Genomic DNA, 57,671 nt, shown 5'->3' with positions numbered 1-57,671 from the left:
CCAGCCTTGCAGGGCCTTCGAATGGAATATTATTGTTCAATCCCTGCGTGCGGGGATCCCACCAAAAAGCCCGGTCTATTAAGACCGGGCTTTTTCGTAGTCATGGGTTTTGCACTCGTTATGTGTTCGACCTAGCTCGTCTAGTTTGCTTCGACTGAATCACCTTCCAAGCTTTGGCTTTCAGTCCTGATGTAATTCTCTATTCCTTGGCACAAATGATGTGCTACGATCACCATTACTTGTAGTTTTCAACATCCAGTAACAGGCATCTAACACGTCTTCGCGATAGGTGCGGTTTAGTCTTTCAACGCAACCATTTTGCATCGGTTTGCCGGGCTGAATGTAATTACATTTACTCACAAGCGCAACCGACACAAAATCCATACTCCAGCCTTTATTTGGCTGACTAGGGACTTGTAAAGGCTGCTTGATCCGAGCTGGTAAACGGCGTTTGTGACGACAGCGATGTTTCAAATTTAGCAGTCTATACACCCGTAAGACCGCCCGGCGGCCCGCCGCTTATGATTCCAAGCAAAACCTTCATTACGAAGCTTGCCAAAGTAATCATCAAAGCCCCTTGTCGGGTAAATTTCGGCATATGCCCGTAATCTTTCGATTACCAGCTCATCATCTTTTCTGCTTCGATAATACCACTTGGAACGGTGTATCCCAATTACTCGGCAAGCCATACCAACGACACTTTTTCTTCAACAGCCCACTCTACGAGTTCCCTTTGCCGACAAGGCTCCACAGCTTTTTTCGATGATGTCTTTAGCGAGTTTATAATGCAGTCGGACCGCCGCGCGGCTCAGCTCAGCAAACAATTGCTTCAATCTTCATTTTTCATCCGCGCGGCGGCCGCTTGGAACGCCTTTAACTTTTTCAACTGAGCGGCCTCCAGTCCACTGTACTTTTACGCCAGTTAAACAGCGTCACCTTTGAAATGCCGTATTCACGGCAAACATCCATTGCTTCCCGGTCACCCTCATACTGCTTGAGAATAGCCACCATCTGGAACCGCGGCGGCGGACCGCAAAAAGTACGGCGGCATGGGCGTTGCCGCACTGCGAAAGTTGCGTCAGTTGAAGGAGGAAAACGCCCAGTTGAAGAAGGTTGTCCATATGCTGATGGACATGGCCGTGCAATGAAAGCAGCACCTTTGGATTGTGTTGTAGCAAGGTTGTGTATGACTCCACCAACTCCTGATTAAATTCCAGTGGACTGAAAGTAGGTACATGCGAAATAGTAATAATATAGTTGACTGTGCTGGACTCACTCATTTCTGAGCTAAGCCAATTCATGTTTGGGACCTTACGATCTGAGTATTCTAGGCTGTTGGTGTTGTGTGCAATAAACTTGATGCTATCATAGACGAATGAATAGTCTGTTGGACCGAAGATGCTTGTATATATTGCTTCACCATTAGCGACCAAATCATGATTTCCAATCACACCGAAGTAAGGTTTATTCAATTTGGCCAGCCTTTGGCTTACCCATTTAAATTCTTTTAAAAGGCCGAAATCAGAAATGTCACCAGTTAATAGGACCAAATCGATCTCCGGCATCGCATTGACCTTGGCCACAAACCGTTCTTGCTCGCTATACCAACGCCGCGAATCCCCCACAAAGGCAATGGTTAGAGTATCATCAACTGGATTTTGATTTAGCTTTTGCAGGTTTGCAGCATTCAGGTTCCGGGGAGTGTGTTTGTCTATGGTCTGATTAGGGCTAAATTCAAAATGATCACAGCCTGACATTGTCAAGGTGGTAAATACTAGCCAAAGTCCTTTTAGAATAGCTGTAAGGCGGTTGAGATTGCTGGGCATAGCATTTGTGTTTAGCGGAAACTAATAGTTGGCGAGTCTGATATTGATCCTTCTGATTTCCTTGATTACTAAGAAATGATTAACAGTACTGGCGGGCAGAGCCAGAAGTGAATCAAGGTGCTGCAAGCTGTCCGATGGGTAATAATCTTTCACCTGCAAAGACTTTACGATTACATCGCACTATACTCTGCAAAGATTCTTTTACTGGTGTTTTAACACTATAAAGTGGGAAATGGCTTGATAATGCCAGTGAAAACGCCGGAAGGAATTTGATCTCATACCCCAGGTGAAGCGATAAGTTGTTTAACGTTTTATCATCACTCAATGCATACGGGATCGCCTGGTAGTACTGCGACAAGCCCAGCTTCAACATATGCCGGGTAGGGACATTGGTCATAAACACATTTTCATACCGGTCAATGAAGCGTTGACGGGTCAGTATGTCAGGCTCTTCACTAAATTTCACCTCTGAACTATCCTGACTATACGCAGGAGATATACTAAGCAGAAGACAGAAAACCAAGATGTGTTTGCCCATGAAAAGTGAGTCTGAAAAGCTTGTAATCTTTTCCTTCACAGACCAAAGTTCCAGTCTTTTAATCCAGACAGCCATGAATGCTTCTGCCCTGAACTGATCCTGATGCCGGAATACATCTGAAAATACGTCGTGCAGCACGTTGCTGGCATTGTCAAAGGCGCCCGTGATCCGGTAAACCAACGTATTGATCGGATTTTTGTACCGGTCATACAGCTGCCTTCGTGCAAGCCGGTCCTGTAAATGGCATCCTGAAATCAACTTCGACTTTATGGTGATAAAGTACATTTTAGATCTGTCATGTCAAAGAGGCATTGAAAAGCAAAAACGGTTGTACAGAACCCATAAATATTTTTAAACAAATTGTGGGTTACATACAACCATTTTCCTTCGATCATTCCTCTTTGTTTAACAAAATGTGCAACCATAACCTGTAAACAGTTCAATTCACTGAATGTTAAAGGCCTTCCTTTTAATTCCGGTTCTCTTATCGCTGGCGCTGCTGACTTGTGCCCAGGATACCACGTCAGTTGCATTTTCAGAGGATACGAGCGGCATTGAAGATCAGCGTTTTATCGACCGGTATGAAAACGTATTTATGACAAAAATCCCTACCAGGCGGATGTTCAAGCTGGGTTATACGGCCTCCACTTACAAAGGGATTGGACTTACTGCTGCATTTGAATACAAGGTCTTTCCTTTTTTGTCACTGGAAGCTGCTGTTTACTCCCGGGCAGCCCGGGAAGGTGATGGTATTTACATGGAAAATGTATTCCGGCAATTAAGCGGTGAGAATTTATTTGTAAGCGGCGGCAGCCGGTGGTACCCTAATATGAGAAAAAGGATTGTCCGTCAGCAAAGTGCCAACAACTTAACCGGAAGCTATGTGTCGGTTTTATATGAAAGATCGCTGGCTGCCATACAAGATGGACGGGTACGGGATCATTTCAGTTTGACCTATGGATTTCAAAGCCGTTTTCTGGCGAACGGTTTTCTGGATTTCTCTTTGGGGATGTATTACTTGCGACCATTCCCGCAGTGGTTTACGGTGGGTTCAGTGCCATCAAGGTTCAATATGAATAATCTTGTTTTTGCGTCCAGATCGTTAATCGGACTCGCATTTGGGGACTGGAAGAGAACAGATAGGGGACCACTATGTGATATTCTACATTGTGACTACATGGTCAGACAGCATTTCAAAGTAAGGTTACCAGAGCTGAATATCGGCATCCAGGTCCAGTCAGCAAGGCTTGAAGTTGGATATGAAAGAAAAATGGGCAAAAGTCCTTTTTCAGTGAATCTTGGTTTCAGGTCTGAGAATAATCAGTTTGAAGCCCGCTATACTTCACGGCAGGGTTTAACCGAATTTGATGGCCAACTCCGGTTTTACTACCTTCAAAAAAGTCAGATAAGAAAAGGAAAAGCATCGGACAACCTTTCCGGACTGTATGCAGGGCCGCATCTTGGATACCGATGGACCTATGAATACTTTAATCACAGGAGAAATAAATTGCTGCGGGAACCCATAGCAGGGTTAACAGCGGGATACCAGCAGCGCTTGTTTAACAAGCTATACTTTGATTCAGCCCTGAGCATGTCTGCAATAGGTTTTTATCAAAGCGTATTCAAGGTCAGATACGGCGAGTTAAATGCAAAAGCCGGGGTTGGTTTTGCTTTCTGATCTTTAATTGCTGACTCAATAGTTTTCTTGGTAACAATTAACCCATTTATCTTGATAAATGCAGTGTTATTGTAAGGCTATTTCAGTGTAATACACGTTGTTGTATAATTAACATTATGTCCAATAAGCAAGCACACAGATTTAAACATCATTATCTTTGATGTAATTGCATGCTAGTTAAGCTAGTTGGTGAGTGAATACGTGAGTAAGAGATTTGAAAGGCTATAAAACTTTGATTAATAGGAGGTTACCTAAATAGGTATAATCCTGACGGCATCACTTCAAGAAAAAACAAAAAGCATTAAAAGCCTGCGAATCAAACGATTGCAGGCTTTTTTCTTTGCCGATATACTGTTGCTACTAAAGCCTTCAAACTATTGACAAATACAAAGAGACCATTCTGTTTGCGAGTTGCGGGTTGGTGCTGCCTGTATCGAGTAATCAAAAGATGAATGATTATCTGAAAGAGATTTTCGTAATCTGTGGGATTACTAAGATTCTCAATTCACAGGTTGCCAGGCATACCTTGGCCACAACCGTAACGCTGCAAAATGGTGTGCCGATTGAGACTGTTTCTAAAATGCTTGGGCATACGAACATTCGCACTACGCAGATTTTTGGGAAGATTCTGGATACAAGGTTAGCGAGTATATGCAGGCTTTGAAGGGGCAGCTTTCCAAACGATCGGGCACGGAAGGTTAGCGCCGCACCTTCTCTCTCACGACCCCTCCGATTTGTTAGAGCGGATCGCGAGAGAGAAGGTGAAACAAGGACGAAATTTAAAAGCAAGATTACTCGATAATGGGTCTTCGTGGTAGTAGGCTTTTGATCAGCTCGTCATCTACTATGTTAAGCTTTAAAATAGCGATTTGCTTTATTAATAGCTCCTGCCGATTTTTCTCCCGCACCATTAAATAGTCTGATTCAATACGAGATTCGCACAATGGATCATTGCTATTAAAATCATCGCGCACCTGAATAAACATATCGACTGTATCCCTAGCGCATACTGCCACATTGACGACCGATTCTAAATCCTGCGATTTTATATATTCGAGAGTGTATGAAACGGCAGTGCCAGCATCTAATGCCTGAGAACAAGCAATATCTGGGAAATCTTCTGTGTCGGGAATGACCAAGTCAACAGCATCGATCAAATCCTGAACTTGCCGCGCAGAGTACGGATTGTCCTCTTTAAGAATTATAAAAATTTCATCAATTGCTTGTTGGATTACCTGAGGGCTACCCCAATTGAAAGTCTTGGCAAAGAACTCATAGTTTGGATAAAGATGGACGCACGTTATAGCGCTGAATAGTAACTGGCCCTTCTTGGATAATGTACCTAGGGCGGTTCGTATGTCTATTTGAAAAGTATCCATATCTATTCTAGTGCAGGCTGCTTCAATGTAAACACGCGAAATCTACAATAATATCTTTGAACTATTAGGAAGCATATACCATCGTCTTATCACTTTTCTTATTCCTTCCAAATAGGCTTATTAATTGTGAGAATTCTAATGATTGCCTCTTAACCGCAATGGGCCAGATGTCAGTTTGTGTTACAAACTAATCTGGCCCGCCCAAACGCTCCGAAGTGGCTGGCGGGAGATTTTTATAAATATTCTGAGAATGACAGATAGAGAATGTAAAAATGCGCTTCGCGATAATAGCTTTTGTTACGTCTATTAAGTAACGTAGTGTAACGAATTGCATAGCAATTATTAATCGCTGATATTTATAGAAGTTCTCCCTAAACTGGCCTTGCATGAGATTGAAAATACCCTTTACTATGTTCCTGCTGCTTGCAGTATGTATTGCGGCAATGGCACAGAAAACGTCATTAGAAATGTCATCAGGAAAGATTATAGACACCACTGCGACATTCAGCTGGTTTAAGGCCGAGGTCGCCAAAATTGGGCTGGAAGATTTAATGAATTCAAAAGACAAACTTCGCTTTCGCTTCTGGTGTAAAAATCAGTTAGTCGAAATATGGAGTGGCGGTGAGAATACATATCTTGGTAAACTGATAAGTTACACATCTAAGTATGATCCGAACGCATACTTGAATCCAGGAAAAGAGGAAAAGATTTTGACTAAGCATCTTGCCATTGACACAATTGTAGCAAAGCGAATTTACGAGCGAGCGATAGATATCGCGCTTTTCGATATTCCGGCTCAAAAAAAAATTAAAGGCTGGAAACAAGGAACAGATGGTTATAGCGTGTCACTAGAATTCGCAAGTCCATTAAGGTATAGTGTGAAGTATTACTGGTCGCCAAACTTTCAGGTTGCAGTGCCAGAGGCTAAATTAATTACTGAATTTGAAGCCTTCACAGAAACAACGTTAGGAATGCGCGAAAAATGGGCTGCGTTTATAGAAGGACTTCCCAAGGGCTGTTATCATACTGGTGGTATTGCCGTCGTGTGCAATAGCAAAAATGCTTCTCGAAAAGTGCGCAGGGCGAATTAACATTTTCCTATCTTTACCTGAATTGCAAGCCTGTCACCACAATTTGGTGAGTGACAAGGTGAGTAAAAGATTTGACAGGATACAGGTAATTAATAAGTAATTTGTTACCTCAAAAAGTATAATCCCAGCGGCATCACTTCAAGAATAACAAAAAGCATCAGGAACCTACAAATCAAATAGTTGCAGGTTTTTTTTTGTCTCTGCTATACCAAAACGTTCAATATTCTCAAAGTTTTGCCTTGTTAAGAAAATAACCCCTATCCAATATGGCATAAGCAAGGTGATAGCCGGGATATAGGACACATAGTTGGCAATGGCAAGCGGCGCTGCGAGGTTGGCGGGTAGTAGATTTAATAGCGCGCCCAAGTAACAGAAGAAAATGTAAACAGAACTTGCAAGACGACTGAGATGGCCAGCTCTGCTTAACGCATAAGCGAACACTGCTGTGACTAAGTAGATCAATGTTACTTCAATCATTCTTACAGCTGTGAAGGCGGTGGATACTGTTTGAAGCCAGTCGGGCTTGGCGGGCGCCCCTGGTTGGGAATATTTCACAAATACATTCGTCAGAAAAAATCCCCAGTAGATCATGTTTGCGATGAAAAGGGGAAGTGCTATTACAAACATCGTCTTGCCGACCTTTGCGAAACGCACACCCGGGCCGCTTCTAAGCATATCATACATTCTCAAAAAACCGACTGTGGTGAACGAACCGCTCACGATCAGAATGCAGTATCGCAATTGCTGCCCCAGGCCAGCACTGCCCATCCCTCGGCAGTTCCGGGCGGCGGCCCCATTCCGGCAAAGACTGAGATTGGCACCCAGGACAGGATTAAGGGCCATGGGATGCCGCGAACAGTCTCACTTTTTGCATCTCCCAGCGTCCTCACAGGCAGGGATATGAGCAGCATATTCAGGAACCACCTCGGCAGGTAAACCCAATGGGATTGGTGCCCAAAAACGAAAGCCATCACAGTCACCATGACGGGAACGGCAAGGAGGAAGATGTAGCTGAGTTTTTGTGGTAGGGTTTTCATTAACGTTCCGTTTGTCAGGTTTAGCAAGATATGAGAGGGGTGAGGAGAATGCTAACAGTAATATTTAGGTACAAGGAGTCAGCTAGGGATTATAGAAAAGGGTATTACTGGCTTATCCAATTGTAGTATTGAGTTTTTCCTGCAAAAATGATATTTTTGAAATAAATGATCAGTGCCATGCAACAAACATTTCAGATAAATCCCGCCAATATCAACGCGCAAGTGATTGAGCGTATTCTCGCCACCGCCAAAGCTAAGTTTGGAAGTCGGACGTTTCGATTCATCATTGATGACGAGCCTATCGTTGCCCCCGTTGACCAAAAAGAGCTTTATAAAAAAACGCTTGAATTGCGAGAGTTGTTTAAAGGTGTGCGTGTCCCGGCTGATTTAAATTTGTCCGACCTGGCAAACGAAATGCTGGGTGAATGAACAAAGTCTATTTTGATACAGATGTTCTGATCCATTTGCTTATTTCGCAAGAACGGACAAACGAAAGCTCGCTTACGCACGCTACAAGGACGCCACAGATAATAACCGTTTTTTCGTCTCATTGCTTTGTCTGCAGGAGGTGGCTTACGTCCTGCATCGGTTGGGGCGACAACCAGAAAACATCGAGCGAATGCTCAACACCTTTTTACCATCAGAACCGGCGCCATATGATTTGAGCCAAATGGTGCGGGGCATTGAACTAGCCAAATCAGTTGGTTTTCAAAACATCAGTGATTGCATTCATACAGCAATAGCCGAAGATCACTGTACAGAGTTAGTCACTTTCAACAAATCCGACTTCAAGCGTATTCAAAAGTTTTCTCAGCTGACGATTACAATTCTGTGATTTTTGGTTTATCGGCATAGACTAGGACTGCGCAATTATGATATAAATCATGTAATTGGCCAAGCCGAAAATCCGAACGCAGCCGTAAAGTCGAGATTTACGCAATTAATATTTCGCTCAATTGCGAAAGCTTGGCATGAGCCAGAAGGATTTATCGGAGAAGTTGCAGGTAACACCTCAAACTGTGAATTCCCGGGTGAAAGGGAATAGCAATTTTACAATTGAGACGATTGTGCGGATTGAGGAGGTTTTGGGTGTGGAGTTGATTGGGGTTTAGGTTAAGTGAATAATAGTAATCTCAAAGAAATTTGTCCATACATTTTGAGATCGCGAATGCAAGTCGATTTTCCAACCTTCACCTGATCAATACCCTCTTTAATGGCATTTAACACTTGTGGGTCTGAATAAAAAATATCAGTTTCAGTACCTTTATCAATTGGCTCACCATCGTGATATACATAGGCAGGTATTTGGTAAAGCATTTTCAGAAAGGAGGTTTTCGACTAAGCCGCAAGCCAACCGGTTTTTTCCTTTTGTTAATAGTTTTGGTCAGTCTATGAATTCTCTTTTTATGAGTTTCGTATAAATCTGCCAATACATAATTTAAAATCTCAAATGCGTCTAAAATGTCATTTTTATTTATCGGGTCATTATTGTGGCTTCCAGAGTTTCCAATCCACTTTATAGCCATCACAGAGTCAGCAAATTGAGGATATTTAGTTTTAAAAAACTCTATTCGTTGATGGAGAGAATAAGATTTTCTGCTTCTTGAGGATGTGTATGTTTTTTTAATTTTCAAGTCATCCATCATTTTTTCGACAACAACACGAACTTTATTTGCACATGATGCAGTATCCATCCAATATAAATTGAAGGCACTAATTATTTCCGTACGGATTGCCTCTGGTACTTCATCATTGACCTGAAATATGTGAATTGGAGGATTGAATGTTGTGGGAGTGAGAAATTCATAAATGTCAAATCTTGGCTCACCGGTGTCTTCGTCGTAGTAGTTGTGTTCAATACATCTATAGTGCCCAAGAATCCCAATTTTTCATTACAAGTGGAATTGCTGCAAGTTAATGATCCTGAGAAATAACCTTCCATCCACTCCGGTTCCCAGGCTTCGTGACTGTGGGCACTCTTCGATGACGCTGTCTCGTGCGTTTTAACTTCCTTGCAGTTGTTTGTCAACACTCCCCGTTGACAACTTGGACAAATCCACGCTGGAATATTATCTAATGAAAATTCGTTTAAATAGAGGGTTCTTTTAATTGGCATAAGGCTGATTCAAACAAATAATTTGGCTTAGCAACCGAGTGCCTACCTGTTTGTAGCAGGAAAGATATCAAATTTATTACTCGGCTCGCGCGAGGCGTTCTTAATCAATTATTAGAGCTTTTCCTATGCCTAATATTCAGTGTGTCAACTAGGCTGGTTGCAACACCTTCGGCTCCCAAATCGCACGAATTTTAGAAGCATCCACACGCTTCCTCGCTTGTGCAAGATCATAATTTTTCTGTACGGCTAACCAAAACTCGGCATCCGTGTTAGGGAATGCAGCACCTAATCGAATTGCCATTTCTGGCGATACCGCGGATTTTCCATTGATAATCGCAGACAGCGTTTTGCGGGTTGTTCCCAATATTTTGGCCACCTGCTCAACAGTAAGTTTTTGCCCCGTTTCCTCATAAATCCCGTCAAGGGTTTCTCTAATAAGCTCGCCCGCATGGGCTGGATCAAATAAAGCCATAATAGTCGTCCTGTTTAGTGATAATCTACAAAATCAACATCTGCGGCATTCTCCCCGACAAAACGAAAAATAATACGCCAGTTTCCTGATACCCTGACCGAATAAAACCCTTTTAAATCCCCTTTTAGGGCGTGAAAATGATACCCTACTTCATTCATTTTGTCTGGTGCATTTGCCGCATCTAAACGGGTCAAAATTAGTTTTATTCTGGGAATATGCTGTTGCTGTAACTTTGAACGGTCGCCCCTGGTCGCGTAAAGCTCCAAGCCTTTATGTCGGTAACTTACGATCATAACATAAATGTAACACGGAACGTGTCACGTGTCACTGGATTTTTTATAGTGTGTTTAAAATCTTTACCTCACCTCCCCCCAATCAACCGCTCCAACCTCCCCATCATCTCATCCTTCTCCTTCAACATCCGCTCATACAAAGCAATCTTCTCCTCATGAAGCTGCATTAACTTGTCAATTGGATCCTTTTGTATAGTCCCGTAATTCACAGAGCTTCCGACAGCTTGATCATTGAAAGTAGTGGTAATAATATTGATTGCCTGATTTTCATCAAAATTCCGAATCGCCTCAGCCGGGATTTTCAGAATCGCCGCCACCTGCTCTAAAATATCATTATCAATCTTTTCCCTCTGTTCAAGTAGCGAAATCTTTTGCTGGTTCCAATCTTCGCCGAGCTCAAATGCCATTGCGTCTTGTTTCAGGCCGAGAAGCTCCCTGAATCTCTTCAAGTTGCGCCCTTCGTGGATCTTCGGATTGGAGGTAGTATGTGCCATGTGGAAAGGGTGTTTGGTTAAAAAAAGCAATTTATATAAATCTCCCGGGAAGTGCCCGGATATCTTACCGACAATCGATGTCAGTTACTCGGACATTGATTGCGTCTTGCCAGGGACCTGTTATTTTGGAACGTTGCTAACCTGGCACCAAAATAGATAGCAGGCTGTTGCTGATACGCGATGAATATCTAGCTAGAATATGCTGAAAACTCAAACCCTGGACGCCTTTTACGCATTTAAATTCGACGATGCACCGCCGGAACCAGGCGCGGGGGACTTTAATGTTTTTCGACTGGATCTTTCCGATGGGCTTTCCCATACCATGCCCTATGCCCGCTACGATTTCTACAAGATTATGCTGATCCGAGGCAGGCACCGCTGCCATTATGCAACCAAGAGCATCGAGTTCGATGGCAGTACGCTTCTGTTTTTCAATCCTGCGACGCCTTACAGTTTTGAACGGCTGGATACCGACTCGACCGGGTTTTTTTGCATTTTTAAAGAAGCCTTTTTCATAGAAAATCTGAGAAATGGCATCGGTCACCTGCGGATGTTTGAGCCTGAGAATAAGTCGGTGTACCATTTGGATGAAAGGCAGGATCAGGAAGTGGCCGCGCTGTTTGAGAAAATGCTGAATGAGGTTCATTCAGATTATCGTTTCCGGTTTGATCTGATACGAAACCATGTGTCCGAACTCATCCATTTGGCATTGAAAATGATGCCTGACGAGCAGTTATACCAACATCCCGATACCAATGCGCGGATTACCTCGATTTTCATAAAGCTGCTTGAAAGCCAGCTTCCGATTCAATCCAAGGATCAATGCATATGGATGCGGTCAGCGGGAGATTTTGCCGACAGGCTTTCCGTGCATGTAAACCACCTGAACCGCGCTGTCCGCACGGCTACCGGAAAGACGACGACAGCCCACATTGCCGAGCGCATCGTCGCCGAAGCCACCGCATTGTTAAAGCATACGGATTGGAATGTGTCCGAAATCAGTTATTGCCTCGGTTTCGCGCAGCCAGCCCATTTTGCCTATTTTTTCAGGAAACAAACCAAGCTTACGCCCAGCGCCGTGCGGGATGTTTGAATTTCGATAGCATCCGTTTGATCCTGGTAATGCCCGGGCTGGATGGGCATCCTACTTTTGCCATATCAAGATACGGGATATGGAAAACAGAAAAACATGGTTTGTCACAGGCGCTTCAAAAGGCCTGGGATTGACATTAGTGAAGCAGTTATTACAGGCAGGGCACCAGGTAGCGGCTACTTCCCGCAACACAGCCAGCCTCGTTGAGGCAGTCGGCTTTCAGGGCGATGCATTTTTACCATTAAGTGTGGAACTGGGCAGCGACGAAAGTGTCGCGGCTGCCATCGGGCAGGCGGATCAGCATTTCGGCCGGATCGACGTGGTGGTCAACAATGCCGGTTACGGCATCGGCGGGAGTATGGAAGAGCTGACGGACAAGGAAGTCCGCGATAGTTTTGACATCAATGTATTCGGTACGATTAATGTCATCCGCCACGTTTTGCCTGTGATGCGCAGGCAGGGATCGGGTCACATCATCAACATTTCTTCGATCGCTGGTATTGCCCCGAGTGCAGGGTGGTCCATTTACGGCGCCGCCAAGCACGCAGTGATCGGCCTGACCGAAGTGCTGGCCGACGATGTCCGTCACCTCGGCATCAAAGTGACGCTGGTGGCCCCCGGCGCTTTTCGCACAAACTTCAACAATCCGGATTCGCTGGTATTGTCGCAGCGCAAAATTGATGCTTATTCGGAAGTACGGTCCTTGCAGGAAAAGTTTGCGGCCAAGAGCGGCACGCAGCTAGGCGATCCAGCAAAAGCTGCAAAGGCCATGATTGAAGTGACCGAAATGGCACAGCCACCTTTGTATTTACTTTTGGGTAGCGACGCTTATGCGCGAGCATTTAGTAAAATGGACCTTCTTTCGTCAGCCTACAAGCAATGGGAAGCATTGACGAAGTCGACCGATTTCGATTGATAGGTTAAGCACTAAAATAGTCTGAGACGATTTCCCCGGAAAGGATTACTGCTTGATTTTAAAAGTATTGAAGATACCTGTAACATCATAAGCAGTCCATTTTCATTATTAATCAAAGACTATAAGAAACTCGATTTGTCTGGGGAAACGCTTATTCAGAAGGTAGACTTAAAGCCACCTTTGCTCGGCAATTAACCAACAAAAATCCCGTTTGTAAACCATTTTGGTTAGCAAACGGGATTTTTCTAATCAAGTAAGTGCAGTTGGAACCGCTTTCCATAACATCCGAAACAGCGCTGTTTATCACACTTAAATTCATTGGTGAGAAGTAAGCTTTGCTACTCCTAAACCTTTCATTATTATGGAAAATGAGGGAATGTGGTTTATAACAAAGCATTTGGCTACAAAGACGTTGAAAACAAGGTTCCCGCAGCTGTGGATGATCACTATATCCTGTTTTCTCAAACCAAAGCTGTAACGACCATACCTTTTATGACGCTGGTGGAGAAAGGCCTGGTTCCGGTGGATGATCCGGTTTCTAAATATTTCCCCGGGATCTCCGATCAGGTGGCGACAGCTAGTAAAGAGGATGGAGCTTATCAAATTTTCAAATAGTCAAGTAAGCCATTGACGCTTACACATTGCCAAATCATTCAAGCCATCTTATGTTATTAAAAACACCCAATTTTCATTACAGTAGCGCAATCATGAAGCCCGTGCAACTTTGTGCTGCATTGCTGAGCTTGCTTTTAAATACTGAAACTTCCTTTGCACAAACACCTAAAAAACCCGAAAGCAACCGGTTCGCCAAAGTGGTTCTGGGGCAAAGGCTTGAAGAGCCCATGCAGTTTCAGGTTTTGAAAGATGGAAGGGTGCTCTATGCGGAGCGAAAAGGCAAGTTGAAGGTGTTCGACCCAAAGTCGCAAGCCATGGAAACAGTGGCTGAGTTTGCCGTCAGCACAAAATATGTAAACAAGGCAGGCGAAGTGACCGAGGGTGAAGATGGGATGCAGGGCGTGATCCTGGATCCTGATTATGAGAAAAACCATTGGATTTACATTTACTATTCATTGGCTGGCGACGAGGCCAAAAACGTGCTGGTGCGCTATGAATGGCATGGTAAGGAATTATCGGAAAGTTCTAGAAAGGTGATGCTGGAAGTACCGGTGCAGCGTGAGGAATGCTGCCACGTGGGCGGAGGGATGCTTTTTGACAAAGACAAGAACCTGTATCTGACTACGGGTGATAATACATTTTCCCGTGCTTCGGACGGTTTCGCACCCCTGGACGAAAGACCCGGAGAATCACCCCGGGATTCGCAAAAATCGTCCCCAAATACGAATGATTTAAGAGGGAAAATCCTGCGTATCCATCCCGAACCGGACGGTAGCTACACCATTCCAAAAGGCAATCTTTTTCCTCCGGGAACGTCGCAGACTAAACCCGAAATTTATACCATGGGCAACAGAAACCCGTGGCGGCCCACAATCGATTCGAAGACGGGGTGGCTTTACTGGGGAGAAGTCGGCCCGGACGGGTCCCGCGACGACATCGAAAAACGCGGCCCGCAATCATACGATGAATTCAACCGCGCCAAAGGGCCGGGATTTTACGGATGGCCGTATTTCGTAGCCAATAACAAGGCTTACGTGAAATATGACTTCGCCACCAAAATTTCCGGGGCGCCCTTTGATCCTGCACATCCGGTCAACAATTCTCCCAACAGCTCCGGCTTAAAAGAGCTTCCTGCTGCACAGCCGGCATTTATCTGGTATTCCAAAGCGCAAAGTCAGGAATTTCCGCTGATGGAAAGTGGCGGAAATAGTGCGGTAGGCGGGCCGGTTTTCAGAAAAGATGATTTCAAAAATGCGTCGCGACTATTCCCGGAATATTACGAAGGAAAATGGTTTATCACCGACTGGGTACGCGGCTGGATCAATGTGGTGGAAATGGATGCAAACGGCGAATACAAATCCATGGAGCGCTTTCTGCCTGATCTGAAATTAAAAGGGCCGATCGACATGAAGTTCGGGCCTGACGGTGACCTGTATGTGCTCGAATATGGAAACGGATATTTTAAAGATAACCCGGAGGCCGAACTGATCCGGATTGAATACAACAGCGGAAACAGGAAACCATTGGTAGAAGCATCAGCCAGCAAAACGGCAGGCGCACTTCCCATGCAGGTTACGCTGTCTTCGGAGGGCACGAAAGACTTTGACGAAGACGACGCGCTGCAATATGAATGGGTGGTGAGAAAAAACAATGCGGTTTTCAAAACATTGAAAGAGGCTGATCCGTCCATCACTTTTACTACGCCGGGCACATATCAAGCAACCCTGACTGTCACGGATAAAGCCGGGGAGAAGAATTCCAAATCGGTTGAAATCAGGGCTGGTAATGAACCTCCGGTGGTAGATTTTAAGATAACAAAAGGAAACTCCACTTTCTATTTTCCTGGAAAAAGCATCCAGTATGAAGTGCTTGTAAATGATAAGGAAGATGGAAGTCTGGCAAACAAGAAAATATTGCCTTCGCAGGTTTCTGTTAGTACCAACTATTTGTCAGAGGGCTTTAATCTGACGAGGATTGCGCAAAAGCAAATGAGCGTAGATGCTTCTGCGCAATACGCAACTGCGATTTCGCTGATTAATAATGGCGATTGCAAGGCTTGTCATGCCATTAATGAAAAGGTACTGGGACCTTCATTTACGGCAGTTTCCGCGAAATACAAGGGTGATCCAAATGCAGTAGCAAGCTTGTCCAAAAAAATACTAAATGGTGGTTCGGGCGTGTGGGGCGATGCATTTATGCCCGCACACCCTACCATGGCTGAAAGCGACGTAAAAGGGATTGTCCGCTACATTATGAGCTTGTCGGATGCGCCGAAACCGGCCAAAACTTTACCTGTAAAAGGCACCTATACTACGGCTGTTCCCAAAAGTGATACGGAAGGCAGTTTCATATTCCGCGCTGCATATGCGGACCGTGGTACAAAAATGGCGGCCTCGCAATCCTCGGAAGTAACTGTGATTCTCCGGAATCCCATTGTGCCGGTCACATTGGCTGACCAGGTGAAAGACATCAGTTTCAACAATGATAGTACAATAGCATTTGTCAGGAATTCCGGCGCGTCTTTCAGGCTCAAAGCATTGGATCTGACGGGTATCAGGCAAATTGAAGTGGTCCGTGCTTCCGGCCGGAATGCACCGACGCCTCCTGCGGGAACGATCGAGGCGCATGCAGGGAGCGCAGATGGAATGCTGTTAGGTAAGTTTTCGGGTGAATACAGTGATACAATGATTTTTGACATCGCCGCTGGCGCAGCATCTGGTGTAAAAGATGTTTATTTTACCTTTACCGGAGCTCCGATCAGAATCAAGGCTATCTGGTTCGCGGCAGGGGAGTAATTCATTTCAAATCAAATTTTTAAGGTTGTGTATAAGCATATTTTTACCAGTGTTTTTCTTGGAATTTTAGGAACCAGTTCCTTTGCCCAGCAAGCGCCAATCATCATTCCGATAGAAACCAGACAAAATGTTCTGGTGCTGCAAACAGATCGGGAAAACCATTTGGGCATCACCTATTTTGGAAAAAAATTAAGTCAGCCAGCGGAGTACAAACTCATTCCATCGCAGAGCCGTCAACGCGACGGAAATGCGGGCATTTACAATTCGGGTTATACGCCTGCGGGAACCTGGAATGTGTCCGAACCCGCGCTGCAACTGACGCATGGCGATGGAAACAAATCATTGGATTTGATTTATGCAAGCCACAATACGAAAAAGGAAAATGACAATGTAAGCCTGACGAGCATTGTATTGAAAGACCCGGTGTATGCGGTGGAAGTGACGCTTTTTTACAAAATCTATTTCCAGGAAAATGTGGTGGAGCAATGGAGTGTCATTAAAAGCGAAGAAAAGAAATCCATTACGCTTCAAAAGTACGCTTCCGCGAATCTCTATTTCATTGCCAAAGATTATTATCTCACGCATTACAATGGAACCTGGGCCAAAGAAATGAACCCGGAAGAGGAACAATTGACAGCCGGAATCCGGGTGTTGGATTCCAAACTTGGAACACGCGCCAACCTTTATCAGTCGCCTAGTTTCTCCCTTTCATTTGATAAACCTGCCACGGAAACCGAAGGAAAAGTTTTATTAGGAACATTGGCCTGGACTGGCAATTTCAAGATGGAATTCGAGGTTGATTCTTACCATAATTTGCGGTTGATCGCCGGAATCAATCCCTATGCATCAGAATATCCGCTGACTTCAAAACAGGAATTCAAAACGCCTTCTTTTATTTATACATTCTCAGAAAATGGGAAAGGAGAAGCCAGCCGTAACCTGCATAACTGGGCCAGAAAATATCGCGTGCTGGATGGCGAAGGCACCCGAATGACGCTTTTGAACAACTGGGAAGCCACTTACTTTGATTTTAACCAGGACAAACTTTCTGAGCTTTTCAAAGATGGGAAGAAGCTGGGCGTTGACCTGTTTTTGCTGGACGATGGCTGGTTTGCCAATAAATATCCAAGAAATGGTGACGGGGCCGGTTTGGGAGATTGGCAGGAAAATGTCAAGAAGTTGCCCAATGGAATTGGTTATCTGGTCAAGGAAGCACAAAAAACGGGAATCAAATTCGGGATTTGGGTGGAACCTGAAATGGTCAATCCAAAAAGTGAATTGTATGAAAAACATCCGGATTGGGTGATCAAACAGCCGCAGCGCCCGGAACATTATATGCGAAATCAGCTCCCGCTGGATTTGTCCAATCCCGAAGTACAGGATTTTGTTTATGGCATTCTGGATCAACTTTTTACCGAAAATCCGGTGATCGCCTATATTAAATGGGATTGCAATGCGACCATGTTTAATGCGTATTCCGCCTACCTTGAAAAAAGCAAGCAAAGTCAGGGCAAGCTTTATGTGGATTATGTAAAAGGGTTATATAAAGTTCTGGAAAAATTGCGTGCTAAATATCCCAAAGTCCCGATGATGCTTTGCTCCGGCGGAGGCGGTCGCGCTGATTACGAAGCGCTGAAATATTTTACAGAATTCTGGCCGAGCGATAATACCGATCCTTTGGAAAGGGTCTTTATGCAATGGGAATATTCGTATTTCTTTCCCGCTATTACCATGAGTGCGCACGTGACGGATTGGGGCAAACAACCCTTAAAATTCCGTACCGATGTGGCCATGATGGGTCGGTTGGGTTATGACATTGTGGTCAGTCATCTGAATGAAAAGGATTTGCAATTCAGCCAGCAAGCTGTTGTGAATTACAATGCTATAAAAGATATCATTTTCCAGGGCGATCTTTTCCGATTGGTTGACCCCAAGAAAAATGATTACGCCGCGCTGATGTTTGCTGCAAAAAACAAATCCAAAGCGATTCTATTTTCTTACCTGGTTGGAAACAGAAATGGAGACGGCTCCGACACGCCGATCAGATTGGAAGGATTGGATGCAGCAAAAAACTATAAAGTAAAAGAATTGAATCTGTATCCCGGAACGAAATCGGCTATCCAGGAAGATCAGGTTTATTCCGGGGAATATCTGATGACTGCTGGGTTTAATCCGGTTGTGAATGCGGGGAGAGCAAGCGTGGTGATTGAAATTGAGGCAATGTAGGGTGCTAATTTTTTGAAGAGTTGTTGATGATAAATCTTGCGCTATGAACCTGAAAAACATATCAATAACACTTTTAACACTCGCCCTTTCGCTTACCCTGCGAGTGACCGTTGATGCACAGACATCCGAAGAAAAGCCACTCTGGCCGTCGGGCATCAAAGATAATCCCGTGAAATATACGGGCGAGGAGGTGGTGGATTTCGATGTAAATCCGCAGTCACTTTCCAAAAAGAACCGCGTCTTTCGCAAGGTATCCAATCCGACATATGTGCTTCATCTGCCGCCGCCCGGAAAGGAGACCGGGGTCGCCGTAGTGATCTGTCCCGGCGGCGGTTTTGTAGATAACTGGTTCGATCGGGAAGGCACAGACCTGGCGCTTTGGCTGAAAGAGCGGGGCGTGGCATCCTTGGTTTTAAAATATCGTCTGAATACCAGGGACAGCACCAAAAACTTTGTAATATCCAGAGATACCTATCTTGAAGCTGCATTCGATGACGCCAGGCAGGCCATCATTACTTTGCGAAAAGATGCATCCAAACTTAAAATCGATCCCAACAAAATTGGCATAGCAGGTTTTTCGGCTGGTGGAACATTGGCGGTAGAACTCGCCACAGCAGACGAAGGCAGTAAGAGCACCGGCCAGGTTAGCTGGAAACCCAATTTTGCTGGTCTTTTTTATGCTGCATTTCTTAAAAATTATTCGGTTACAAAGGAAAGTTGTCCACCCATTTTTATCATCAATGCCCACGATGATAAGTTGACCACGGCCGCCAAAAGTGTTGACTTTTATTCATCCTTGCTGAAAGCAGGAATCCCGGCTGAAATGCATATTTACAACAAAGGTGCTCACGGATTCGCCATGGATTTTACAAAAGGAGAAACCCTGAAATACTGGCCTGACAGTTTTGTTGGGTGGTTAACGGATATTGGGATGATTCAGAAGAAGTGAGTGTTTTTAGCTGGGTACAATAAACTTTTACGGCTGGAAGCACAAGTATGAACAGCCATGGGCGTACGCTTCCGATAGATTTTATTCTCCCCATCTAAACAATGTGGTTCCTCAATTCAAGGTACAAGCACAACCTTGCCGTAAGCCGTCCGCGATTCGGCTAATTTCATGGCGGCTGTGATTTGGGTCAAGGGAAACCGGGCGGCAATTTGCGGTTTGAGTACTCCGCTGGCCAGCAATGTCGTGAGCGCTGCAAAACTGTCTCTAAGCTGCCCTTGAAATTTTTCGGTGCCTTTTCCGTCCCAGATATTGTAGAAATAAGCTTTGCGACCATTAGGCAGCATGTTCCACCACGCTAATTGTACCAGCACTTTTACAAACGGCATCAGGACATTGCCGGTTTCCTTTAATTCCGAGGCAATGGCATAGCAAACCAGCACGCCGCCTTTGGCAAGCAGGCCAAAAGATCTGGCAAAGCTTGCGCCGCCCAGATGGTCAAACACGGCATCGACACCGCCGGGTGCAAGTTTTAGTACGCTCCCAGCCAAATCCGTATCATTATAGTCTATGGGTTCCACACCTTGTGCCCGCAACGCTTCATGGTGACGGGGTGAGGCAGTTCCAATTACCCGGACGCCAGCATGAAGGGCCAGTTGTGTGAGAATTGTTCCGACGCCACCATTGGCACCGTGAACGAGGATCGTCTGTCCGCGCTGGATCCGGGCTTTGTTATGCAACATTTGCCAGGCCGTAATGCCGTTCACAATTAATGTTTCAGCTTCGAGCGGATCAATATCTTCTGGTATAGGCAACAGGTCGATGGCGGAAAGCAGCGTGTAACTTGCCCAGCCGCCGGTTTTTGTCAGGGCCACAACGCGTTTGCCCAGTAAAGCGGGATCAACGCCGGGGCCAGTTGCGGCTACTGTGCCAACCAGGTCATAACCCGGAACGAAAGGGAATTTGGGCTGCTCATAATACCTGCCGCGACGCATGGACTGCTCGGCAAAACTGATGCCGCTGGCTTCCACTTTTACACTTACCTGACCGGCAGCAGGGGCATTAAGCACACGGGTTTTAACCAGGAAACCCTCCGGCTCAACGATACCCGGCATGATTACTTCGGTCGTGTTAAAGCTGGTTTGCTCTGAATTTGTAATGTTTTGGAGATTACCGGTATTAACCTCCATACTGTTTCCATTTTTTGTTAAGGATTCCATATTTGCTGCTGTGATTTGATCGAACAGTACAAATGTATAGGCACGGAACCTTGGAAAATTGTAAGAAAACGAAATGCAGGTAAGTTAAAGCTGGTCCGGATAAGTGTCGGCAACCACGCAGAAACTTCCATTATTTAAGTTTTTGATAAACTGCTGAGGCGCAATGCCCAGGAAATATTGGAAGTCTTTAATCAGGTGGCTCTGGTCATGGTAATCGTGCTTTTCGATCAGATCAAAAATAGCGATCTTCTGATTGCTCCGGGCGAGGATATAGGCAATCACTTCTTTAAAGCGCAAAAAGCGGAGCAGCTCTTTCACAGAATAGCCGGTATGCTTTTGAAATTTCAGCTGGATACTTCTTTCCGAAAGACGGGTATCAGCCGCGATGGCCTTAATGGGGTCCACACAAGGGTCGAAAAACTGGGCAAGGTTACTGATCACCGTCTGTATCACCTGATCATTTTCTTTTAAAAGGGCTACGGCAGACTGTTTAAGTAAATGTACTCTTTGCTCCGTTTTGGGCTGGGCTGCCAATTCTTCCCAAAGCAGATTAAAACGAACATCATCTGTTAAAATCTCCGAACCTGTGAGGCGCTCGCCGGTCAGTCCGGTTAACGGCATACCAAACAGGCGCTGAAAACCATTAAACTTGAAGTTAACAACGATGGCGTCTGCTCCGGGCCGCAGCTCATAGTTCAGCATCTGGCGGAGCGGCCCGATGACAGCGGTACGGCTGATCACCTGGGTTTCCAGCGGATGATTGTGAAAGGAAATGCGTGCAGGTACTCCAAAATTAAATACCAGCATCATTTCCAGATTGGGACAAACATGTTGAGTGACAGCATCTCCATCGGAGGTAACCGACATGTGATAGAAGCTATTAATCACGTCTTCGAGCGGTGCTTCCGCCAAAAACAGGGCTTCGTTTAGATCCGTTTGTTCCATGGCTTTTGTGTTTTCCGGCAATAGCGGGATTCACGATCATACTTTGTTTGCTTATCAAATTTAATGAAAGTCGGCTGTCATAAAGTAAACAAATATGCGGAGTAACTGGAAACCTGGTTTGGACATTGGAATGATTCAAAAAAGTGAAATTCTTCTGCTGATTCGCCCACAAGGACAGTAAATTGCGCCCATCATGGATCTAAGTTCTTTCGGCACAGATTATTCGTTTGCCCTGCTCATCGCATTAAGCTCGCTGGCTTTTGTAGCCGGATTTATCGATGCCGTGGTAGGAGGGGGAGGCCTGATACAGATCCCGGCGCTCCTGATCGCATTTCCCGATAAGACAGTCGCGACGCTTTTTGGCACGAACAAAATCGCCGCCATTTCAGGAACATCTGTGGCGGCATACCAATATAGCAACCGCATCAGGTTCGACTACCGCCTTCTCGCTGTGGTCAGTCTGGCCGCTTTTACCGCTTCATTTCTGGGTGCCCGAGTTGTCAGTATGGTAAGAGCAGATGTTTTACGGCCTGTGATTCTGATCATTCTAATCGTGATGCTGATTTATGTTTATACCAATAAAAACCTGGGCGCGGCACAAACACGCGTACTTCCATTCGCCAAACAATTGTTAATAGGATCACTGATCGGCCTGGTAGTTGGTTTCTACGACGGATTCTTCGGCCCGGGCACCGGAAGTTTTCTGATCCTGGGTTTTGTCGTGCTGCTGCGGTTTGATTTCTTAACCGCATCGGGTTATGCAAAGCTCATCAACTGTGTCACCAATATTTCAGCATTGCTGGTTTTTATCCGTAATGGAAATTACTTACTAGGTATTGGGCTAATGATGGCTGTTTTTAACATTGCCGGTAATGTGATCGGAAGCCGAATGGCGTTGCGTGAAGGAAATGGATTTGTACGGAAGATATTTTTGATTGTTGTTTCGCTGATGATCCTTCGGTATGGCTATGATGTCTTAGGAGAAATTTAATCTGAAACTATTTGTAACACCTATTAATTTCTGTTTGAATCCGGTTAGTTTAAGAAAGGTGAGGCATGAAATGGCAGTCCAACACCTACACGTAAAAATAAGTCTTGATACCGGGATTGCGTTTTATATCCAGCTTGTCTAGCTCGCCTGCAACAGATTTTCAATCAATGGTAATGCGTCAAAGATTTACCATTGGAACCCGGGCTTTCAATAAAGATTTTCATGAAATACAGTTGAACGCAATTATTTGTTTTACAAAACAAATTCAATGCATTGCTTTGCAAAGTTTCTTGGATCGCTAAACCAAGGATCATGGCCAGCAACGGCAAAGGTAAGCTTCCCCACGATGACCCGGCTAGGAATATCTTTTTTTAGGAGCCAGGGTGACAATCAGCCGTCGCAAGTCCTTCACATGATCCTGCCATGTGTAGCTGTCGCCACCCTCACTTTTACCACAGCCTCTTTGATCGTAGTAAATGATCGTAGCACTTTCACAGGCTACCTGCCTAGTGACGACCATCTGCGAACCAAAAATATATAATTTATTTATATGTATAAAAATTATTAATATTGGCGACAAATAAAATTCTGACGTAGACATTTTACTAATGCTGACCTTCGCCCTCATTCGTAATCAGTTTAAAACGGCTAGCCGCCACCTGTTAAAAGAACGGCAGTTTTCGCTGCTCAATACCATTGGTCTGTCTAGTGGCCTGGCATCAGCTTTGTTGATTGGGTTATGGGTTCATGATGAATTTGCTTTCGATAAATTTCATGAAAAAGACAGTCGGCTCTACGAGGTCATGATCCATGAAAAAATTGGCGATGGCATTGCAACTACAAATAGTACCGGTGAATATATTGGTGAAACCATCCTGAACACGATGCCGGAGGTCGAAACAGCCGTAATGACAACGCCTGCGGCCTGGTTTCAACGGTTTAGTATATCGTATGGTAGCAATACGGTAAGCGCTATCGGAAATTTTGCAAGTAAGGATTACTTCCATGCCTTTTCTTTTCCCTTAGTTCAAGGGAATAAGCAAGAGGTTTTGACTAATAGAAAATCTATCGCGATCTCTGAAAAGCTGGCTACCCAGCTATTTCATTCTCCCGAACGTGCAATGGGGAAAGTCCTGGAATGGAAATGGCAAGCTTACTCCGAAAAGTGTTTGATCAGTGGTGTTTTCAAAAACTTCCCAAAGAATTCTTCTCAACAATACGACTTTTTGCTGTCGATGGACGCATGGAACCAGATCGTGCCACCTGGTACTACCCAATCGGCTGGTGGGCCTTTCGACAACTTCATTGTTTTGAAAGAAGGAGCAGACATTCGTTTATTGAATAAAAAAATAGCGGCTCTCGCCAATACCAATTTTAACGACCCCACCTCGCGATTCTTTTTACGTAAATATTCGGATGCTTACCTGTTTGGAAGTTACCAAAATGGTGTGCAGGCGGGCGGCAAAATCACTTATGTGCGACTTTTCACGATAGTCGCAATCATAATATTGATCATTGCATGTATCAATTTCATGAACCAGTCTACCGCGAAGGCCTCTATGCGAATTCGAGAAGTAGGTGTTAAAAAAGCCCTTGGAGCAGGACGGTCTACCCTCATAGTTCAATTTTTAAGTGAATCGCTGATCCTGAGTTTTTTGGCGCTCATCATTGCCCTATTGATCACCTGGGCATTGCTTCCCGTTTTTAATAACATAACTGGTAAAGACCTTCCGCTCCAACTTGAACTAGGAGGACTTGTGACAATACTCGGAATTGCATTCGTGATGGGATTGCTCGCTGGGAGTTATCCTGCATTCTATCTTTCGAGGTTTAATCCCGCATTCTCCTTAAAAGGTGGGCTCACCAATTCATTTAGCGAGCTGATACTCAGAAAAGGACTAGTAATTTTCCAGTTTACGGTATCAGCTGTGTTCATTATTTCGGTATTGGTAGTGTATCAACAGATCCATTTCTTACAGCATAAAAACCTGGGGTATGATAAAGACAATGTTATTTATTTCGAAATGGAAGGACGTGTAGCTATGCAGGGAGAAGCCTTCCTGTCGCAATTAAAAAACCTACCAGGAGTCATAAATGCTTCGAGCATTCAGCAGAAGATTATTTTACCTGATATGCTGCCTGGAAATGGATCCGGCGTACGCTGGGACGGGAAAAATGCAGATGACAAAATTCGATTTTTTAGAATGCCGGTGAATTTTAATCTGATTGAAACGATGGGAATAAAGATTACTTCAGGGCGTAGTTTTTCGCGGAAGTATGGAGCAGAATCATCAAATATTATTCTCAATGAAGCAGCGGTAAAGGCTATGGAGTTAAGTGAACCGGTTGGGAAGACGGTTATGTTTGGAGACGTAGAAAAGCACATTGTGGGCGTTGCCAAAGACTTTCACTTTAACTCACTACACAACGAGATCCGCCCCTTCATCCTATATCTGTCACCTCAGGAAACAATGTTGGTGATGGCCAAAATAAATGCAGGAAAGGAGCAGGAAACCATTACGCGCATTCAGGATTTTTACAAAACGTTCAATCCGGGGTATTCATTTAATTACCGGTTTCTGGATCACGATTTTCAGGTCCAGTATGCGTCGGAAAAGCTTGTGAATGAACTTGCCCGTTACTTTGCCGTGCTGGCGATTATTATTTCTTGTCTCGGATTATATGGACTTGCAGCTTTTACAGCAAACCGGCGCAAGAAAGAAATTGGCGTACGAAAAGTACTTGGAGCAACGGTTAGTAATGTAGTTTCGATGCTAACCAAAGACTTTTTAATCCTTGCTTTAATTGCAGTTTGCATTGCGTTTCCTGTTGCTTGGTGGTTGATGGATCAGTGGCTACAGACGTTCGCTTATCACATCTACATAAACTATATAGTCTTTATTGGCGCGGCAATTCTTATAATTCTGATAACATTACTTACTATTGGTTATCAATCCTTTACAGCAGCACTTATGAATCCTACTCAGGCGTTGAGAAATGATTAATCAATAATAAAAATTTGAATAACTATTTGGGTCTCACTATCCATTGAATTATTCAGATTGGAGGTAGTATGCGCCATGTGGAAAAGGTGCTTGGTTAAAAAAGCAATTTATATAAATCTGCCGGAAAGTGCTCGGATATCTTGCAGGCATCACTATGTATGTTACCTATTAGTTGTGTTGGGAACAAACCATGATGAAGCCCTGGCGAGTTGACGAAAGGCAATTCGCACAAAGTTTTTGTAAAACTCTCAGTTCCAAAATTTAAACTGCTTTTGAACCCTTTTACAACACCGATAATAAAACTGAGAGTGGCAGGATTTAATCGTTAAATGGCAGTACATACTTATTTTTTCAAAAGTGACATCTTCAAGTAGCCCAAATGAATCTCATCGGCATCTAATTTATCATTCAGTGATATATTAATCCGAAATTTTCCTCTTTGAGTCGGCGGCAATATTTCTTCAATTTCATAAAGCTCGTCGACGTCGATACCGTATTTGTCATCAATATGCGAGCTGGCTCCCGGGGAATGGTTGGTTTGGAAAAACAAGGTTTTTTTCGCCTCTTTGATTGCTGAGGCTTTATCGGATTTTATGGTAAGTAACATGTAATGCTGCTCTTCAAACCTGAATGGCTGGTAACCTCCCAGGTTTATGAAAAACAACTTATTTTTTCTCCCTTCGCCGGGCGCTTCGCTTTTATCTACGGCAACAACCTGAATTTGGAATCCCTCTACCACGGTCACCTCCCGCCAGGCATCGATATGGAGCTTGCCGGAATCAGGCCAGAATGCTTCCATTTCGCCAGCCAGTTCTTTCAGCGAAGTGGCTATTCCAAAAAATACATCGTGTTGTTCCACATGCCTGCCTTCCGGCTTGCAGCCCAGCAGTACCATGAATAGTTTTAATCCCGACATTTTTATAGATTATAAATTCAAAAGCCCTTGATGCAACTCAGCCTGATTTGCCTTTTAAAAGCAATCTTCGGATAAATAAGGATGACTAAGAACCGCATTTTCATCGGAATTCCAGTACCAGCTGATATTGCAAAGCAGCTCTGGGAGATGCTACCTGGTGGAGAATTACTAAAACGCTCTGCATTTACAAATTATCATATTACGCTCCAATTCTTGGGCAAAGTCTCAAACCTGAGCGAAGTGATTGAACAGTTTAAAAGCCTTACTTTCAATTCATTCAAAATTTCAGTTGACGGCATATCCGGATTTTATAAAAAAGGAAAACTGGCCGTGATGTATCTGAGCATATCAGAGGGCAAAGGTGAGGTGACAACGTTGAGCCAGGTGGTCAAATCAACGTTTGCAGCGTACGATAACGATCCAAATCCTGTTTATACCCCTCACATTACTGTTAACAGGAACATTAAAGCAGCTGAATTACAATCTGCCGAGCAGCTGCTGACCTTCAAGTTTGCACAGCCAATTTACTTCGAAGCGTTGCATATCTATCTGTACGATAGCATCAATCTGCGCGATTCTGGCTTGTATGGATGTGTCAGCTCAGTGAGCGCCAACTTGTAATTATTTCTTTGTGTTCACTTGTGCTCAACTGCAAAGAGCCTTTCAAGCATCCGCTTAAAAGGCTCTTTATACGTGTTGGAAGCATTTCTACTCCGAGATCACGACTTTGATGTGCTCTGTAAAGGCTGCTGATTTGATCTGCAAAATATACGTTCCTGAGCTGAGGTGTAAGCTGGAAAGATCCGCTTCTAGCTGCAATTCAACAGGCTGGTGGGGTGCCGGAGGGTAGAACGTAAAGCCTGCAAGGCTTGTCAGCTGCAAGTTTACCTTACCCGAATGCAAGCTGGACAGCAATACTGTAAACCTGCTGCCGGCTGGATTTGGAAAAACTTGCGACTTGCTAAGTGACGATTCTGAAGTTTCGTCGTCTGCCGCAATCCTTGCAGCCTTTGACTGCGGGATCACTTCAATGGCTGAAATCGTGGGAAGGTTGGCCAGGCCGCTTAGAAAATCCAGGTTAAGGACTCCGTCGGTGACTGTGGTTGTGAATGTTTCCCTGACGGCCCGCAATGCGCCGCCCGCCTTGGCATAAATGTCATAGTTGGTCAGCTTCCTGGTTCCTTCTATGTTGACATGAAACCTGCGCTTTCCGGCGCCCCCTGCGGACTTGCCCGGAGCGCCAAACCAGATTTCGGCAAAATGCAGCACTACATCCATCTTCCCGTTTTGTACAGGTATTGCGTAGCCAAACGCTGCCGATGAACGTTCGTCGCCGTAGAGCGCATCCTCGCTCGTATTAGCGATAGTACCTGTGGTTATGGAATGCACACGGTCAATGCCGGTATAGTACTGGTCGGCAAGGAAAGTACGGTTGTCCGCAGTGGTAAAAGCTGTTCCGCCTGCATTGATCCGGATCGCGTTACCGGCTGAGGCGCTGGGGACCGTTATAGTAATTTCTTCAAAGTCTGACAACGAAGGCGTCCCGCTATCGGTAACCTGAACTGTAAACTTAGACGTACCCGCAGCAGCCGGCGTCCATTTGAACACACCCGTAGTCGGCTCAATGCTGGCACCTGCAGGCGCATTCATTAGTGAAAAGTGCCTGGTCTGACTTGCATCCGGATCGGTGGCAACAGCTGTAAAGGTCAGTTCTTGCCCGATAAATGCGGTTTTGTTTCCAATGGTTGCCAGTACCGGAGGCTGATTGCCAGCGTCCTGTGTGATTACTTCAATAGCGGAAATCGTCGGAAAGTTGGCCGCCCCACTTAGAAAATCTATATTCAAAACACCATCTTTTACCACCACCTGAAAGGTCTCCTGAATGGCACGCAAAGGGCCTCCTGCTTTGGCAAAGATGTCATAATTGGTCAGTTTTCTGATTCCCTCGATGTTGACGTTAAACCTGCGCTTGCCGGCCTGACCTACTGCCTTGCCAGGCACTCCAAACCAGATCTCTGCAAAGTGAAGGACCACGCTTGTTTTACCATTCGGCACAGGGATACTATAATGAAAGCTGGCCGCTGAACGCTCGTTTTGGTAGAGCGCATCGTCCGTGGTATTCAGGATATCCAGGTTGGCAATGGATCTTACCCGGTCAGTGCCGCCATAGTACCGGTCGGCTGCAAAAGAGCGGTCTCCGGAAGCATTGACGGCGCCGCCGCCTGCATTGATACGGATAACTGCGCCAGGACTGCTGATGATGACGCTGCTTTCACAGATCGTATTGTTGCCATCCTCGCGGCGGATCGTCCACGTAATGGTGCTGGTACCCGGGTTGAAAGTGCCGCTCGCATCCCTGCCGCTGCCCGACCGCACCGTTGCGCCGCTAACGGCATAAAGAACCTCGGTAATGCCACATTCATACTCCGTGTTCAGGGCTTCAAGTGTGTATTTGCCCGTAGCATGGTAAGGCTGGATCATGGTTACCGGACATACTACCGCGCCGGGATGTGCGGCTGCATCCCAGTCATCACAATCTGTGTTGTCTGCAACAAAGCCGTCGGGTTGGTAGTTGGAATTCACTTGTTCGTTGGTTGTACCATAACCATCATTATCGGCGTCGCGGTACCACGTTTTCAGGTCCAGTCCGTCACAGTCCTGGTCGATACCATCATTGGGCGTATCGCCAGCCACGGGGTTCACTGATCCGTTGCTGTCATTGCAATCACCGGCATAATACTGCCGGTTGCGCACCTTAAAGCCCGGCCCGGGTTGGGCACAGCTCCATACCGGCTCACCATAAAAGAAGCCGTCATTGTCGGCATCCAGCACCCATTCTGTGTCAGGGTTAATGGTTGAATTTGTATCATCGCAATCCGTGTTGTCCTCCACATAGCCAGCGGGTGCCTGGTTGGCAAGAGTACTGACCTTTGGATCGCCGAAGCCGTCACCATCCGCATCGGCAAAGAAAAGAGATTTCTGAAACGTGATATTACCAGAAGCTGCATTCTGACTCACCAGCCCAGGTTGATCACCTTCATCAAAGCTGTTGCTGACATCCCGATGAGGAAATGGGTTGGCAGCCACGTCAGCACTACCGGCAAAGGTGCTGGTACCGGTGGCGACTCTTGCAAAAACCCAATGCCTGTTCTGCTTCGGTACTGCAAAGTCCCGATGAGCATTTCCATCCAGATCAGCGGTAAAAGCATCCTTTGTTTCATTTACGATCGCAAAAGTACCCTGCGGTTCATTAGCGAATGTGTTGAAACCAGTATGCCCGGCAGTGGAAGGATAGATGCTGCCGCCTGCCAGCATGACGGCCAGCATTGTTTTTCCAGAAAAATGATTTGCCAGCCAGGGATACCTGATCAAAGGGCTGGTACAAACATTTCCTGCCCGAATGGTAAATAGATGAACGACATGATAAATGTTGCGCTGCATAAAAGCTTTGGTTTGGTAGAAAGATTGGTTTAGAAGAAAAAAGTTTGGAGTATGATTACAACTAGTAAGTAGAGCAGGGGCGGTGCTGGAAAAGAATAGCAGGCGTTGAGAAGGATTAATTGAAGTAAAGCGGATTTGCCTTGTAATTAATTGCATTTAAAAGTACATAGCTGTTTACTAAATACTTCTATTTAATTTAAATAAGTAGTTTCCGGTAAACATGCATGCTTTGCATGTCCAGAAATGAGAGATGATCTGCATGGGAAGAATTACTTTCTCGCGCAATGATCTTTATAAATTGTAAAAGAAGGTAGCTAAATAGAAGCTCAGCGGAGTAGTGTTTTGCTGGACTTTCCCACTGCAAAAAGCACGCACTTTAACACATAAGACTAGCCTACAAAATGGGAACTTCAAAGCCCATTTTACATTTACAATAATCCATACAGATTTGTAGAAGCTTTTAAATTAAGCTGTTTAGAAGAAAGGCACGAAAGAGCACCTGGCAACAGAAGATGTTTGCGAACCAAATGGAAAAGGCGGGTTCTAAGGAGATGTCAGAGAATAAGTTGTTGCAGTTATATTTCTTTAATCTTGCATGCGGTTCTACAATATCTCATCATGATTTGGTGGAGAAATGATGCCAGTTAAGTTTTATCAAAATCTTTCTTTAAATCGGTAAATTCCAGAGCAGGGTAGAACCAATCTTCATTTTTCAAAGAGCAAATCGCTTCAATGCGCTGATCGGAGAACCGCACTTTGACCAGTTCACCAGTAAGCTGCCGCGTATCGGTTGCTTCGCAAAGTTCAAAGCATCTTTTGAGAAAATGCCCGGTTAAGTCTGCTCCTGCATTGGGGGTGCTTTCATACATGTCCGGACCGCCAAAGACCAGGTATTGCTCACCTACTTTAATTTCCAGGCTGGCAGACAAGGCAGCCCCTTTCAGCAGCTGGATTTCGAAATCAATAATCTCACCAATCGGCGCAAGCATTTCATCGGACATGAAGCAAATAATTAAATTTTGTACACATAGCTCCCTATATGTTGGAAAAAGCTTAAAAAACTTTAATGATTAAATAGCTGCAATTTACCTTCGAAGTGGACGAAGTGCGGATGTCCACTTTTGTAACTCAGAAAACATTTTGACGGCAGACTCCTTTTGAGATTCGTCACCAATGTATGTATTATCAGAATCAATGTTTTTTGCGAAGAATGGGATTGTTACGCCCTGGGCAATTGGAACCATTTGAAGCGTTGTAAGCACTTGTCTAAGCATCTGTGCTGATCGCATTCCACCCGATATGCCACCATAACTTACAATCGCTACCGGTTTATATGCCCATTCGTGAAAAAGATAGTCAATGGCATTCTTGATAGGAGCTGGAAATCCGAAGTTATATTCCGCTAATACAATCACAAAGGCATCGCCCTCCTTTATGGTTGTACTCCAGTCCCTGGTATGCTGATGTTGGTATTGTCCAAGCCTGGGGTGATTAGGTTCATCCATCAATGGAAGATTGATTTCTGCCAGATCTATCAGCTCAACAGAAATGTCTTTCTCCTGAAGCGCAAGGATGTGTACCCACTTTGCGATGGTGATACCTTTGCTCCCCGGCCGGGTTGTAGACGTTATGATTTTCAGGTTCATAAAAATGTATCGATATCGTTTTTTCAAATATACGATGTGCATCGGTAAACTTTTCAGCTTTCAGATTGGCTTGTCACCATTCAAAACCAACGTATGATTTAGCATTATGCATCTGAAATGCAAATTGCCGAAGCTTGTTTTTGACCTAAGCCCAATGATAAAGCGCTTCTCATGGGCAGACCTTAAAAGCGCGCTTTTCAATTGCCCGTTTTTCCAGTTCGCTTTTCGCATTATTAACTGCATGATCAAAATGGAACTGGGCTTTGTTGTCGTCGATACCGGTATAAAGCTCACCGAGAAGTAAATCGTAAAAGTGATTGTTTTTCAAAGCCAGTTTTTCTGCTTCGCAAATGGCGGCATTTTTCCCATACACTTTTGCAAATACATAAATGCGGTTGAGGGCCGCTGCCGGGGTATAATGCAAGTCGAGCAGTTGATTATAGCATTGGAGTATATTCTCCCACTTTTCGACAGTGTCACCTTTGACGGTATGCCAGCAGGCAATTGCGGCTTCCAAATGGTACCGCGATAGTATATGACCTTTGGCAGCATTCCTCAGGAAATAGCCTCCCTTGCTGATCAGATCGGTATTCCAGAGCTCCGTATTCTGCATCTCCATGACAACAAGCTCACCCTGATCGTCGAGCCGGGTGTCAAACCGGGACGCGTGAAAGCACATCAATGCAAGTAAAGCGTTTACCTGGGGCTCATTGGTCCACGTATTTTCAATGAGCATAATACAGAGTCGCATCGCTTCCAGGCACAGGTCCCGGCGCACTGCTTTATTGGTGCTCATCGAATAATATCCTTCATTGAAAAGCAGGTAAATGGTTGTCAGCACAGGTTCCAGCCTAGCTTTGATTTCCTCCGGCTCTGAGATATTAATTTCGATCGGAGCCTGGCGCAATTTCGTCTTCCCCCGCAGCAAACGTTTATTAATAACATCTTTGCTTGTCTGGAATGCATCAGCAATTTCCTCAATCCCAAACCCGCACAATATCCTCAGGGAAAGTGCAATCTGGGACTCGGCCGCGATTGCCGGATGACATATAGCGAACATCATTTGCAGCTGGCTGTCCATGATGTTTTCAAGAGAAAGATCAATGTCCTCTTCATCGGCAATGTTCTGATCATGCTGTATACCCGGCATTATTTTATCCTGCCAAATTGTATTGCGGTGCAACTGATTTTTAGCCTTGTTTTTTGCCACCAGATACAGCCAGCCCACCGGGTTGGGCGGTATTCCTTCGATACCCCAGGACTGCCAGGCCGTCAGGAAAGTGTCGCTGGCAATGTCCTCTGCTACCTCTATTTGGTGAAACCCAAAGCGGCGGCACAAAACCGATACGATTTTGCTGTACTCGGTCCGGAAAAGGTGGGGGATTAAATTGTTCATGAGAAAATCAACTTGCCGGATGTACCGTGCTGATCTTCCTGATCTCCACACTGTTATCTGCACCTTTCAGGATCGGGCAACCACGTGCGAGTTCGGTGGCTTCATCCAGACTCGCGGCTTTCACAATAATAAAACCGGCAATAGATTCTTTGATCTCCACAAAAGGACCGTCAGTCACCACATCGTTGGATGTGATGACCTTACCTTCGGTAGCCAGCCCCTTGCCGCCTGCAAACTTGTTTTGAGCAGCGATCCCGCTAACCCAATCCTGATATTGCTTCATATAAACCTGCATCTGCTCGGGGGAGGGCTGAGCATCTTTTGTGAGCAGGTCTAAACGCATGAAAACGATATATTCTTCCATTTGGCACGGTTTAAGGGTGGACGTTCATGGGTACATAATTTAGTAAAATAACACCACTGCTGAAAGTCCTGGTGTCCACCAGTTGCAGATCCAATTTGGACTTCATGCCGAAAAATAGAGGCTTGCCATCGCCCAAAGCGACAGGATCGACCATAATGGCATAATGGTCAATCAGCCCCGCATCAGCAAGCTGGGCGACCAGGCTGCCGCTTCCGAGTATAGTCATTTCAACGTCCGGGTCAGCTTTCAACCTTTTAATTTCTTCGATAAGGTCGCCTTTAATAAGGGTTGTATTTTCCCACCCGGCCGATTCCATGGTCGTTGAGAACACAATTTTCAGGGATTCATTCATGCCTTTTGCAACTTCCGGCATTGCTTTCAGCGCGGCATCAGTCGGCCACCATCCGGCCATTTGCTCGTAGGTAATGCGGCCGAAAACCAGAATGGACTTACGCCCTTCCAGCTGATCAGAAGCGAAGCCGCTTTCCTGGCCGCCATGACGGTGCCAGCCAGTATCGTTTTGAGCATCTTTGTAAAACCCATTCAGGGTAATGAAATTGAATGTGCTGAGCGTTCCCATTTGTTAAAGTTTGATGTTTAAAAACTGTTTCCATCTCCATTACAAATGGGTCTGAGAAAATGGGACACCTGGCTTAAAAATTTGTTCAAATGCATCATCATGTAAATCCCCGCGCAGACAATCGGATTAACGTAACAGTATGAGCGTGTTGATTGAAGTTCCGGGTTGATGGATGTGACTGGATTGATACGAATCCGCAGCTGGGCTCTTTCTAGCCTGATCTACCGTATAGACGAAGCAAAAGGACCCTTATAACTGTTTCTGACTCTGAATTCGAATTGCGGCTAGGATAACGTACAATGACTACCGGCAGAAGTGAGTTTACTTTTAAAGGTTGCAGCAGCCGGAATGGGCGATATACTACCGGGAGGAAAGCCGGTACTTTGGGGGTTGCAGGAATGTTAAACACTAAAAACAGAGAGGATTAGAAGCGTCTTAAAAAACTTCTTTGCTTGGTGCAGAAAGGTGAGACATTTCTTAATCCGCCAATTCAAAAATATAGATGGGAAACCGACCCGTCAAAATGTTGAGTTACGATTTTTGACCTGTTAAACGTAAATGACTAATTCCTTTCAGTTTCTTAAAAACACTGTTTAGCTGTCCTGATATTCTTTAAGCATATCCTCATAACCTTCGTCTTGTAAAGCTGCTGAGAACATTTTCTCGATACCAGATAATCCTATTTTGTCTGTTTCGATCAATCTGGCACTATCGGTTTTAAATATGGAAATGGCCTTTGCATGTAATTTCTGATATATAACCCAGACAAGTAGTGCCTCCCATTCATTTTCAGCATACGACTCAGCCAAATTCCATGATTCAGAGAGGTTCGGAGAGAGAAATCCCTTGCTCTCCGCAGTGAATATCCCATCTGAAATGTCAATACTAGCGGGGAAGTATTTAATCGTTTTCTGATATAGTTCGTTAAACTTCATACAAGGTTTAGGTATGTTTACTACTTGCTAATCGACTCCGTCGACAGATACCCTGGTGATATATCCGATCAGATAATGGACGTTTCAAAAGCAGATGTTGTCGCTTCTTACCTTTCGAAATTGTAGAATGTTGGTAAAAGAAAAGTTGAAAATGCTTGTATTTATAAACTTCTAAAATTTCAGTTGTATATATTAATTCCTAGTTTTCATATTCAGCTTCCCCGAACGAGTTAGCTAACTTTTTAAGATCATTATTCTTATTGAACCACAGCAATGTTTGCGTAAAAAGACATTGCGCAACCCTTCAAAATCACCAGCTCCTGCCAGCGCGGGGCTAAATCATCAAACCTTCATCCCAATCCTTCCAAACTACCTCATATCCGCCCCCTCTGATCATTTGGGCCATGGCTTGGGGGCTTCTTTCGTCGGAGATTTCGAATTGTTCCAGGGATTCGGGTGCTACGATGTAGCCGCCGGGGTTGGTTTTGGAACCGGCGCTCATGGAGGTTACCCCAAGCTGGATGCAATGGTTTCTGAACTTTTCAGATTCGCGGGTCGATAAAGACAGTTCCACCTCCGCATTGAAAATCCGGTAAGCACAGATCAGCTGTACAAGCTCCCGGTCCGACATGTTGACCTTCGGCTCAATACCACCGGAAAAAGGGCGTAATCGGGGGAATGAAAGTGCGTACCGGGATTGCCAGTAGGTTTTTTCAAGATAATTTAAATGCAGCGCGGTGAAGAAACTATCCGTTCGCCAATCCTCCAATCCGATCAGCACGCCAAGTCCCATTTTGTGAATCCCGGCCCTGCCGAGCCGGTCGGGTGTGTCGAGCCGGTAGTGGAAATGTGCTTTTTTCCCTTTCGGATGGTGTCTGCGGTATTCATCCTTGTGGTACGTTTCCTGGTAAACCAGCACGGAATGCAGGCCCAGCGGGATCAATGTTTCGTACTCCTGCTGATCCAGCGGCTGTACCTCCATGGAAATCTGTGTGAAGTGCGGGCGGATCAGTTCGAGTACCATTTTAAAGTAGTCCACATGCACCGTCTGGTTCGCCTCGCCGGTCACCAGGAGCACGTGCTCGTAACCCATTTGTTTGATTACCTCCACTTCCTGCATGATCTCGCGCTCCGTAAGTGTCCGCCGGCGAACCTTATTGTTCATGCTGAAACCGCAGTAAGTACAAATGTTGGTGCATTCATTGGACAGGTACAGCGGAATATACATGTGCATGGTTTTGCCAAAACGCTGCTGCGTCAGCCTGCGGCTCAGCTGTGCCATCGGTTCAAGGTACCGGGCTGCGGAAGGAGAAATCAATGCTTTGAAGTCCTCCAAACTGCGTTGGGGTGCATGCAGGGCATCTTCCACATCCCTGGTATTTTTTGCAAGAATGCTTTCCCTGACCTCCTGCCAGCTGTATTTTTCAAAAATCTCTTTAAAGCTCATCCAGAAATGTGGTTAATGGGCTGCTGGCACTGGCCGCGCCGGTTATTCCTAATTTTGCTTCATAAGCCATGCGTCCGGCCTGTACTGCCATTTTGAAAGCCCCGGCCATAGCCACCGGATCGCCTGCCACGGCAATGGCCGTATTCACGAGCACGGCATCCGCCCCGATCTCCATCGCCTTTGCAGCGTCCGAAGGGGCACCGATCCCGGCATCCACGATAACCGGAACTTTGCTCTGCCCGATGATGATTTCGAGGAAATCAATGGTTTTCAGTCCCTTGTTACTCCCGATCGGCGAGCCTAGCGGCATCACGGCCGAAGCGCCGGCATCTTCAAGCCTTTTGCAGAGTACGGGATCGGCGTGGATGTAGGGTAAGATGACAAAACCCAGCTTAGCCAGTTCCTCGGTTGCAAGGAGGGTTTCAATCGGGTCCGGGAGCAGATATTTCGGATCCGGGTGAATTTCCAGTTTCAGCCAGTTGGTTTCCAAAGCTTCCCGCGCCAGCTGAGCGGCAAAAATGGCCTCTTTTGCATTTCTTACGCCGGAAGTATTGGGTAAAAGATGAAATTGGCTGTGATCCAGGTGGCTTAATATATCGTCGGACCGGTCGCGTACATTGACGCGCCGCAGGGCAACGGTAACCAGTTCGGAGCCGGAGGCCAGCAATGCCTGCTCCATAACCTGGGCTGAGCTGAATTTGCCCGTGCCGGTAAACAGCCGGGATTGAAAAGTTTTGTCTGCGATGGTTAGCATAGGGCTTGTTGAATTTGTGAAACGGTGGCTTTCGGGTCGGCGGCACCGATCAATGCGGAAGACAGCGCTACGCCGTAAATGCCAGTCTGCCGAAGCACATCAATATCTTCCGGCGTAACACCGCCGATAGCGATAATGGGCGTTTGAAAGCGATTTTCGGTCATTTGCTGCATGAGTCTTGCATATCCATCTGTGCCCAGGATCGGGCTCAGGTTTTGTTTGGTTCTGGTAAAACGAAATGGTCCCAGACCAATGTAATCAGCACCTTCGGCGATGCGTGACTGAATGTCTTCCCAGGTATTGGCCGTGCCGCCGATGATCATTTTTCTGCTAACCAGTGACCGTGCTTCCGGGATCGGCATGTCGGTAAGACCCAGATGCAGTCCATAAGCCTGCACAGTGCGGGCGACGCGGGGATGATCATTGATGATCAGCCGGGCGCCGAACCGGTCGCACAATTGTATGGCTTCCCGGGCCATGGCAAGGATTTCCTCTTCGGTACGACCCTTTATACGTAGCTGAATCCACCGGCAACCCGCTTCCAGGGCCAGCCGGATGCTATCCAGGTGCGACATCTCTTCCGTTTCCTGCGAAATAAACTGTAGCCGGCCGATCACCGGGGTATGAAATTGCTGATCGGAATGTCCAGCGCTACGTTTGTCGGCATTCTTGGAGGTGTCATTTTCAATTTTCACTTCCGATTTCATTGCCGAAAAATCAGGCAATGAGGCGAGAAGCCTGAATTGATTCACCGCATTTTCCGGCTTTTGCCAGATGCTGCCGAGTACCGCGGCACCATCCATGCCCATCTGGGCGATCGTTTGGATGTTGTGAACATCAATGCCGCCCAGGGCAAATACCTTTCCGGTGTAATTGTATTTATTCAAATAAAACTCATCCGGAATTCGGGACTTGTAACCAGGTTTTGAAATACTGTCAAACACAGGTCCCAGAAATACATAGTCAAAGCTGTGGGAAAGACTTTGAAGCGCATCCGGATCGTGGATGGACGTGCTTAATGTAAACCCATGTTTTTTCCATTCGTTCAGATCATCAGCTGTCTGCATCAGTCTGTTATGTTCCGTGAAATGAATGCCACCGATGTCGAATACCGCCGCAAGCTGGTGATGCTGATGCAGTACCATGCGGCCCCGGTACGTCTTCGCTATACTTTGGATCAATGCCTTCATATCCGCTTCGGATACTTCCGGTTTTCGCACATGCAGGCGCGGTAGCCCCAGTGCGAAGAGGCGGTTGATGATATCTGCTTCATCCGGCAGCATTTCCGGATGTGTGATCACGATTAAGTCCATTTTACAAATGATTTTGCTTCCGATTTCGATCTAGCCGCCTTGGGTGGCGGTGATGATGGTGATGTGATCGTTAGGGGAAAGCCTGCGATGGGGCCAGTCGGATTTTGGGACGACGAATTGATTGACGGCAACTGCAATGCCCTTGCCGGAACTCTCATAGAATTCGGAAATGAGTTGACCCACGGAACACGTAGCGTCGATTTGAGTTGCCTGACCGTTTAGTTTGATTTCCATTCCATATACAGTTTTAAATGAAAAACCTTAGGAATGGACCTATGAAGAAAAGATGGAAGGAAGCTACGGAACACGGTAACTCCTGCTTTTCCCTTCGGCAGTACTAGCTGCATCAGGTTCAAAGGGTATGATCTCAGTCCGCACATCGGGACACCCCTAAAGTTGTGGCAAAGCTAGATGAAAAAGCGGATTTTCAAAAAAAGCCGGGGGGAGCGCGTCGGGAAGCCGAACTTATTGATGAAAATCAAATCCCAAACCATTGTTCAATAGATCCATTTACAATTTGAAAAGCTTAAAGTGATTTCTCTCGCATGTCAGATGCATCATAAAGAGTCTGGTAGGTACCTGGAAATTAACCCGTAACAACTTTATAAGGAAAGACATACAGGTGCTCGTATCGGAAGATGACGCCTTTTTATTGTAAATATCTCCCACGTGGCCAGTATGTAGGATGTTGTTCCGTCTAATGGTAAAAAATGATCATAGAAATGAGAACAACCTTTATCCACCACCCTTTACAATCCATTCAAAGACTTGCACTTGTTTGCATCCTGTTATTCCTGAGCCCCGCCACCCTGCTCTTTGCGCAGCCCGGTATTGAATGGGATAAGAAGTACGGAGGTAATATGGCTGAGCGTCTGGCTACCATGATTGCCACTCCGGATGGCGGGTATATACTGGCTGGCAACTCCAATTCGGGCATTTCGGGTGAAAAAAGTCAGCCAAACCGTGGACCTGCCGCCCAGACTCCCTACACTTTCGGTGATTACTGGATCGTGAAAATCGGCGCAGACGGTAGCAAGCAATGGGACAGAACGCTTGGGGGAGATAGTCAGGATCAGTTAACCACGATCATCACCACTTCGGATGGAGGCTACCTCGCAGGGGGTACGTCGTGGTCTAATGTAAGCGGAGAGAAATCCCAGGATGCCTGGAACGATCAGGCGTCAGATGGCAACAAAAGGAAAGACTACTGGATTGTAAAACTAGCTGCGGACGGCACCAAACAGTGGGATAAAACCATTGGAGGGACGGTAACTGACGATTTGAAATCCATGGCGCAAACCAGTGATGGCGGGTATATACTGGCAGGGAATTCCAATTCCAGCAACAGCGGCGACAAGTCGCAACGATCCAAAGGCCTGACGGATTTCTGGGTGGTCAAAATTACAGCTGACGGTACCAAAGAGTGGGACAAAGCTATCGGTGGATCTTTGCAGGAACGGGTTGCCTCTGTGAAGCAAACTGCGGATGGAGGATATATCCTGGCTGGTACGTCCAGCTCGCCCGTCAGCACGAGCAAGTCTGCGGAAAGGAGGGGAAATGCGGATTACTGGCTTGTTAAACTTTCATCAGACGGCACCAAACAATGGGACAAAGCCTATGGTGGCAGTAACATAGACGAATGTACTGCAGTAACGGTAACAGCCGACGGCGGTTACCTGCTGGGAGGTACTTCCTCTTCCCTGAAATCAGGAGAAAAATCCGAAAATAGCAGGAGGGGCAGCTACGATTACTGGATTGTGAAGGTTACATCAGACGGAACATTTCAGTGGGACAAAACGATCGGCGGCTATGAAGCAGAATACCTGAAATCAGTAACGCAGGCGGCCGACGGAGGATATATTCTGGCAGGTTATTCAGAGTCCGGAGCCGGCGTGGATAAAACACAGCCCAAAAAAGGTCTTAGTGACTACTGGGTGGTAAAAGTTACTTCTGACGGCACAAAAATATGGGACAAAACCTTGGGAACCTCCGTTAGTGACTATCTGAGCTGCGTGTTACAAACACCCGATGGAGGCTATCTTGTTGCAGGCGATACAGATACGGGGATAGCCTCAGGAGACAAAACCCAGGACAATAACGGTGCCCAGGATTTTTGGCTTGTCAAATTAACGCCGGAGGGATCAGACAGAAAACTGATGTTTTCTAATCAAACCCTGACTTTTGAAGCTACGCGCAACAATCCGCTGCCTCCGCCACAAACAGTAACCCTTACGGGCAATGCCGGTGCACCGGTCGTCAGCCTGGGCGTACGTGAAGGATCCAACTGGCTGGTGGTCCCTGATCCTGGTACGGGCCCTCTGCAATTCGGGCTTTCAGCATCTGGCATTGTCTGGAATGCAACCTCGGAAACCCTGGTCACGGCATCCGCTCCCGGCTACGAGCGGGCGATCCTGCAGGTAACATTACATGCCCGGGAAGCCACCACCCGGTTTCGCCTGGAAAATGTAGCAGATAGGTCACTGTTAGTGGATCAACCCATCAGCCTCGAAATTTCAGGAAATGCAGGACCTGGCCAAACCGTTACTTACTCCCTCACCGACAGCCCTGCAGGCGCGATGATCAACCCCTCAACAGGCTTGTTCGAGTGGACGCCGAACATGGCCGGAACATACACTTTTAACATTAAAGGTGTCACCAGTGGGCCGCCGGTACTTTCCGATGAACAGGCGATGACCGTGACAGTGTCCGAAAGATCCGATATAGAAACGATACGGATCAATGCAGCCGGACCAGATCTTAATACAGCCGACGGCCGCAGCTTCATTGCGGATAACTACTACGACGGCTCCATTCGCGTCAGTACCGTTCCGGAGGGTGATATTGCCGAAACCAGTGACGATGAGCTCTACCGCACCGGCCGCTGCTCGCCTTACTTTGATTACAGAATTCCTGTCCGGAACGGTAATTACCGGGTAGTGCTGCATTTTGCCGAAACCTGGTTCGGCGTAGCGGGAAGAGGCCCGGCAGGTGTAGGAAAGCGCCGGTTTCATGTCGATATCGAGGGCCAGCGCAGGCTTACCAATTATGACATTTTTGCCCGGGCAGGCGGTCCCATGCGGGCCATTCAGGAAACCACTCCGGTGACTGTTACGGATAACGTGATCAACATCAACTTCCTTTCCGGGGCTGCGGATATGCCCAGGATCGCCGCCATCGAGGTCATCCTGGTAGAGCGGCTGGCCAGAATAGAGTTGCCGCTGCTCGCCGACGCCTATGTCAACGACGGGAAGTTTGCAAATACCAATTTTGGCAGCGACCCGGGTTTGATCGTCAAAACCGGCGTTGGTAACGATGTATTAAGAAACAGCTATCTTAAATTCGGTTTGGGTGACTTTCCGGATATTACGCTGGCCAAGCTCGGCATGTATGGTGGAAATGTGGAGTATCAGAAATCGGATTACGTCACACTCTCCGTTTTTGGGCTTCAGAATGATAGCTGGACAGAAAACGGCATCACCTGGAACAATGCGCCGGCCCAAACAAGCCAGCCGATCGGCTCAACCAACATCAGTTCGAGCTACGACTCCAACAACTATTATGAAACGGATGTAACCGGATTCGTGCGCGCCGAGCAGGCAGGTGACAAAGTGGCCACTTTTATGCTCAGGGACATCAGGAGCACAAACCAGAAACTTACATTTGAAAGCAAAGAGGGCAGGTATCGCCCGCAGCTGGTGATCTACACCAATGCCCCGTATGCCTTAACTGCGCGCATCGGTTCTGAAATTCCTGTACTGTCATCTCATATTGACGTCAAAAAAACAGCAGTTTACCCAAATCCGGCACAGAAAAGTTTCACCCTGGAAATTGGCAATAAGCACGACTCCAATCTGTCAGCTGAACTGATTGATGTATCAGGAAAAAGTATGCGGCTTCATTTGCCGAAAGACATTATTCCCGGTAGCAAAGCAGAGATCGATCTGACTCCTTTGGGTGTTAAGCCTGGCATTTACCTTATCAACGTGCGGTCGACGATATTTACGGAAACGCATAAGTTGCTGATTATTCAGTAGAAAATGCGCTCACTATGACCGCCAAAATGTATTTCAGATGAACTTTCCGGTGTCAATGCATTGAACCAGGAAAGCATAATTCGCACAGTACACTCAGCCATTCATATCCTAATCGTTTTTGCATCACTATGCGTCATGATAATTAATAGGTGGGATAGGTAAGGTGTGTAGTTTTTTGAATTAATTTGTAGAATTATATATTTATCCAATCGAATTAATGAGGTTTGTTCACATATTAAACGTCGTCATAATCATATACAGCTTTACATCTTGCAAGCAGAAAACTGCTCCTGAACCTGAGCCTGACCCCATGCCGGATGTTGCCGAAACTGTATTTGTGGGTAATTATGATCATAACTTGTACGCACTGGATGCAGCCACGGGAGCGAAGAAATGGGAGTCGGCGACGGGAGGAGAAATTCATTCCAGTCCCACCGTGGCAAATGGGATTGTATATGTGGGGAGTAATGATAAAAAGCTGCATGCCTTTGATGCTGCGACCGGAACGAAAAAATGGGAGTTTTCCACTAACGACATGATTCGTTCAAGCCCGATGGTTGCCAACGGAATGGTTTATATCGGAAGTGATGATGGAAAAGTATACGGAGTAGATGCAGCTACGGGCACCAAAAAATGGGAATTTGCAACGGATGGAGGTGTTTCATCGAGTCCGATGGTGGTGAACGGCGTGGTATACGCAGGAAGCCGGGATAATAATCTTTACGCACTGGATGCAGCCACCGGCGCTAAAAAATGGGCGTTTACAATGGGCTGGTCGAGTACTAATCCGCAAATAAGCCCAACATTTTCCGCTGGTCTCGTGTACTCAGGCGATGGTGAAAAACTTGTAGCCATTGATGCGGCAACCGGCGCAAAAAAATGGGAAGCGCTGAAAGGTTCCGGTGTCGCTTCGTCTCCCACAGTTGCCGACGGTGTGGTATATGCGCTGTCCCGCAGCCGAAAATTGTACGCGGTGGATGCAGTCACCGGATCCATAAAATGGGAATATAACACTTACAACAGCGTTACAAGCCCAACCGTCCGTGATGGAATCGTGTACTTCGCCACCATCGACGATAATAAGCTGAATGCAGTTGACGTGACCACCAGATTGAAAAAGTGGGAATACATGATGTTTCTCATTGTCTTTTCAAGCCCGACCGTGGCCGGTGGTGTCGTATATAATTGCAACTTTCCCGGATTGGTCCTGTATGCACTTGATGCTGCTACGGGCGTCAGAAACTGGCAGTCCTATAATTCAACCAACAGCACTATTTCTTCTCCGTGCGTGCTCATGAAGAGCGGAAAAGTGTATCACTCCGGAATCAGCGGCGCACAAGAATAGTCTGTGATGAGGAATTTGGTTGTTTATGTAAAACCCAAATACAAAAACGCTTGATTCACGCTATTTCTTTTTTCGCTATTTAATAGCAGCTGCCTTCGAATAGCCGAACAAAGTTTAACGGGAATCCAGTTTGAACGTTTCCATATTACTTAAAAGTCTATTAACAAGCCACATACATGTTGCGTATTATGGTTCATTTATAACAGTAATCACATGATATAATCAGGATGGAAAATGCATTAATCATTTTAAACACAGATAAGGTTTTTTACCAAAGCGAAAACGGAAGGACAGACTTTATCACCCTATATATTATGACAGCATGTTAAACTAACGAATAGGACAATTTTCAGTTGCTTTAATCCGTGGAAACCGGGAAATTGCATAGGCAATCTAGTTCCGGTTTTTCGGCTGGGCTCAAACAACCTCCTCTAACTTCATGAATAAAATTTTACGCGTTTTTCTGTTATCCCTTTTTTCATTTTCCGCATTCGCCCAAACTCCCAGCCTGAGCATTATCAGGATCAATTCGGAAAACTATTGCCTCGGCACTGAACTGAGTATAGACGTCGATATCAGGGGTACTTTTCCCGCCGGCAATAAATTTACCGTGGAAGCGTCCCGCTTTGGAAACAACGGAGCCGAACGGTGGGAGTATCCCGCCGAGCTCAGGGGCACCAGGCTGGTCACCATCCTGAAAGACCCGGCACTCGCCAATAGTGAGAACTTTGCACTGAAAATTATCAGCTCCAACCCGAAAACAGAAACGGAGAGCAGCTACCCGATGCGGGCACTGACCAAAGCATCGGTACAGCTCACCTCACGCTGGGGTTTCAGCGCCGACACCGTCAATTCTACCGATCAGGTTTCGCTTTCGCTTATTACTACGCCGCCTTCTCCGGGCAGCGTGACGCTCAGCACCGGGGAGAAGTTTGAGCTCATTTACGCCAGTGGCTGGAATGGACCTTATCCCACGGTGGTGACCCTGCCCAGGACCCGTGCCGGTGTTTATTCCATCAAAGAGGCATCCAATGTCTGCGGACCATTGCCCACAAGTGGTCAGGTAGCATTGAAGGTTAACAATTTTGATTTTATGCCGGTCGCCGTCAGTCCCGGCCAGCCTTGCCTGGGCAGCGAAATCAAGGTCCGGTTCAATACCGACGGCGGAAATTTTAGTCCTGATACCAAATTCAAAATCAGGCTGGCAGGCGATAATATTTACATCGACTCCTACCAATATGTGGACATTCCCGCAACACTGACCGGTAAAAATGAGCTCACTGCGCGCATTCCCGACGAGCTGCCGGGTCAGCTGGTGAACTATGGCACCTACTTTGGCATCGTGACCGAAAGCCCGTCGGCAGTGTCGTTCAACAAGGCACTGGTGGTAAACTTGTCGCCTAAACCTACATTCAGTCTGCAAGCCGAAACTACCGCTATGGATATTGGCGAGGTCATTTACCTGTCCGGAAATCCTACCGGGTTGCCGCCATTCAAGATCACCATGACCAATGGTGAAGTAATGGAATACCAGAAAGCAGTAAGTCCTGAGAAAACGACCAGCTACCAGGTAAAAACATTTGAATCGGGCTGTGGTATCATCCAGAATCCGCCGAATACTCCTGTCACGATCACGGTGAGGCCAAGTCTTGTGCTGGCCGGGCCGACTTCTAGCGTTCCGGTGAGGACCATCTGTGAGGGACAAACAGCGCGGCTTGGTTTTCGGGCCAATGGCGTTTCGGCCCAAACTACTTACATGGTAGCAGCCCAGACGTATTCCGGCAAAAAGATTCGGTTTGCAGCCAGGCTGGCCGGCGATTCACTGGAATTTACGGTACCTAAAAATACGAGCGCAGACCGCGACCTCGATTATGGTGAGATCTGGGGCATAACCGTGGAGTCGGCCAACCCTGCATTGACCTCGCCAAGCATTTCGATGGAATTCCAGAGCCCGCCCGTCATGGTTTTGAGTGCCAACTCGAAACAAAGCGTGCCCTTCCCGTCCAAGATCCGGCTGGATTTTGACGTTTTTGGCGGAGGACCCTATACCCTGGAACAGGCCGACGGATCCAAGGCGACTTACGATTACCGGAACGTATGGTTTGAGCAGTTTGTAAAACGTGACACGACTTTCAGGCTCGTCAAACTGTCTAATTCCTGTTTTTCCAATACGAACCCGCCCACGTTCCCCGTGAAGGTTGCGGATCCGGCAGGTACCACGCCCGCATTGATGGCCAGGCTGATTAAAAAAACGTACTGCTCAGGCGACAGCGTCGAGGTGGAGCTGGCATTCAGCGGCAGGTTCGAGGCCGGAAATGTATTTACATTGTCGTACCTCCGCGACGCCCAGAGCACCACGTACCCGATCCGGAATGTTACCAAGCCGGGTATTTACAAGATAGTTTTACCCAAAAGGGAGGGTGAGGTCTACACCGCAAGCCTGCAACTGGACTCGTCGCTGCCGCGGCTCGTTTCGGAAACCGAGCGATTTGACCTGGGCATTCCTCCACGCAAACCGCAGATTTCACCGGAAACAAGCATGCAGAACCCCACCGTCATGTATCTTGGAGAAGTGCATGCGGTCGTGATTGGCGGAAGTGGCCGGTCAGCAGCCGTTTATTCCATTGACGGCGTAGACAATCGGGTCACCCTGGATCACAATGGGATGTATGAAGTGAATCTGCCTTTACAGCATGAAAAAACAACCGAGTTTAAACTTAAATCCATCACAAATTCCTGTGGTACCTGGAACGGCGAGATCTCGTCCTACTTCCGTGGGATCGCGTACAAGATCGAGCAAAATCCCTCGGAAACTTTCTGGCATTGCGCAGGGTCGGAAGCTCAGGTGAGGTTTGGTTTCGAAAGCGGAGCACCCCGGCCGGGAACAAAATTCACTTTGCAGCTCTCGAAGTCGGGAGAGGCCGGTTCCTATACCGACGTAGCATCGGCGACCGACACCCGGATGATCGGCTTTACGGTGCCTGCATTGCCGGCAGGAAATTATTATGCACGGATTTATTCATCCGATAACATTTATTCAAACGTCAGGAACATCCTGATTGGGGAGGCGCCCACGGCTACACTCAGCGTGACCTACCCGGTGGAGGGGGGCTCAAATGCAACTGTGCCGTATGGTACCCCGGTTGTTTTGACAGCCAACCTGACGGGCAGCGATCCATGGGGAATCCTTTTCAGCGACGGCGTATTGCAGCGGACGACGAGCCGTTACGGCCAGTATGCCCCCACGATCACGGCCCCGCAAACTTTTTCAATCGCGAAAGTCTGGAATTCCTGTGGTTATGGTACCGCATCCGGCACCGTGCAGGTCAGTGTCAAAGCAACGCTGGAGATCAGTAAATTTCCCGCCAATGCTGACCCGGCGGTGTGTCCGGGACAAAAGGTGAATGTCGATTTTGCGTTGAGGGGTGCCAGCCTGCCTGCGGGTACCTACCTGATTTTTTCGGTTGTAAATGAAAAAAATGCTGCTGTAAAACTGGATTCTGTGAACCGGACTTCCGGGCGGATCGAGCTGACGGTACCTGGCAATATCCCGGGTCAGCGGTTTGCGATCAAAGCAGAGATCGTCTCCATGGAAATCTCAAAATCACTGGAGTATCAGCTTTTTGCAACACCCGACATGACGATTTATGGCGATAACACCATTACCGCCGGGGAACCTACGACCTTATTTGTGCGTGCCAATTCTTCATTTGCCTACAATACCGCATTCGAGCTTTCCGACGGCAAAACATACAATCATACCGCGGCCTACCCGGGCGGGATTACCAAAATCATCGTATCACCAGCCGCGACGACCACCTACACTTTAAAGCCTGTCCAGTCCGTCTGCGGCTCGGGCAAAGTTTCGGGATCAGCTACGGTGACGGTCCAGCCCCGCCTGGCGCAATGGATTTCCGTTCGTAGTGTAGAGGGGTTGCGGAGATCAAACGTCTGCAGTGCGGATACGGTACGGATTTATTTTGACTTACAGGGAAACCAGACGAATACAGCCGGCTACGAGGTGCAGCTGTCGGATAGTACGGGTAAAAACTTTGTTTCACTGCCCACCACCGGCCAGTTCTCACCCGTGACGGCGATCATCCCGGCTGGTACCACCGCATCGAACTTTTACCGCATTCGCCTCAATTCTAAGGAACCGAATGTGAGCGGCGGAACCTTTGCCGAGGTCCTGCGGATCGGGGCGCGGGCACGGGGCAAAGTATTGACGCCATCGGTGACCTACCAGCCCGGACAGGTTGTAAATGTGGTGATAGGCCTGGAAGGCAGCAGTCCGGTTTCCTACCGGTTCGGGGACGATAATTTTGTCCGGTACCGTAATGCTGTCAGATCTTCGGATACAATCGCATTGATGCCCGTGAGCCCAGTGGCTACGTACAGGATCTCGGAACTCACTAATGAATGCGGCCCCGGCACCATCGACGAGCCATCGACTTTCCGCATCGAGCTCATCACGGCTGCCGAGCCGGCAGGGGAGCAGATTACCTTCGGCCCCAATCCTGCAAGCCATGCATTGACAATCCGGTTTGAGCATGCCGCGCCGCGCACAATCGAACTGCTGAACGTCGCTGGGCAGCAGGTTTTTTCAGGAAAATATGCTGATAAGACCGTCAACATCGATTTGTCAGCAGTCCCGGCAGGCGTGTACCTCTTACAAGTCAAAAGAAACCGATCCGCGGCCACCTACCGCATTGTGAAATTCTAGAATATCTATCACTACCTCTTCAAAATGAAATTTAAAAGTTTACTGGCCGGGCTATGCCTGCTCGGCTATGTTACCGCTGCGCAGGTGGTAACCCCTCAGATCATCCCGGTTAATTCATACGACAGCAAGCTTTGCGCCAATACCCAGGGCAGGATTCCGGTTCAGGTGATCGGCAGCTTCAATGCCGACAATCGTTTTTATGTCGAACTGCTGTCGTATGATTCCGACCAGCCGCTGGCGCGCTATGAGGCAGTTTTGAAGTACGGTGCCCTGCTTTTCGATATCGGAGGGGATGTAGCGGAGAATTACAACCGGATCAAATACCGCATACTGACCACCAGCCCGGTTTCTCCTGCCAGCATTTATTCCAACAACTGGTTTACCCGTGGCGAGATTTCCCTCGCCCGGCCCGTGGGTACTTCCGACACGCTGAATGCAGGGATGGGGTACACGTTGAATGTAAATATGAACTCCAACAACCCGGTGACCGTCACGCTGAGTGACAGCTCGGTGCAGGAGATTGGCCCCTCGAATTACTACCAGCAGGCGATCAGTCTGGTGGCTTCCAAAACAACTGAAATCTTTATCGTCAGGGCGGTAAACAGTTGCCATGTGCCGGTGCCTTTTTCGGGAAAAGTGCCTGTGGTGGTGAATCCTATTACGATCACCCCGCTGCGGGTGAATAACCTGACGAAGCTGTGCGAAGGCGGGGATATCGAACTGAGTTATGCCGTATCAGGAGGCGCGATCCCGGAGTCGGCCAGGTTCAGGCTGCGTTTTTTCAAACCTTACCCCAATGTCGGCGAGCAGCAGATTTTTGAAGTAACTGCTACTAAGAAATCGGATGGTGTCCTGATAGCCCGTATTCCTGAAAAAATGGTGTCGTACTCAAACACTTTCCATATCGCCGTGCTCGTGGACAAGCCGGGGCTGGTGAGTTCGTATCTCAAATCAGCCACGATCTACGACAAACCGACCGTTTCTTTTCAGAGTCAGAGCGGCTCGGTGCAGATCGGTCAGGCGGTTGATCTCCGGTTTGCCATCGAGGGCCCGGAACCCTATACCATTGAGCTCAATAATGGAAAATCCTACCTCCTCGACGGCAACCGGAACATCAATGTGTATCCCACTCAAACCGAGATATTTTCCATCCGCTCGCTGCGTACTGCCTGTGGCGTGACGACCGATGTGCCGAAGCAAACCGTGGTAGCACGCGTCCCGCCCGGGATTGCGATCCATGCGGCGAGGGAGCAGACGTGGTCAATTTGTGAAAACCAGCGCCTTCGGCTGCCTTTCGTGACCAATGCAGCTCTTACCGCCAGCACGAAAATTATCGTCGAGGGACGTACTTATAAAGACAAACTTTACCAGTTTGAAGGAAAAATAGTCAATGATTCCATCGAGTTTTTGATACCGCATTCACCAGAGACCTGGATCGACGAAGGTTATTTCAACATCAAATATTTCAGGATCCGCACAACCAGTCCCGAGCTGGTGTCCGAGTATGTATCCGGCTTTAATATCAGGGGTATCCCGAGGGTTTCGTACGAATCGCGCCAGGGTGTTATCCTTACCGGAAAGCAATATTATGAGTATGATCTGCATGTTTCCGGCGGCACACCCTATACGGTGACGGACGAGCAGGGATACCGTACTTCGGCCGAATACGTTCCGCTGGGACAAAAGATCTTCGTGCCCGCTACCGGCACCTATGGCCCCAAATCCGTATTCAATGGCTGCTACACCAACAGTGAACCGGCTAAGGTCAGCCTTACAGTCAATGCATACACCAGCCAGCAGCCGGTGATCGTCGTGCACCCGTCTTCGCAAAAATACCTGTGCGGGCCGGACAGTGTGGAAGTGTACTTCGAGGCCTTCGGGAAATTTGCAGCCGGAAATGAATTTCAGATCATCCGGGGAGACAATCCGGGCGCTCCCTGGCTTACAGTGACCAAGCCGGGCCGCTACAAAATACCCGCTTCACTGCTCAACCAGAATGCATATTCAGGTGTCCTGATCAGGTCTACCCAGCCGCAGGTGGAGGCCGGCTCGGAGCTGCCGATCATCTTTGATACCAAGCCGGTTCTGCTGTATCCCGGAGAGCTGGGCGGTCCCGGCGCCGATCGCCCGAGGGTTTTCAACCTGGACGAGCGACCTTACATTTACACGCAGCTCAACAGCTATTCGCCCTACACTGCTGAATATACCGACGGTACGAAAGATTACCACTTCGAACAGGTTTTGCAATATGATGCTTTCCGTCCTGCAATGCCGCGGTCGAAAGTAGTGGCTTTCACGCTCAAATCGCTGACCAATGCCTGCGGTACCACGGAAGTGAACCACACGGTCTACCTGTTCTGGAAAGGGTATAATTTGTCAATGAAATATTTTCCGGATGATAAAGCCTTCTGCGCAGGGCAGGAGCTAGTGGTCGGGTTTGAAGTCAGCGGCGGAGTGGCTCCGGCAGGTACCAGCTATTTGTTGCAGGTCAGCAAGGATGCCAGCACTTACACCACCATCGCGACGAAATCGGTTGTAGAAGATTTCAGATATACCATTCCGGCTTCCATGGAGGGAGAGTATTTTGTACGGATCATGACAGACGCGGGGATCAGCGCGGGGGGTAACAGGATTTATGTAAACAAAATACCCACCGCAACGCTCAGTTCCGATAACCAGTCCAATGCCGAGATCGACTACGGACAACCGGTTTACATCAACTACATCCTGACAGGCGCGGGGCCCTGGGAATTAATCGTAAAAGACCGGGGAGACTTTACAGCGACGACTTCACCGGCTTCGGTATCTTACCAGCTGAGCAAGGGGACGGTTTTTGAGCTGCAATCCGTGAGCAACCAATGCGGTTTTGGCACGGTATCGGGCAGTGTGCCGGTGCGTATCAAGCCGCAAATCGTGACTTTTCAAACTGAGGCAACCAGCCTGTGCAGCGGACAGGGGCTGAACGTTACTTACAAAGTTGCAGGCGATATTCCGCCGGGAGAAAAGATCGTTTTTTTCTTGAAAAACATGAATGATACCCGGTTTGACCTCATGTCGGTAAATGCCGTGTCCGGCACCATGACCATCCCGATGCCTGCGGGACTTCCGGGCGGGTCGTATCAGCTGGTGTGCGGAGTTTCGGGTTCGGAGCTGTCCGAGTCGCGGCTGATTACGCTGCTTTCCACGCCGGATATCGAGCTTACCGGCAACACCACGATCAATGCCGGGGAATCCGCAAACCTGCTTTTCCGGGCGACCAATGAAGGAAATATACCTTTGGATGTGGTCTTGTCCGATGGTACCCGGTTTTCATTTTCGTCCTGGGGAAGCGGTACGGCCTACTATGCATCGGTTAAACCTTCCGTGACGACTACCTATTCGATCCGGTCGGCAACAGGCTCCTGCGGTGCTGCAAAAGTATCCGGCAGTGCCACCGTGACCGTCAACGCGGCCGCAGCCAGAACTGTACGGGTCACCGGATTGAACAAAAGTATGTTGTGCGAAAAGGATACACTGAATGTCTATTTCGTGACCTCGGGTACTTTCTCGCAAAACAACAGTTTTTCGGTCCGGTTCTATGACAGTCAGGGCAAACTCGTGACCACCGTGCCTTCCACCGGCAAGGCTTCGCCGCTGGCAATCGTGGTGCCTTCCGGATTTTTGACCACGGAAACGTACCGCATCCGCATCACTGCGAGCGATGCCAATACCGCTTCGTCCGACTCTCCGGTTGGCCTGGGATCGGGTACCAAGGCGACGGCAGCCTTTGCGGGCAGCGAAGCATTACTGGATGAAAACGGCAATGCTAGGGCAGTGGTACTGCTCACAGGCACAGGGCCGTGGCGGTATGATTATGGGAATGACCTCAGGGCAGTTTCCCGCTATGCGGACCGCTCGCCCGATACCCTGCTCATTTCAAGCAAGGAGCCTTCCGCCTATTTCAAATTGCTGTCGGTGTCCAACGGATGCGGAATTGGTATGGTCACCCAGCCATCGTCGGTGTTGGTGACGGTGATTCTGGGCGCAGAAGAACCGGGAGTGGTTGCAGAGCCAATCACCTTCGGACCCAATCCGACGCGGGAGCGCGTACAGCTGCATTTCAAAACGAGCCACAAGCGTACCCTGACCCTCTACGGCGCGAACGGGCAGGTGATCTGGACAAAAAGCATTACAGCAACCGACGCAGAAGTGGACATGCTGCATCATCCTTCGGGAAGTTATTTGTTAAAAATAGAGCATCCGAAAGGCAAGCAGGTCGTGCGGATTGTGAAAGAGTAGGGAAACAGATGCAGCTTGCTGCATCTGTTTTTTTATAAGCCTAAGTGAATGCGGGGGCTTAGGAAGGGGGAGTTTTTGGAGTCATAGAGCATGACTCCTTTTGTTAATTACCTGTCTAGCTTACTTATTGTCAGAGTGCACTTTGCCCAAGACAGCTACTTTACTATCAACCTGCATCAGCATTTAAAAATAAGGTTATAATCTGATTTGATTAAAACTTTACTAGCTTTGAAAACGAATACATTTGAGTTTGTACACACATTATCGAGCCGCAAACGTGCGGTAATATTCATGAAGATTGTTGAGCTTACCCGTATTATACCTGAAACGCTGTGGGCAGCGCGTTTTGAAGGAAATGAGGAAAACGAATTTGACCGCGCATTTGACTGCTGGAACGATCCGGAGTATTTGGATGCATTTTTTACCACACATCGGCAGGATCTTGTAAAAGATTTTTACGGCTACTGCTCAATAAACCAGGCAATTTCGATCACCCTGTCAGAAGCCGATGCATTTGAAAGGCAATTATTAAGTGTGGCGCAAGGACAGGTTCTGGATAGAAGGTTGGGAGATATTTTCAAGCCGCTTGACAAAACTGAGAGAATTAAAATCGTAAATGAAAAGAGCAAAGCTTATGGAACCGGCGCAAAATCATGGCTCAGAATTTATGCTGTTCGACTTCACTACGAATTTTTTGTAATCTCCGGCAGTGCCATCAAACTGACAAAAACCATGAATGAGCGTGAACATTTGCAGGAGGAACTCAAAAAGCAGGGAGTGCTGGTGAAGTTTTTAAGAGAAATGAATATTGAAACCGTGGAGGATTGGGGATACATTGATTTTGAATGACTATGCAAACAAGAGAAGATATATTGCAAAAATTGGAGTCGGTTACGGCCGCTGAATCCAGCAAATGGAAAGAGCGCGCAGCGCGTAAAGCTGAAAATCCGAAAGCACTTGAAAAGTCGAGGATTATTGCCGTAAATATTCTCGCCCGGTTGAGACACATTGGGATGAGCCAGAAGGATTTAGCAGAGAAATTGCACGTAACACCTCAGACTGTAAATTCCTGGGTGAAAGGAAACAGCAATTTTACGATTGAGACGATTGTACGGATTGAGGAGGTTTTGGGAGTGGAGTTGATTGGGGTTAAGGTGGGTAACTAATTGCGACGCATAATTATTTACCATTAACTACAATTCAAATGCTACCCCTTATAACATGAATGCAACATTACCCTATTAATCGGCTAAATAGAATACAAGGCATTTGGCCGGAAAACAACGTAGGTTTAAATAGATTAAAAAAATTATACTTGCTGCAATACCTTCGGCTCCCATAGCCCACGAATTTTAGAAGCATCAACCCGCTTCCTCGCCTGTGCAAGATCATAGTTTTTCTGTACGGCTAACCAAAACTCTGCGTCCGTGTTAGGGAATGCCGCGCCTAAACGAATTGCCATTTCCGGCGACACCGCAGATTTTCCATTAATAATCGGAGACAACGTTTTATGGGTTGTCCCTAATACTGCGGCAACCTGCTCAACTGTAAATTTTTGCCCTGTTTCCTGATAAATCCAGTCCAGGGTTTCTCGAATAAATCCGCCCGCATGGGCTGGATCAAATAAAGCCATATTATTCCTACTGTTTAATAGTGTGCTATTTCCTGCTATTTCCCAATCAACTGCTCCAACCGCTCCATCATCTCATCCTTCTCCTTCAACATCCGCTCATACAAAGCAATTTTCTCCTCATGAAGCTGCATTAGTTTGTCGACCGGGTTATTGTTGGTTTGGTATATCGCCGATCCATTGTCGAAAGTGTTGGAAATAATATTAATTGCCTGTTGCTCATCAAAATTCCGAATTGCCTCGCCTGGAATCTTCAGAATAGCCGCAACCTGCTCCAAAATCTCTGAATCGATCTTTTCTTGTTGTTCCAAAACGGAAATTCTTTGCTGGTTCCAGTCTTCGCCAAGTTCGAATGCGAGCGCGTCCTGCTTGATCCCCAGCATCTCGCGGAAACGTTTCAAATTGCGGCCTTCGTGAATCTTCGGGTTGGAGGTAGTATGTGTCATGCTGAAATCGGTTTTTGGTTAAAAAGGCAATTTATGGAAATCTGCCGGGATGTTGCCGGATATTTTACAGGCCCCGGGGGTGTAATTTACCTGGCTATGTTTTTGAGACCGGGGCGCAACAATCGGTGCTTTGCAGTCAGCGTAAAGGCAAGGCTTGTACCACACTTAACATGCAACTAAATGAGCACACAACCGCAAACAGACAGTCCACAAGCAGCTGAGCCCGGGGATTCCGCAGCAGCCGACCAGCTTATTCGCACCTACGGCAGCAAGGTCAAAGAGCTTCCCTCGCAAGGTGACGCGTCCCAATGGATTAAAGATCTTTGAGATATGTACACGGGCTCGCTTTTCAGCTAGCAGGCCGGGTATATTGCATATCGCCAGGTAGTGCAGCTTTGCGGTTACTGAGTTTGCGGCAATGCGTCCATAACTGTCGCTTGGTACTTGATTCGCCGATGTAGTTAATCAGGTAGCAGTTCTTGCATTTTTTAATAAAAAGCCAGGTCTGAAACGCTTACGTCCCTGGTTGCAATAATTGCTACTTCTTTGAGGCGGGAAAGGTTCTTTTTCAAATAGATGGGCATATGCATTGTGCCTGCTGGAACAAGCGTCGTGTCGACAATCTTGCCGTCGAGGTCATAAAGAATGATCTTTGCCGCATTGCCTTTTCCAGCTGACTTTTGAATTCCAACCCACACCTGCACAAGCCCCGAATAGTACGAAACGTCAGCGACCAGCACCGACCCGGTGACCATCGTTCCATCCGCTGGATTGATGTCGCCGCATGCCTGCACGTCCGGGGACTCTCCCGCTGTGGCTGGACGAAGCCGGAAACTAATATGATTCAGCGTCACGTCCCTGTCGCAGGAAGGTCGTTGAGTAATCTCAAATATGCTATTCTCAATCATTCCGAAAACAAAACCCGTGTCAGGAATTCTCACACGATTGTCAATTTCAGGTTGAGGCTCAGGTTCAGCTTTCTTTTTGCAGGATAGTGAAAGGAGTAACAGTAAAGAAAAAGCAAGGCTATGAGCAAAGGTCTTCATGGAGATGCGCTGCCAGTTGAGGGTAGGTTGGCTTTTGAGTTTTGAAGGTAAAGAAAGTAAGTATCATTATTAACCAAGCTTAGGTCAATGAATGAGTTCCCGATAGAAATCTCCAATTGATTTAATAACCAGCCCCGGCTGGTCATCCGCGATACTGTGAGAGCTGTCTTCTGCGAGCTGTGGCTTTAAGCTGATCATGTAATACGAGCGCAATAGAATCCCACTGTGATGCATCAAGTCCGCCGCCGCATTCAAAGAGAATAGGTGTGTTTTCTCCCTTGACAATCCTGATGTGGAGTTTTGAATTACTTCCTTCCAAAAGTGTATCTAATACCTGCCGACTGGCATTTCCAGCCATAAAAAATATCGAAGCAAGAACATATCTAAATGTCAGTTTTGAGGAAAAGGAGGTTGAATGCTACATATAAGAAGCAGATCTTTGACAAAATCAAAATTGTAATCAAGCTTTCCTATTCCAATGACAGAACCCGAACTTTTAATACAACAGACAATCAATGCTTACGAATGGACAAACCGGCTGCTTGATGCAGTGCCGGTAGGTAAATGGGATCTCATTCCCGACGTTGTGGATACCAGCATCAACTGGCAGGTAGGGCATTTGATCGTCAGTCACTACTTTCACTCGGTCATGGTCATCAGGGGCCACCAAATGGATGTGCTTCAAAAGCTTCCCATCAAGGAATACAGCGAGCTTTTTACGGTAGCCAATCCCTCTCTTTCGGTAGGAAAGGTAGATCCGGTAAGGTTGTACGAAGCTCTGAAAGTAATGCAGCAAAAGTCTGTCGAGGTGCTGTCCTCCCTGTCAGTTGCGGAGCTCGCCGACCCATTGGAACCCACACCCGTGCCGCATCCCATTGCCACCACAAAATTCGAGGCAATCGATTGGAATATTAAACACACCATGTATCACTGCGGGCAGATTGGAATGATAAGCCGGGTGGTTGAAAAGCGGTATGATTTTGGTCTGAGATTGTCAAAATGATTGAAATCAGAAACCATTGCACTGGTGAAAGCTTGGTGCCCATGATTCTAGTTGCGGCGCCGTTTGTTTCATAGGTATCAAAAAAGGCGATTCGCACGATCGGAGGATCTACTCCGCTGAATGGATCGCCTCTGGGAAAGTCCCAACTAAATTTCCGTAAACAGTTAAATTTACTCATAGGTAATACACATCAGACGGTTTGTTGTTAAATTGGGTCTTGCAGCTTTGTTCTTCCATATCTTCCTCACACAAAGCACATTCGTTCAGGAATTTCTCACTTTTTACCTGATCTGTTCTATGAAAAGGCATGCATTTATCGGAAGTCTCGCAGGGGTTGCTTTATGTCCTGCGGTCGTATGGGGCAAGGTTGCGAGCCTGGCAGCGGAGATTGGAAAAGCTTTTAAAACCAAAGCAGGCGAAGGTCGCAAGTACGGCCACATTCAGTTGAAAGGTGTTAATGCAAATGTGCTTGATATTAAGATTTCCGGCAGCGATACAAATGGCGGGCTGGCGATGTTTGAGCAAACTTCCCTCAGCCAGGGCCGCGGCACTCCGCTGCATGTGCACCCTGCGCAGGACGAAGTTTTTTATGTGATCGAAGGTGCTTACGAGTTTCTGGTAGGCAAAGAAAGGTTCAGCCTTACCGTAGGTGAGAGCATCTTTCTTCCCCGCCAAGTCCCGCACGCCTGGACGCAGGC

54 protein-coding genes, 1 pseudogene and 1 riboswitch (1 of these 56 running past the window's edge) are annotated in these 57,671 nt (G+C 46.9%); of the genes and pseudogenes, 24 read left to right on the top strand and 31 right to left on the bottom strand.

Annotation, left to right across the window (positions count from 1 at the left end; all coding sequences use genetic code 11):
- Positions 1 to 180 precede the first annotated feature (180 nt).
- From HWI92_RS25580 to HWI92_RS07780, 4 genes are all read right to left on the bottom strand, one after another.
- Positions 181 to 384 carry an integrase core domain-containing protein gene (locus tag HWI92_RS25580; RefSeq protein WP_374757895.1) on the bottom strand — a complete coding sequence of 68 codons (204 nt, stop codon included), beginning with the start codon at positions 382 to 384 and terminating at the stop codon, positions 181 to 183.
- 498 nt (positions 385 to 882) lie between these two features.
- A complete protein-coding gene (locus HWI92_RS25575) occupies positions 883 to 969 on the bottom strand; it encodes a hypothetical protein (RefSeq protein WP_374757894.1) in 87 nt (28 codons plus the stop codon).
- The gene (locus tag HWI92_RS25265; protein ID WP_204662414.1) at positions 933 to 1,826 is read right to left on the bottom strand and encodes a metallophosphoesterase family protein; all 894 of its coding nucleotides are present in this window, start codon (positions 1,824 to 1,826) and stop codon (positions 933 to 935) included. Before HWI92_RS25265 ends, HWI92_RS25575 begins: the two co-directional genes overlap by 37 nt.
- A 112-nt stretch (positions 1,827 to 1,938) precedes the next feature.
- Positions 1,939 to 2,649, bottom strand: coding sequence for an RNA polymerase sigma factor (locus tag HWI92_RS07780; protein ID WP_204662411.1), 711 nt, complete (start codon positions 2,647 to 2,649; stop codon positions 1,939 to 1,941).
- Between the two features lie 166 nt (positions 2,650 to 2,815).
- Here HWI92_RS07780 and HWI92_RS07775 point away from each other — a divergent pair, with 166 nt between their 5' ends.
- Together HWI92_RS07775 and HWI92_RS07770 are read left to right on the top strand one after the other, a co-directional pair.
- Positions 2,816 to 4,042 (top strand): hypothetical protein, encoded by a 1,227-nt coding sequence (locus tag HWI92_RS07775; protein ID WP_204662408.1) that lies wholly within the window; start codon positions 2,816 to 2,818, stop codon positions 4,040 to 4,042.
- A 448-nt stretch (positions 4,043 to 4,490) separates the two neighbouring features.
- Positions 4,491 to 4,706, top strand: coding sequence for a tyrosine-type recombinase/integrase (locus tag HWI92_RS07770; protein WP_229249096.1), 216 nt, complete (start codon positions 4,491 to 4,493; stop codon positions 4,704 to 4,706).
- Positions 4,707 to 4,833: 127 nt separating this feature from the next.
- Here the strand turns inward: HWI92_RS07770 and HWI92_RS07765 are convergent, their stop codons facing one another.
- Positions 4,834 to 5,421 carry a DUF416 family protein gene (locus HWI92_RS07765; RefSeq protein WP_204662405.1) on the bottom strand — a complete coding sequence of 196 codons (588 nt, stop codon included), beginning with the start codon at positions 5,419 to 5,421 and terminating at the stop codon, positions 4,834 to 4,836.
- A gap of 386 nt (positions 5,422 to 5,807) precedes the next feature.
- On the opposite strand from HWI92_RS07765, the gene HWI92_RS07760 reads away from it, so the two are divergent.
- Entirely contained in the window at positions 5,808 to 6,512 is a 705-nt protein-coding gene (locus HWI92_RS07760) for a hypothetical protein (RefSeq protein WP_204662403.1), read from the top strand.
- Between the two features lie 165 nt (positions 6,513 to 6,677).
- Here the strand turns inward: HWI92_RS07760 and HWI92_RS07755 are convergent, their stop codons facing one another.
- On the bottom strand, positions 6,678 to 7,187 hold the full coding sequence (locus HWI92_RS07755) for a hypothetical protein (protein ID WP_204662401.1): 510 nt from the start codon (positions 7,185 to 7,187) through the stop codon (positions 6,678 to 6,680).
- Between the two features lie 47 nt (positions 7,188 to 7,234).
- On the bottom strand, positions 7,235 to 7,549 hold the full coding sequence (locus HWI92_RS07750; RefSeq protein ID WP_204662399.1) for a hypothetical protein: 315 nt from the start codon (positions 7,547 to 7,549) through the stop codon (positions 7,235 to 7,237).
- Positions 7,550 to 7,726: 177 nt separating this feature from the next.
- On the opposite strand from HWI92_RS07750, the gene HWI92_RS07745 reads away from it, so the two are divergent.
- From HWI92_RS07745 to HWI92_RS25570, 3 genes and pseudogenes are all read left to right on the top strand, one after another.
- The gene (locus HWI92_RS07745) at positions 7,727 to 7,978 is read left to right on the top strand and encodes a hypothetical protein (RefSeq protein ID WP_204662397.1); all 252 of its coding nucleotides are present in this window, start codon (positions 7,727 to 7,729) and stop codon (positions 7,976 to 7,978) included.
- Between the two features lie 52 nt (positions 7,979 to 8,030).
- Positions 8,031 to 8,384: pseudogene (locus tag HWI92_RS07740) on the top strand (type II toxin-antitoxin system VapC family toxin); the annotation flags it as partial.
- A 121-nt stretch (positions 8,385 to 8,505) separates the two neighbouring features.
- Positions 8,506 to 8,661 (top strand): helix-turn-helix transcriptional regulator, encoded by a 156-nt coding sequence (locus tag HWI92_RS25570; RefSeq protein WP_374757884.1) that lies wholly within the window; start codon positions 8,506 to 8,508, stop codon positions 8,659 to 8,661.
- Between the two features lies 1 nt (position 8,662).
- On the opposite strand, the gene HWI92_RS07730 is transcribed toward HWI92_RS25570, so the two are convergent.
- The 6 genes from HWI92_RS07730 to HWI92_RS07710 all read right to left on the bottom strand — a co-directional run bounded on the left by HWI92_RS07730 (position 8,663) and on the right by HWI92_RS07710 (position 10,924).
- The gene (locus HWI92_RS07730) at positions 8,663 to 8,866 is read right to left on the bottom strand and encodes a hypothetical protein (protein ID WP_204662393.1); all 204 of its coding nucleotides are present in this window, start codon (positions 8,864 to 8,866) and stop codon (positions 8,663 to 8,665) included.
- Between the two features lie 2 nt (positions 8,867 to 8,868).
- Positions 8,869 to 9,267: a DUF4145 domain-containing protein gene (locus HWI92_RS07725; RefSeq protein ID WP_262897702.1), complete on the bottom strand. Its 399-nt coding sequence runs from the start codon at positions 9,265 to 9,267 to the stop codon at positions 8,869 to 8,871.
- A complete protein-coding gene (locus HWI92_RS25710) occupies positions 9,267 to 9,665 on the bottom strand; it encodes a DUF8608 domain-containing protein (RefSeq protein ID WP_510186003.1) in 399 nt (132 codons plus the stop codon). Before HWI92_RS25710 ends, HWI92_RS07725 begins: the two co-directional genes overlap by 1 nt.
- Before the next feature lie 148 nt (positions 9,666 to 9,813).
- Positions 9,814 to 10,137 carry a HigA family addiction module antitoxin gene (locus HWI92_RS07720; protein ID WP_204662388.1) on the bottom strand — a complete coding sequence of 108 codons (324 nt, stop codon included), beginning with the start codon at positions 10,135 to 10,137 and terminating at the stop codon, positions 9,814 to 9,816.
- A gap of 14 nt (positions 10,138 to 10,151) precedes the next feature.
- Entirely contained in the window at positions 10,152 to 10,430 is a 279-nt protein-coding gene (locus tag HWI92_RS07715; protein WP_204662386.1) for a type II toxin-antitoxin system RelE/ParE family toxin, read from the bottom strand.
- Positions 10,431 to 10,498: 68 nt separating this feature from the next.
- A complete protein-coding gene (locus tag HWI92_RS07710; RefSeq protein WP_204662383.1) occupies positions 10,499 to 10,924 on the bottom strand; it encodes a helix-turn-helix domain-containing protein in 426 nt (141 codons plus the stop codon).
- Between the two features lie 199 nt (positions 10,925 to 11,123).
- Between HWI92_RS07710 and HWI92_RS07705 the strand changes: the two genes are divergently transcribed.
- The 6 genes from HWI92_RS07705 (at position 11,124) to HWI92_RS07680 (ending at position 19,518) form a co-directional block, all read left to right on the top strand.
- Positions 11,124 to 12,017: a helix-turn-helix domain-containing protein gene (locus HWI92_RS07705; RefSeq protein WP_204662381.1), complete on the top strand. Its 894-nt coding sequence runs from the start codon at positions 11,124 to 11,126 to the stop codon at positions 12,015 to 12,017.
- A gap of 79 nt (positions 12,018 to 12,096) precedes the next feature.
- A complete protein-coding gene (locus tag HWI92_RS07700) occupies positions 12,097 to 12,933 on the top strand; it encodes an oxidoreductase (RefSeq protein WP_204662379.1) in 837 nt (278 codons plus the stop codon).
- A gap of 378 nt (positions 12,934 to 13,311) precedes the next feature.
- Positions 13,312 to 13,548 (top strand): serine hydrolase, encoded by a 237-nt coding sequence (locus HWI92_RS07695; protein ID WP_204662377.1) that lies wholly within the window; start codon positions 13,312 to 13,314, stop codon positions 13,546 to 13,548.
- Positions 13,549 to 13,640: 92 nt separating this feature from the next.
- On the top strand, positions 13,641 to 16,343 hold the full coding sequence (locus HWI92_RS07690) for a PQQ-dependent sugar dehydrogenase (protein WP_204662374.1): 2,703 nt from the start codon (positions 13,641 to 13,643) through the stop codon (positions 16,341 to 16,343).
- A 27-nt stretch (positions 16,344 to 16,370) separates the two neighbouring features.
- Positions 16,371 to 18,569, top strand: a complete 2,199-nt coding sequence (locus HWI92_RS07685) for an alpha-galactosidase (protein WP_310589523.1) — start codon at positions 16,371 to 16,373, stop codon at positions 18,567 to 18,569.
- Positions 18,570 to 18,612: 43 nt separating this feature from the next.
- The gene (locus HWI92_RS07680) at positions 18,613 to 19,518 is read left to right on the top strand and encodes an alpha/beta hydrolase (RefSeq protein ID WP_204662371.1); all 906 of its coding nucleotides are present in this window, start codon (positions 18,613 to 18,615) and stop codon (positions 19,516 to 19,518) included.
- A gap of 116 nt (positions 19,519 to 19,634) precedes the next feature.
- Here HWI92_RS07680 and HWI92_RS07675 read toward each other — a convergent pair whose 3' ends face one another.
- Both HWI92_RS07675 and HWI92_RS07670 read right to left on the bottom strand, forming a co-directional pair.
- The gene (locus HWI92_RS07675) at positions 19,635 to 20,735 is read right to left on the bottom strand and encodes a medium chain dehydrogenase/reductase family protein (protein WP_229249093.1); all 1,101 of its coding nucleotides are present in this window, start codon (positions 20,733 to 20,735) and stop codon (positions 19,635 to 19,637) included.
- A gap of 84 nt (positions 20,736 to 20,819) precedes the next feature.
- On the bottom strand, positions 20,820 to 21,680 hold the full coding sequence (locus HWI92_RS07670) for an AraC family transcriptional regulator (protein WP_204662368.1): 861 nt from the start codon (positions 21,678 to 21,680) through the stop codon (positions 20,820 to 20,822).
- Between the two features lie 193 nt (positions 21,681 to 21,873).
- On the opposite strand from HWI92_RS07670, the gene HWI92_RS07665 reads away from it, so the two are divergent.
- Positions 21,874 to 22,671 (top strand): sulfite exporter TauE/SafE family protein, encoded by a 798-nt coding sequence (locus HWI92_RS07665; protein WP_204662366.1) that lies wholly within the window; start codon positions 21,874 to 21,876, stop codon positions 22,669 to 22,671.
- Positions 22,672 to 23,026: 355 nt separating this feature from the next.
- Here the strand turns inward: HWI92_RS07665 and HWI92_RS07660 are convergent, their stop codons facing one another.
- Positions 23,027 to 23,191, bottom strand: coding sequence for an alpha/beta fold hydrolase (locus HWI92_RS07660; RefSeq protein ID WP_204662364.1), 165 nt, complete (start codon positions 23,189 to 23,191; stop codon positions 23,027 to 23,029).
- Positions 23,192 to 23,279: 88 nt separating this feature from the next.
- Here HWI92_RS07660 and HWI92_RS07655 point away from each other — a divergent pair, with 88 nt between their 5' ends.
- A complete protein-coding gene (locus tag HWI92_RS07655) occupies positions 23,280 to 25,676 on the top strand; it encodes an ABC transporter permease (protein ID WP_204662362.1) in 2,397 nt (798 codons plus the stop codon).
- A 343-nt stretch (positions 25,677 to 26,019) separates the two neighbouring features.
- Here HWI92_RS07655 and HWI92_RS07650 read toward each other — a convergent pair whose 3' ends face one another.
- A complete protein-coding gene (locus HWI92_RS07650) occupies positions 26,020 to 26,535 on the bottom strand; it encodes a DUF1543 domain-containing protein (protein ID WP_204662360.1) in 516 nt (171 codons plus the stop codon).
- 138 nt (positions 26,536 to 26,673) lie between these two features.
- Between HWI92_RS07650 and thpR the strand changes: the two genes are divergently transcribed.
- Positions 26,674 to 27,213, top strand: a complete 540-nt coding sequence (gene thpR, locus HWI92_RS07645) for an RNA 2',3'-cyclic phosphodiesterase (RefSeq protein ID WP_204662358.1) — start codon at positions 26,674 to 26,676, stop codon at positions 27,211 to 27,213.
- A gap of 87 nt (positions 27,214 to 27,300) precedes the next feature.
- Here the strand turns inward: thpR and HWI92_RS07640 are convergent, their stop codons facing one another.
- From HWI92_RS07640 to thiS, 11 genes are all read right to left on the bottom strand, one after another.
- Complete coding sequence (locus HWI92_RS07640; RefSeq protein WP_204662357.1) at positions 27,301 to 30,033, bottom strand: malectin domain-containing carbohydrate-binding protein; 2,733 nt, start codon at positions 30,031 to 30,033, stop codon at positions 27,301 to 27,303.
- Positions 30,034 to 30,677: 644 nt separating this feature from the next.
- Positions 30,678 to 31,034, bottom strand: coding sequence for a hypothetical protein (locus HWI92_RS07635; RefSeq protein ID WP_204662355.1), 357 nt, complete (start codon positions 31,032 to 31,034; stop codon positions 30,678 to 30,680).
- 84 nt (positions 31,035 to 31,118) lie between these two features.
- Positions 31,119 to 31,679 (bottom strand): NADPH-dependent FMN reductase, encoded by a 561-nt coding sequence (locus HWI92_RS07630; protein WP_204662354.1) that lies wholly within the window; start codon positions 31,677 to 31,679, stop codon positions 31,119 to 31,121.
- A gap of 169 nt (positions 31,680 to 31,848) precedes the next feature.
- Entirely contained in the window at positions 31,849 to 33,075 is a 1,227-nt protein-coding gene (locus HWI92_RS07625; RefSeq protein ID WP_204662353.1) for an RNA polymerase sigma factor, read from the bottom strand.
- 7 nt (positions 33,076 to 33,082) lie between these two features.
- Positions 33,083 to 33,439, bottom strand: a complete 357-nt coding sequence (locus HWI92_RS07620; RefSeq protein WP_204662352.1) for a YciI family protein — start codon at positions 33,437 to 33,439, stop codon at positions 33,083 to 33,085.
- A gap of 10 nt (positions 33,440 to 33,449) precedes the next feature.
- A complete protein-coding gene (locus tag HWI92_RS07615; RefSeq protein WP_204662350.1) occupies positions 33,450 to 34,019 on the bottom strand; it encodes a dihydrofolate reductase family protein in 570 nt (189 codons plus the stop codon).
- Positions 34,020 to 34,612: 593 nt separating this feature from the next.
- A complete protein-coding gene (locus HWI92_RS07610) occupies positions 34,613 to 34,954 on the bottom strand; it encodes a hypothetical protein (RefSeq protein WP_204662348.1) in 342 nt (113 codons plus the stop codon).
- A gap of 334 nt (positions 34,955 to 35,288) precedes the next feature.
- A complete protein-coding gene (gene thiH / locus HWI92_RS07605; protein ID WP_204662346.1) occupies positions 35,289 to 36,401 on the bottom strand; it encodes a 2-iminoacetate synthase ThiH in 1,113 nt (370 codons plus the stop codon).
- Positions 36,391 to 37,155, bottom strand: coding sequence for a thiazole synthase (locus tag HWI92_RS07600; protein ID WP_204662343.1), 765 nt, complete (start codon positions 37,153 to 37,155; stop codon positions 36,391 to 36,393). Before HWI92_RS07600 ends, thiH begins: the two co-directional genes overlap by 11 nt.
- A complete protein-coding gene (locus HWI92_RS07595) occupies positions 37,149 to 38,468 on the bottom strand; it encodes a thiamine phosphate synthase (RefSeq protein WP_204662340.1) in 1,320 nt (439 codons plus the stop codon). The genes HWI92_RS07600 and HWI92_RS07595 overlap by 7 nt, the downstream gene beginning before the upstream one ends.
- A gap of 30 nt (positions 38,469 to 38,498) precedes the next feature.
- Entirely contained in the window at positions 38,499 to 38,702 is a 204-nt protein-coding gene (gene thiS, locus HWI92_RS07590) for a sulfur carrier protein ThiS (RefSeq protein WP_204662338.1), read from the bottom strand.
- A gap of 72 nt (positions 38,703 to 38,774) precedes the next feature.
- A riboswitch (TPP riboswitch) is annotated at positions 38,775 to 38,870 on the bottom strand.
- A gap of 320 nt (positions 38,871 to 39,190) precedes the next feature.
- On the opposite strand from thiS, the gene HWI92_RS07585 reads away from it, so the two are divergent.
- The 6 genes from HWI92_RS07585 to HWI92_RS07560 all read left to right on the top strand — a co-directional run bounded on the left by HWI92_RS07585 (position 39,191) and on the right by HWI92_RS07560 (position 54,014).
- The gene (locus tag HWI92_RS07585) at positions 39,191 to 42,502 is read left to right on the top strand and encodes a CBM96 family carbohydrate-binding protein (protein ID WP_204662336.1); all 3,312 of its coding nucleotides are present in this window, start codon (positions 39,191 to 39,193) and stop codon (positions 42,500 to 42,502) included.
- A 310-nt stretch (positions 42,503 to 42,812) separates the two neighbouring features.
- Positions 42,813 to 43,847, top strand: a complete 1,035-nt coding sequence (locus tag HWI92_RS07580) for an outer membrane protein assembly factor BamB family protein (protein WP_204662334.1) — start codon at positions 42,813 to 42,815, stop codon at positions 43,845 to 43,847.
- Positions 43,848 to 44,286: 439 nt separating this feature from the next.
- Complete coding sequence (locus HWI92_RS07575) at positions 44,287 to 48,570, top strand: T9SS type A sorting domain-containing protein (RefSeq protein ID WP_204662332.1); 4,284 nt, start codon at positions 44,287 to 44,289, stop codon at positions 48,568 to 48,570.
- 24 nt (positions 48,571 to 48,594) lie between these two features.
- On the top strand, positions 48,595 to 52,848 hold the full coding sequence (locus HWI92_RS07570) for a T9SS type A sorting domain-containing protein (RefSeq protein ID WP_204662330.1): 4,254 nt from the start codon (positions 48,595 to 48,597) through the stop codon (positions 52,846 to 52,848).
- Positions 52,849 to 53,139: 291 nt separating this feature from the next.
- Positions 53,140 to 53,697 carry a hypothetical protein gene (locus HWI92_RS07565; RefSeq protein WP_204662328.1) on the top strand — a complete coding sequence of 186 codons (558 nt, stop codon included), beginning with the start codon at positions 53,140 to 53,142 and terminating at the stop codon, positions 53,695 to 53,697.
- A gap of 2 nt (positions 53,698 to 53,699) precedes the next feature.
- Positions 53,700 to 54,014 (top strand): helix-turn-helix transcriptional regulator, encoded by a 315-nt coding sequence (locus tag HWI92_RS07560; protein WP_204662325.1) that lies wholly within the window; start codon positions 53,700 to 53,702, stop codon positions 54,012 to 54,014.
- 143 nt (positions 54,015 to 54,157) lie between these two features.
- Here HWI92_RS07560 and HWI92_RS07555 read toward each other — a convergent pair whose 3' ends face one another.
- Both HWI92_RS07555 and HWI92_RS07550 read right to left on the bottom strand, forming a co-directional pair.
- The gene (locus tag HWI92_RS07555) at positions 54,158 to 54,481 is read right to left on the bottom strand and encodes a HigA family addiction module antitoxin (protein WP_204662322.1); all 324 of its coding nucleotides are present in this window, start codon (positions 54,479 to 54,481) and stop codon (positions 54,158 to 54,160) included.
- A 35-nt stretch (positions 54,482 to 54,516) separates the two neighbouring features.
- Complete coding sequence (locus HWI92_RS07550) at positions 54,517 to 54,924, bottom strand: helix-turn-helix domain-containing protein (protein WP_204662318.1); 408 nt, start codon at positions 54,922 to 54,924, stop codon at positions 54,517 to 54,519.
- 180 nt (positions 54,925 to 55,104) lie between these two features.
- On the opposite strand from HWI92_RS07550, the gene HWI92_RS07545 reads away from it, so the two are divergent.
- Positions 55,105 to 55,251 carry a hypothetical protein gene (locus HWI92_RS07545; RefSeq protein WP_204662315.1) on the top strand — a complete coding sequence of 49 codons (147 nt, stop codon included), beginning with the start codon at positions 55,105 to 55,107 and terminating at the stop codon, positions 55,249 to 55,251.
- Positions 55,252 to 55,412: 161 nt separating this feature from the next.
- On the opposite strand, the gene HWI92_RS07540 is transcribed toward HWI92_RS07545, so the two are convergent.
- The gene (locus HWI92_RS07540) at positions 55,413 to 55,970 is read right to left on the bottom strand and encodes a hypothetical protein (RefSeq protein WP_204662312.1); all 558 of its coding nucleotides are present in this window, start codon (positions 55,968 to 55,970) and stop codon (positions 55,413 to 55,415) included.
- Positions 55,971 to 56,448: 478 nt separating this feature from the next.
- On the opposite strand from HWI92_RS07540, the gene HWI92_RS07535 reads away from it, so the two are divergent.
- Positions 56,449 to 56,973: a DinB family protein gene (locus HWI92_RS07535; protein WP_204662309.1), complete on the top strand. Its 525-nt coding sequence runs from the start codon at positions 56,449 to 56,451 to the stop codon at positions 56,971 to 56,973.
- Between the two features lie 297 nt (positions 56,974 to 57,270).
- Positions 57,271 to 57,671 carry the 5' portion of a cupin domain-containing protein gene (locus HWI92_RS07530; RefSeq protein ID WP_204662306.1) on the top strand. Its footprint extends 163 nt past the window's final position, so the window shows 401 of its 564 coding nt (coding positions 1-401); its start codon is at positions 57,271 to 57,273; its stop codon lies beyond the right edge, outside the window.

Source organism: Dyadobacter sandarakinus (assembly GCF_016894445.1).
In the GTDB taxonomy this organism is placed as follows: Bacteria; Bacteroidota; Bacteroidia; order Cytophagales; family Spirosomataceae; genus Dyadobacter; species Dyadobacter sandarakinus.
The sequence above is the reverse complement of the archived record's forward strand: the minus strand, read 5'-3'. Positions and strand labels throughout refer to the sequence as shown.

Coding starts and splice junctions, on each gene's coding strand:
- HWI92_RS25580 (WP_374757895.1), bottom strand. CDS start 384: ATGGATTTTGTGTCGGTTGCGCTTGTGAGTAAATGTAATTACATTCAG.
- HWI92_RS25575 (WP_374757894.1), bottom strand. CDS start 969: ATGGATGTTTGCCGTGAATACGGCATTTCAAAGGTGACGCTGTTTAAC.
- HWI92_RS25265 (WP_204662414.1), bottom strand. CDS start 1,826: ATGCCCAGCAATCTCAACCGCCTTACAGCTATTCTAAAAGGACTTTGG.
- HWI92_RS07780 (WP_204662411.1), bottom strand. CDS start 2,649: ATGTACTTTATCACCATAAAGTCGAAGTTGATTTCAGGATGCCATTTA.
- HWI92_RS07775 (WP_204662408.1), top strand. CDS start 2,816: ATGTTAAAGGCCTTCCTTTTAATTCCGGTTCTCTTATCGCTGGCGCTG.
- HWI92_RS07770 (WP_229249096.1), top strand. CDS start 4,491: ATGAATGATTATCTGAAAGAGATTTTCGTAATCTGTGGGATTACTAAG.
- HWI92_RS07765 (WP_204662405.1), bottom strand. CDS start 5,421: ATGGATACTTTTCAAATAGACATACGAACCGCCCTAGGTACATTATCC.
- HWI92_RS07760 (WP_204662403.1), top strand. CDS start 5,808: ATGAGATTGAAAATACCCTTTACTATGTTCCTGCTGCTTGCAGTATGT.
- HWI92_RS07755 (WP_204662401.1), bottom strand. CDS start 7,187: ATGCTTAGAAGCGGCCCGGGTGTGCGTTTCGCAAAGGTCGGCAAGACG.
- HWI92_RS07750 (WP_204662399.1), bottom strand. CDS start 7,549: ATGAAAACCCTACCACAAAAACTCAGCTACATCTTCCTCCTTGCCGTT.
- HWI92_RS07745 (WP_204662397.1), top strand. CDS start 7,727: ATGCAACAAACATTTCAGATAAATCCCGCCAATATCAACGCGCAAGTG.
- HWI92_RS07730 (WP_204662393.1), bottom strand. CDS start 8,866: ATGCTTTACCAAATACCTGCCTATGTATATCACGATGGTGAGCCAATT.
- HWI92_RS25710 (WP_510186003.1), bottom strand. CDS start 9,665: ATGCCAATTAAAAGAACCCTCTATTTAAACGAATTTTCATTAGATAAT.
- HWI92_RS07720 (WP_204662388.1), bottom strand. CDS start 10,137: ATGGCTTTATTTGATCCAGCCCATGCGGGCGAGCTTATTAGAGAAACC.
- HWI92_RS07715 (WP_204662386.1), bottom strand. CDS start 10,430: ATGATCGTAAGTTACCGACATAAAGGCTTGGAGCTTTACGCGACCAGG.
- HWI92_RS07710 (WP_204662383.1), bottom strand. CDS start 10,924: ATGGCACATACTACCTCCAATCCGAAGATCCACGAAGGGCGCAACTTG.
- HWI92_RS07705 (WP_204662381.1), top strand. CDS start 11,124: ATGCTGAAAACTCAAACCCTGGACGCCTTTTACGCATTTAAATTCGAC.
- HWI92_RS07700 (WP_204662379.1), top strand. CDS start 12,097: ATGGAAAACAGAAAAACATGGTTTGTCACAGGCGCTTCAAAAGGCCTG.
- HWI92_RS07690 (WP_204662374.1), top strand. CDS start 13,641: ATGAAGCCCGTGCAACTTTGTGCTGCATTGCTGAGCTTGCTTTTAAAT.
- HWI92_RS07680 (WP_204662371.1), top strand. CDS start 18,613: ATGAACCTGAAAAACATATCAATAACACTTTTAACACTCGCCCTTTCG.
- HWI92_RS07675 (WP_229249093.1), bottom strand. CDS start 20,735: ATGGAATCCTTAACAAAAAATGGAAACAGTATGGAGGTTAATACCGGT.
- HWI92_RS07670 (WP_204662368.1), bottom strand. CDS start 21,680: ATGGAACAAACGGATCTAAACGAAGCCCTGTTTTTGGCGGAAGCACCG.
- HWI92_RS07665 (WP_204662366.1), top strand. CDS start 21,874: ATGGATCTAAGTTCTTTCGGCACAGATTATTCGTTTGCCCTGCTCATC.
- HWI92_RS07660 (WP_204662364.1), bottom strand. CDS start 23,191: ATGGTCGTCACTAGGCAGGTAGCCTGTGAAAGTGCTACGATCATTTAC.
- HWI92_RS07655 (WP_204662362.1), top strand. CDS start 23,280: ATGCTGACCTTCGCCCTCATTCGTAATCAGTTTAAAACGGCTAGCCGC.
- thpR (WP_204662358.1), top strand. CDS start 26,674: ATGACTAAGAACCGCATTTTCATCGGAATTCCAGTACCAGCTGATATT.
- HWI92_RS07640 (WP_204662357.1), bottom strand. CDS start 30,033: ATGCAGCGCAACATTTATCATGTCGTTCATCTATTTACCATTCGGGCA.
- HWI92_RS07635 (WP_204662355.1), bottom strand. CDS start 31,034: ATGTCCGATGAAATGCTTGCGCCGATTGGTGAGATTATTGATTTCGAA.
- HWI92_RS07630 (WP_204662354.1), bottom strand. CDS start 31,679: ATGAACCTGAAAATCATAACGTCTACAACCCGGCCGGGGAGCAAAGGT.
- HWI92_RS07625 (WP_204662353.1), bottom strand. CDS start 33,075: ATGAACAATTTAATCCCCCACCTTTTCCGGACCGAGTACAGCAAAATC.
- HWI92_RS07620 (WP_204662352.1), bottom strand. CDS start 33,439: ATGGAAGAATATATCGTTTTCATGCGTTTAGACCTGCTCACAAAAGAT.
- HWI92_RS07615 (WP_204662350.1), bottom strand. CDS start 34,019: ATGGGAACGCTCAGCACATTCAATTTCATTACCCTGAATGGGTTTTAC.
- HWI92_RS07610 (WP_204662348.1), bottom strand. CDS start 34,954: ATGAAGTTTAACGAACTATATCAGAAAACGATTAAATACTTCCCCGCT.
- thiH (WP_204662346.1), bottom strand. CDS start 36,401: ATGAGCTTTAAAGAGATTTTTGAAAAATACAGCTGGCAGGAGGTCAGG.
- HWI92_RS07600 (WP_204662343.1), bottom strand. CDS start 37,155: ATGCTAACCATCGCAGACAAAACTTTTCAATCCCGGCTGTTTACCGGC.
- HWI92_RS07595 (WP_204662340.1), bottom strand. CDS start 38,468: ATGGACTTAATCGTGATCACACATCCGGAAATGCTGCCGGATGAAGCA.
- thiS (WP_204662338.1), bottom strand. CDS start 38,702: ATGGAAATCAAACTAAACGGTCAGGCAACTCAAATCGACGCTACGTGT.
- HWI92_RS07585 (WP_204662336.1), top strand. CDS start 39,191: ATGAGAACAACCTTTATCCACCACCCTTTACAATCCATTCAAAGACTT.
- HWI92_RS07580 (WP_204662334.1), top strand. CDS start 42,813: ATGCCGGATGTTGCCGAAACTGTATTTGTGGGTAATTATGATCATAAC.
- HWI92_RS07575 (WP_204662332.1), top strand. CDS start 44,287: ATGAATAAAATTTTACGCGTTTTTCTGTTATCCCTTTTTTCATTTTCC.
- HWI92_RS07570 (WP_204662330.1), top strand. CDS start 48,595: ATGAAATTTAAAAGTTTACTGGCCGGGCTATGCCTGCTCGGCTATGTT.
- HWI92_RS07565 (WP_204662328.1), top strand. CDS start 53,140: ATGAAGATTGTTGAGCTTACCCGTATTATACCTGAAACGCTGTGGGCA.
- HWI92_RS07560 (WP_204662325.1), top strand. CDS start 53,700: ATGCAAACAAGAGAAGATATATTGCAAAAATTGGAGTCGGTTACGGCC.
- HWI92_RS07555 (WP_204662322.1), bottom strand. CDS start 54,481: ATGGCTTTATTTGATCCAGCCCATGCGGGCGGATTTATTCGAGAAACC.
- HWI92_RS07550 (WP_204662318.1), bottom strand. CDS start 54,924: ATGACACATACTACCTCCAACCCGAAGATTCACGAAGGCCGCAATTTG.
- HWI92_RS07545 (WP_204662315.1), top strand. CDS start 55,105: ATGAGCACACAACCGCAAACAGACAGTCCACAAGCAGCTGAGCCCGGG.
- HWI92_RS07540 (WP_204662312.1), bottom strand. CDS start 55,970: ATGAAGACCTTTGCTCATAGCCTTGCTTTTTCTTTACTGTTACTCCTT.
- HWI92_RS07535 (WP_204662309.1), top strand. CDS start 56,449: ATGACAGAACCCGAACTTTTAATACAACAGACAATCAATGCTTACGAA.